Raw genomic sequence first — 55,139 nt, forward strand, 5'->3', positions numbered from 1 at the left:
AACCCTCGCCCGCGCCTTGCTGATTGGTGAAATCGAGCACGCTTGCATTCATACCCTCGCCGCGCACTGTCACGTCGTCGACGTCGAGGCTCAGCCCATCGGTTAACTCAAATCGCCCCGCTTTCAGGACAACTTCGTCACCCGGCTCCGCAAGAATCAGCGCCTCTTGCAAGCGTTCCTGCACGCCTTCACCCGGCTCGATGGTATGAACCTCTGCCCACACAGGTGATGCGCCAGCCAATAGCAGTGCAGATAGTGCCAGATTTTTCATAAGCCTCTCCCTCCACCGCATTGTGCCGCAAGAGGTGGCAATTGCAAGTGTGGTTATAGACCCTGCAGCATCAGATCGATGCCGCATCGGCCGGCGACAACGACCAGTGTTTCAACCGCGTCGCGATCATCGACCCGGCGCAGCCGCGCCATCGCCTCTCCGGTAGACAGCGGGATCGCGCTCTCACCGTCCTCTGGCGCAATACGTTTCAGCTTGCGCAGTTGATTGAGCGACAGGCGATCAACAAGGCGCGGTGCCATGCAATTCGCCATTGGCTCAGGAATGCGATTTTCGAGCAGCGTCGTGCGAATGGTGTCTTCGGTGACCGCTTCGATCAAGCCGTCATCGCGCAGCAAATACCAAGTGGCGCCTGCAAGGGCGACGAGCAAGAGCAGCAGGACGATTAGCTTGCGCATCGACGTTTCAGTTTAATCCAGCGCCTTCACGATTTCCTCGACCATCTTTTTGGCGTCAGAAAGCAGCATCATTGTCTGGTCCATGTAGAACACGTCATTGTCGACCCCGGCATAGCCGACCCCGCCCATGGAACGTTTGATGAAGAATACCTGCTTGGCCTTGTCCACATCGAACACCGGCATGCCGTAAATGGGCGACGACTTGTCGGTCTTCGCCGCCGGGTTCACAACGTCATTCGCGCCGATAATGAAGGCCACATCTGCCTGCGCAAATTCGCTATTGATGTCTTCCAGCTCGAAGACTTTATCATAGTCGACACTCGCCTCTGCGAGCAGCACATTCATGTGGCCGGGCATCCGACCTGCGACCGGGTGGATCGCGAACTTCACCTCAATGCCCTTTTCCTCGAGCAGGTCGCACATCTCGCGCAAGGCATGCTGAGCCTGTGCCACGGCCATGCCGTAGCCGGGGATGATGATGACCTTCTCTGCCTGTTGGAGCATGAATGCTGCATCATCCGCGCTACCTTGTTTGTAGGGACGTTGTTCGCGCGCTTCGCCATCGCCGCCGCCTGAGCTGTCCGCGCCAAAGCCGCCCGCGATCACGCTGATGAAGCTGCGGTTCATCGCCTTGCACATGATGTAGCTGAGGATCGCGCCGGATGAGCCGACCAAAGCACCGGTGATGATCATCGCAGTGTTACCGAGGGTAAAGCCCATGGCGGCTGCGGCCCAGCCGGAATAGCTGTTCAACATCGACACGACGACGGGCATATCCGCGCCGCCGATCGGGATGATCAACAGGAAGCCGATAATGAAGGCGAGCACTGTCACAGCGACGATCAGCGGCAGTGTTGCCTCTGGCCCGACCGCGACCGCAAACATGCCGGTCAGCACGATGATCGCCGCGAGTGTTCCAAGGTTGATGACGTGACGGAGCGGCAGAAGGATCGGTGATCCACCCATACGACCCGACAGTTTTAGGAATGCGATGACCGATCCGGAGAATGTGATCGCACCAATCGCGATCCCAAGTCCCATCTCGATCTTGCTGACGGGGCTGATCGCCTCGGGCAGGCTGCTCCCGGGTTCAGGTGTGACCAGCAGCCCAAATGCCCCTGGATCCAGATAGGCAGCCCAGCCGACCACAACCGCCGCAAGACCAACAAGCGAGTGAAAACCCGCCACCAATTCCGGCATCGCCGTCATCGCGATCTTGCGTGCGACGGTGATGCCGATAATCCCGCCAATGAACATCGCAATGCCGATTTCGGTAATGGTCGCAATCTTGTGCGTGACCAGCGTCGTGACCACCGCCAGCACCATGCCGATCATGCCATAACGGTTGCCCGCACGGCTCGTTGCTGGGCTGGAAAGGCCGCGCAATGCGAGGATGAAGAACACACCAGATGCAAGATAGGCGAGCATAGCCCATGCGGGTGTTCCCGTCTCGCCAGTTGCTGCGTGCGCTGGAGACGCGAAGAGCACCGTCATCGCGAGGAGCGAAGCGACGCGGCGATCCAGAAAACGCAGGACTGGATTGCTTCGTCCAAGATGCTCTTGGTCTCGCAATGACAGAGAAGAAACGGAGTTACCCATCGCTTACTTCTCCTTCTTCTTGTACATCGCCAGCATCCGTTCGGTCACGGCGAAGCCGCCAAAGATGTTGATGCTCGCCAGCACCACGCCAAACAGGCCGAGATACTTCGCGATCGGGCTGCCCGCCTCCGCCGCGGCGATCAATGCGCCGACAATGATCACTGACGAGATCGCATTGGTCACCGCCATCAACGGCGTGTGCAACGCAGGCGTAACGGACCAGACCACATAATAGCCGACGAAACACGCCAGCACGAAGATGGAAAGGATTGAGATAAAGTCCATTATTCGCCTCTTTCGGCCAGTGTGCTGAGGATCTCCTCGATCCGGTCCATAGTGCTGTTAGCGACCCGCGTCTCGATTTCACCCATCCGGCGCTGCTCTTCCTCCGTCAGATCATGACAGGAGATGTCGACCAAGCTCATCTGATAGGCAAAGTCAGCATGCGGGAGAGCAAAATCGACCCTGCGAGCATGCGATGTCTGGGCGTCGCGCAGCGCCTGAAAGCGTTGGGCCACAGGTTTGATCACGTCTGATTTTGGGCAGGGGTCGTACAGCATGCTCACCACGATGTAGATGTTGGACCGCAGCTCTGCCCCTTCGCGAGCATCTTCGAGTGTGTAAGAATGGCTCATTCCCTGAAGGGAGGCAGCAAACGCCAAGGTAGAAATGAGGCTAGTCAAAATACTCATTTGAGTTACGACTCAGCAGGTTCGAGAAACAAAACGCTTAAGCCGTTGAACACGACTGAAAGTTGTTCAGTCGGAGGTTTCAGATCTATCCGCCTATTCTTACTACCTTCTGATGTTCTCTGAACGTCGATGATTAAGCCAGGTACGCCACACTCGAAACTCGCCGAGTCGTTGGCAGCAATAATTTGGTCTCTCAAGTAACAATTTAAACTAAGTGGCTTACCCTCAATAAACAATTCCATCGATAACCTGCGATTTGGCCGCGAGGTCGCCCATATTCTCCCGCGTAGCTCACGGCCAGTAACGCCACTGGTGACATGCTCGACCTCTGACCGAACGAGTTCTCCAAACTCTTTAGCTTCGACGGACTGCACCAAACCCTTGCGGTACTTACCAGCTGCAAAACGGTCGAAATGACCATCCTTACCAACATCTATAAGGCAAATCCGCCTCTTTGCAGAGAGGTAGTTCTTGCCTGCTGATTTATCTAGCGAGCAATAAGTTCCACCTCTTCCTCGCGCTGCATAGAACAACGTGCCAACAGGCGCGACCTTGACCCCAGAGTTGCCAATAATGTCTGATCGAGCCCGCAAAAAACCGCTTGCTTGTATAAAGAAGTCCCATCTTACCTGATGTTCAAAAGCTCGCGTAACCTTTGACTGTTCAATCTTTTGCGTCGACACGATCCAATCTATCGGAAATATTTGACTTGCCTCGGCTCGTGCAGAAACAGCATAAATCGAGAGAACAGCCATCAAACAGATTTTCGGGTAACTAACTCTCACCCCAACAGCCTCTCATGCACGATCTTTCCGCCCTGTGTCAGGCGCACGGCGTCGCCGATTTCTTCATCAAGGACCGGCCTACCGGCCTCTTTGTCCCAGAAAGCCGAGAGGAAATTGAAGAGATTGCGAGAAAAGAGTGCGCTCGCATCAGCCGCGAGATGTCCGGCGGTGTTGGAGTAGCCGATCAAGGTAACGCCGTGCTTCACTACAGGCTGATCAGGTTTGGAACCCTCGACATTGCCGCCTTGCGACACGGCAAGGTCAAAGATCACGCTGCCCGGCCTCATGCTGCCAATTTGCGCATCAGAGATCAGACGCGGCGCATCGCGGCCCGGAATCAGCGCCGTCGTAATTACAATATCCTGCTTGGCAATGTGTTCGGAAACCAGCTCAGCCTGAGCCTTCTGGTATTCCTCGCTCATTTCGGTGGCATAGCCGCCAGAGCCTTCGCCCTCGATACCCTCGACGCTTTCAACAAAGATCGGTTTTGCGCCGAGCGACTGGATTTGTTCTTTGGTGGCTGACCGCACATCGGTAGCGGAAACTTGCGCACCCAAACGCCGGGCGGTGGCAATTGCCTGAAGGCCTGCAACGCCTACCCCCATTACGAAGACTTTTGCCGCCTGAACGGTGCCCGCAGCCGTCATCATCATGGGAAAGGCACGGCCATAAGTGTTGGCAGCGGTAATGACGGCCTTGTATCCGGCAAGATTGGATTGGCTGGAGAGCACATCCATGCTCTGCGCACGCGTAATGCGCGGCATGAATTCCATCGACAGCGCCTCCAGCCCCGCATCGGCGTAACCTTTCACCAGATCGCCATTGCGGAACGGGTCGAAAGTCGCGGCAACCCATGCGCCTGGCTTCGCACCAGAGAGCGCCTTCGCCTCCGGCGCCTGAATGCCCAAGACGATGTCTGCATCCTTCAGAGCGCTGGTCGCTGTGCCCACCTCAGCCCCGGCATCGGCAAAGGCACCATCGGATATCGCAGCGCCTTCGCCAGCGCCTGCCTCTACCGCCACATCGGCGCCCAATGCGATAAACTTTTTGACAGTTTCAGGTGTTGCCGCAACGCGGCACTCACCCTCGGCACGTTCCTTAAGGACGCAAATCCGCATCAGCGCGCGATCAAGCGATCAATATGACGACAATTGCTGTGATAAGGGCGATCAGCGGCACAGCCCATTTGAGATTGGCGATAAAGCCATCATAAGTCTTGGTGGCTGATTTCATGTCATTTTGCGAAGCCATAATTATCCTGCTCAGCTTAAAGTGAATTTACATCGCTCTATCGCGCCACGCGCTCTGGCTCAAGCCCATGTTCAGAATCGATTTGTTAATGTTTCAGTTACTTTAGCTTAATCAGCTCTTTACCCTTGTCCTGTAATGGCACGGTTTAGACGCCGAATGGATCGTGCGTTGGAGGAGATCGGGGCAAACTGCATGTCTGATTGCGATACACGCCTATTGCTATTGATTGATGATGAGCCGGCGCAAAGCCGTCTGATCACGGCGCTCGCCGCGCGCGAAGGCTTCCGCACCATCGTTGCGGGCGAAAGCGACGAAGCGATTGATATGCTGGAATCTGACGAAGGCACGCATGTTAGCGCCATCCTGATCGACCAGTGGGTTCCCGGCGAAAGCGCTTGTGACCTGATCCGCGAATTGAAGCAGCGACGCCCAGCCGCACCCGTTCTGATGCTGACCTCTAGCACATCGCCGCTATTGGCGGTCGAAGCGATGCGCGCTGGCGCGACCGATTATCTGATCAAGCCTGTCGCACCGGAGCGTTTGCTTCAGGCATTGCGCAGCGCGACCGCACGCGAAGCGCCAAAGAACGAGCTTCAGCCACTTGCAGAAAAAATGCACAAATCGCTCGATTTCGATGCGATGGTTGGCACCGCACCGCCATTCCGCACGGCGCTTGCGAAAGCGGCAACGGCAGCGCGCGGCCACTGCCACGCATTGGTCGAGGGTGAGACCGGCACCGGCAAAGAAATGCTGATGCGCGCAATGCATGCATCATCGCCTAGGGTGAAGGCACCTATGCGCTCGATCAGTATTGCCGGTGTACCTGCAACCTCAATCGAGACACTGTTGTTCGGCCACGAAAAGGGGGCCTTTCCCGGAGCTTTCGACAAGCAAATCGGCTCGCTACAGATCTGCGACGGTGGCACCTTGCTGCTTGACGAGATCGACCGGCTCGACCGAACATTGCAGGATCGACTGGCAGAAACATTAGATACTGGCATCGTTCGCCCAACCGGTGCGAGCCACGGTTTCAAGGTCGATGTACGCGTCATGGCGGCAAGCGACCAGGCGCTGGCCGAACTCGCAGAGAACGATCAATTCTCCAAGAAGCTCTATGATATTCTCTCCGCAACACTGATTGAGGTTCCGCCTCTGCGTGAGCGTAGCGGTGATATTCCTGCGTTGACGCGTCATTTCCTGACACGGATCGGTGAGCAGCCGGGCCTGCGTCACCACTCGATTGCCGATAGCGGCCTGACTTTGCTGGAGGCTTATGACTGGCCGGGCAATGTCCGCCAATTGCAGGCAGTTCTGTTCCGCGCAGCGGTTTACAGCGAGGAAAGCGAAGCGCTGACCGCAGAAAGCTTCCCGCAATTGTCAGAGCTTCTGGGTGACCGTGAAGATCGCGCAGAAAGCCGCGCACGCGGGCTTGGCGTCTTGCTTTACACTGATGATGGCAACCTGCGTCCGCTGGAAGAGATTGAGGCCGATGTGATCCGTTTGGCAATTGGTCACTATCGCGGTCGCATGACCGAGGTTGCGCGCCGCCTGGGTATTGGTCGCTCGACCCTTTACCGCAAATTGTCAGATCTGGGCATCGACAACGCCGCCTGATCCGCATAGTCGGCAGGCATGACATTTAATCAGGATTTTGAGGGGCGCACTGCGCTCGTTACCGGCGCTGCTTCCGGCATTGGAGCGGCATGCGCGAGGGCGCTTGCGGCGCGCGGCGCGACAAAGCTGTTTCTGGTCGACATTGATGGGGCTGGCATGGACGCGCTTGATCTCCCATGCGAGGTTGAGACAGTCGTTGGCAGTGTCGCTGACGAGGCGCTGTGGGCCGATCTTGAGCGGCGCTTGGCTGGACTCGATCACGCGGTCGTAAATGCTGGTATTGGCGGGCATGGCCAGATTGCTGCGCTTGAGTTTGCCGAATGGCGCCGCGTGCTCGACATCAATCTGGATGGCGTTTTCCTGACGCTGCGCTGCGTAATGCGCGCAATGAAAGACAATGGAGGTAGCGCGGTCATCACATCGTCATCGACCGGTGTGAAACCGATCGCTGGCATCGGGCCTTACGGCGTCGCAAAAGCCGCGGTATCGCATATGGCCCGCATCGCCGCCTTGGAGGGCGCACCCAACAACATCCGCGTCAACGCGATTGCGCCGGGCGGAGTGGACACGAATATCTGGGAAAGCTCGGATGACTTCAAACGCTCAGTCGAGGCGCAGGGGCGTGAGGCGACGATCAAAACGATGGCTGGCACAACACCCAGTGGACGTTTTGCGACCAGCGAAGAGATCGCGGATAACATCCTTTACATGCTGTCCGATGCAGGCAGGAACCTGACCGGGCATGTGCTGGTCTCAGATGGTGGCTTTACGCTCTAACCGACAGATCAGTCATCCCAGCTGATCGTTCGCGTCACCCGCGTTTCACCTTCGCTGCCGCGCAGGCTGAGCGTGACCGCCTCGCGCCGCCAGTCAATTTCGACCAGACCGAAATTCTCCTCTGAGATGAAATCAGTCACACGCTTTGGATCGGGCTCCCGCTCGGTGTTGCGCTCAGTTGTGCTGAAAGAATAGTTGAGCGAGGAACTGGTCAGTTCCCAAACACGCTCGCCCTTCATTTCAGGGCGTACATCGGTGTAAATGCCGCCTGCATGACGATCACCTGACAGCATGACCATGCCACTGTCTTCGCGGTTCGCCAGCATGGAATAGAGCTTCTCACGCTCAAGCGGCAACGCCTCCCAGCTCTCATAATTGTGAGCGTCCGTGATCACCTGAATTGATGAGACAACCACGCGCAGATCGGCTGGCTTGGCCAGTTCCTGCTGCAACCATTGCCATTGCGCATCGCCCAGCATGGTTTTGCTGGCATCACTGCTCGGCACATAGGGGCCAAGTGGCGGACGCTCAGGTGAATAAGGGATCGCTTCGAGCTCTGACCGGAAAAAACGGGTGTCCAGCATGATGATCTGAACCTGCTTACCCTCGGCCCCGAACATCCGGCTTTCATAAATGCCGGGGCGCGCCTTTACCTCTTCAGAAGAACCCCAGAACGTTTCGAAAATCGTCTCTGACCAGTCACGGAACGCAAAGTTTGCACCGCCATCGTTAATGCCAAAATCGTGATCATCCCAAGTGATCATCATCGGCACCTTACTGCGAAACTCGGTCAGTTCGGGCGTCTCCGCCTGCAACTGGTACGCCGCGCGCAAAGTGCTCAGCGAGGCATCACCTTTCCAAAATTGATCGCCATAATTGTTGTCGCCAATGAACAGGAACACGTCCGGATTGGTAGCGGCAATCTGAGCCCACATGTGTTGGCTGCGCGATTGGTGATTGCAGCTGCCAAATGCGATCCGAGTGAGCGTGGTCTCCGACGCTAGCGATTTGTTGGCAGGCGCGACTGGCAACTCAATTTGCTGCTGCAGAGCCGCATAATAGCCTTGCAGAAAGGCGTCAGGCCCTGCCGAAACTGATCCGGTCTCTGCGATTGCCGGGGCAGCGAAAATTAGCGGAACAGCAAATAGGGCACGGCGCATCGGGTGTCTCCAAAGGATGTGATCGGGCTGCCATGCCTTTGAGCGCGAATGATGACAAGCGTTTGACTGTATCACAGCACGTAAAAGGGCCGCTCAGCATTATCGCCAAGCGGCCCTGCGCGACGATCTCTCTCAAGGTCGCTGGGTTAGTCAGGTTTGGGGTTCAGAAGCGGTACCGCAAGCCAGCAAAGCCAGAGACTGTCTCAAGAGAGCCAGACACGTCCGCATTGAAATCGTCATTGCCCGCAGCGATGAACCGGCGGTCAAAATCGAGGCCGCTGACCCGCTGATATCGCACGCTTGCTTCCAGGTCGATATTGTCAGTCAGTCGGAAGCTGAGGCCTGCGTTCGATTGCGTCACAAAGCCCGTGTCGCTGCCGATCACACCGAAAGTGGGCGCTGTCGCAACCCCGTTATTCGGGAAATAGAGGATGTTGCTATCCACGTCGGCAATTCCGATTGCGCCGCCGGTAAATGGCACAACACGCTGTGTATCTGACCAGCGAATGTCCGAGCGATAGCCAATGGTGAAGGTATTTATATCTACGTCGCCGCTGAAAGTCTGATTGCCGCCATTGAATGTGCCGCCAGACACATCCGCGCTGGCATAGCTGTATTCCACCTCGATACTTGGCTCAAAGATACCCAGGAAACGAGTCCCAAGCTTATAACCTGCTGTTGCAGCGAAGGTCTCGCCTTCGTCAAATTCAGCGGAGACCGCAGCAGGTGCTCCCGCCATCCCTGGCGATGCGCCCTCGGGTGCCTGAACACCGTCAAATGTCTCATCGCTGGGTGAGGTGATGCCGCCCTTCAGGCCGATGTAGAAACCGCTTTCGGCGTCGGCCCGCGTATCCTGCGCTTGACCAGCGGTGGGGATACCGATTGCAACAGCAGCGGCGAAGAAAACAAATACAGCAGATGAAGTGGTGCGAGCCATTTGGCGTTCCTTTTGAAAAACTGTGGAACCGCACGTGCCTTGGGGGGGAGGGTCGTTAGGGGATCGGCACGTGCGGTCACATACCACTTCGCGCCGAACCAAGGATTGGTTACGCGGGATGCAAATTTATCAGGTCGGCCAAATTACTCAGTGTAATTGGAAAAGTCGGTGAGCGCCTGATCACGCAGGCCGCGCCAGACATTGCGAGCCTGTACCGTCTCTGGCACGTCGTGCACACGGATCAGTTGTGCCCCCGCACTCATCCCCAGCGTGGCAAGTGCAATGCTACCGCCCAAGCGGTCCTCAGCCGTCTCCTCACGAGACAGCGCGCCAATCATCCGCTTGCGGCTGACACCCAGCAGGATGGGGCACCCAAGCGCGTGAAACATTGGGAGCGCGTTCAGGAGCGCCAGATTGTCTGCGAGACCTTTGCCAAATCCGATGCCCGGATCGATCATGATGCGGTCGGCAGAGATACCCGCAGCGATCGCCGCATCACGCCGCTCTTTCAGAAAATCGAAAACGTCGAACACGATGTTTCGATAGCTGGCATCATCATGTGGATCGTCACCAGCCGACGGGGCGTGCATCAAAATCACCGGACAGCCTCGTTCCGCCACGACCTCCAAACTGCGCGGATCATGTCGCAGAGCCGACACGTCATTGACGATATGCGCACCTGCACCGAGCGCGGCCTCCATCGTGGCGACGTTGCGCGTATCAATGCTGACTGCTGCGCCCATGCTGACGCACGACTCGACCGCAGGCTGGATGCGCTTAATTTCATCCCCTTCCCAGACCTTGTCTGCGCCGGGCCGCGTACTCTCCCCGCCAATATCGACCAGAGCCGCACCAGCCTCCAGCATGGCAGAGGCGTGCGCCCTGCCCGCATCAATATCATCCAAAAACTTGCCGCCGTCAGAGAAGCTGTCTGGCGTGACATTGAGAATGCCCATGATCTGTGGTTGGTCGAAACGCAGCGTTCGCGTCCCAAGCTCTAGCGGCGCATGAACCTTTTGCAGGTTCGCCCACTGCACCCCCGCCTCTTCAACCAGGTCAGCTGGCAGCCCGCCAATCACATCCTCAATCGTATCGCTTGATGCGAGCCAACGTTCATCCACCGCACCCTCACTGGTGCGGATTACCGCAAACCGGCTGGCATAGACCATGCCACCAGCCAGGCGGGTTGCATTGCCAAGCTCGCTTTGCGGGCTCAGCGCGGTATTGATTGGGCGGATATAGATGCGCTCTGTCATGCCGCGATGGTAGGCGAAGTTGCAGACCGAGGACAGCGTGCGAATGACACCGGCCACAGAAAAAGGGGCCACGACACCGCGCGGCCCCTCCTTACTGATACTCTGTCGGACTATCCGCCGAGTTTGACACGAACACCAGCCGACAAAATCGACTGCTGCGATTCGACACCCAATGTGGCGGGCACGAGATTGAGCGGAATATCCGCGTCCTCAAAGCTATCGCGGTATGTGTATTGCGCGAAGACATCAAAGCTTTCCGACACAGCGACGCTGGCGCCAGCCATCAATTGATATGCGAATACGCCATCATCATCATCCGCGACATCGACGGCAGATGGCGAATATTCGACATCGACCCACTGATAGCCAACACCCGCACCGACATAGGGCTTGAACGCGCCACCGGTGTTGATGTCGTAAAACGCATTCCCGAACAGGCCGAAATTTTTCACCTTGCCTTGACCATCGGCAATTACGTCACCGACGGTCGGGTTAGCCGCATCTGCCGGTCCACGGGTGAGTACCGCCACGTCGAGCGCGTCAATGACGTCACCGCCAACCGTCAGGCCGGTATGCGTGCCAACGTCATATTGGTTATAGGCGCCTTCCAATTCCACGCGCAGGCCATTGCCCAGCTTGTAACCAGCCTGACCAGAGATCGCGAAGCCATTATCGAACTCGGTTTCCCAACCGACGGGTGTGTCGGCAGGGATCTCACCAAAGTCCGTCGTGGCAGGCACGGTTGCGTCGAAAGCGCCTGAGTTGCTGGAATCGCCCGGGAGGACCAGGCCACCGCTCAGGCCGATGTAAGGGCCGCTATCCTCATCCTGCGCAATTGCAGGGGTCGCGAACACGAGCAGCGCCATTGGCGCTATGAAATAATGGGGGGTTTTCATTGTTACCTCTACGTTAGTTTGCGCCCCCGCGATCGGAAATCACAGGGGTCACATTAACGTACGGTTGGCGTCTTGTTGTGGATCAACGGGCCGTCGCAAACACCCTTCAAAGCTGGGTAAACCGTGCCTCAGGCGGGCTAATCAGTCTTCATTCGCGAGCAAATAAAGTTGCCGCGCGGCGTCCAAAGGTTTCACATCACCATCAGATTCATAATGCCAGAACGTCCAGCCATTGCAGCTTGGCGCGCCTTGCAAATCCTTGCCCAGCCCGTGAATACTGCCGGTCTGCTTCTCATACGCCAGCGAGCCGTCAGCACGCACTTTCGCTTTCCAGCGGCGCTTTTTGTCAAAGACTTCTGTGCCGGGCGGGACCAGCCCCGCCTCAACCAAAGCGCCAAAGGCGACGCGCGGTGCAGACTTGGCGCTTTGCATTATGGTCAGCGCGCTTTCATCAAGCGGCAGCTCTTTCTCGATCCGTTTGAGCGCAGCCTTGCGGTACGTACCCTCACGCTCACAGCCGATCCATTCGCGGCCAAGGCGTTTCGCCACGGCTCCGGTCGTGCCGGTACCGAAGAACGGGTCGAGCACAACGTCACCCTTTTCGGTGGTCGCGAGCAAGACGCGATAGAGCAGGCTTTCCGGCTTTTGCGTGGGGTGAACTTTCTGACCACCTTCTTTCAGACGCTCGCCACCGCTACAAATCGGCAGTACCCAGTCGCTGCGCATTTGCAGCTCATCATTGAGCGTTTTCATCGCGCGATAATTGAACTGATATTTGGCCTTTTCGCCCTGAGAACACCACAGCAGCGTTTCGTGCGCATTGGTAAAGCGTGTGCCGCGGAAATTCGGCATCGGGTTCGATTTGCGCCAGACAATATCGTTGAGGATCCAGAAGCCGAGATCCTGCAGGATCGCGCCGACGCGGTAGATATTGTGGTAGCTGCCGATCACCCACAGCCCGCCATCAGGCTTCAGAATGCGCTTCGCTTCGATGAGCCAGGCACGCGTAAATTCGTCATAGCTGCGGAAACTGTCGAACCGGTCCCACTCATCAGTCACGGCATCCACATGGCTGCCATCGGGGCGATTGAGGTCTCCACCCAGTTGGAGATTGTAAGGAGGGTCTGCAAAAATCAGGTCAATGCTGGCATCGGGCAGGCGCTTCATCGCGGCAACGCAATCACCATCGAGGATTTGGCCGATGGGCAACGCGCCATCCTGCTCCAGCGGCAATTCTGGTGCCACTTCGACCGCCGTTTTCTGCGCAGCGGCGCGCGCCTTTGCGGTCTCGATGACCCCCATAATCACTTCCCCAAATCGTGTGCTTGGCCGCAAATCTGATGGAATGCGCCGCAGTTATCCACAGGGTGAGTCCAAGCGGACTGTCAGTCAAGAACAAAGCGATAGGTGGTTATGGTTAATGAGGAGTTAGGATTCCCGCACACCAGCGGAACCTAAAGAGAACGAAAAGAGTCCCACGCTAGATATTGAGTCCCCTAGCCTTTTCCAGACTCAACATGCTGGGGTGTGGCGTAAAGGACCTCGCAAGTCGCTGATTGTCCCGTAACACTTACTGCGTCAGCAGAAGGTACGCCGTGTTCGCCGCGAATGCAGCGAGCAGCAATCCGCCCATCGCTCGCCCGATAGTACCGCCACGAGCCAGCAAAACCCAAATGAGCAACGCGCTGGCAGTGACCACCGCAAATTCCACATCAATCAATTCAAACGGGATCGGGCGAGGAACGAGAGCCATCGTAACCCCGCCGATCAGCAGGATGTTATAGATGTTGGAGCCAACGACATTGCCGATGGCGAGGCCCGGTTTGCCGCGAAAGGCCGCAACCGCAGATGCCGCAAGCTCTGGCAACGATGTGCCGATGGCGACAATGGTCAGGCCAATAACGGTCTCGCTCATGCCAGCCAATTGCGCGATGGTGATCGCGCCATCCACCAGCGTACTGCCGCCGAAAACCAGTACCGCAACCCCACCAATCAGCAAGAGTGCAGCCAGCCAAAGAGCGTCCCGCGCTTCCTCATCCTCTTCATCCAACGGACGCGGATGATTGTACCGCCACACGATGTAGAGCAGCAGCAGGATCAGCAGCCCCGCACCTAGCCAATGCGAGCCGATGGCAAGGGCAGTCAGCGCCCAAAGCAATCCAGAGACACCCAGACCGACCGCCGCGTCGCGCTTCCCCATGCCTGACAAAGCGATCGGTGCAATCAAGGCCGTCGCGCCAAGGATCAGCAACGAGTTTGAAATGTTGGAGCCAACGATGTTGCCCCAGGCGATTTCGGGCGAGTCAATCAACGCCGCCTGAACGCTTGCCACCATTTCCGGCATGCTGGTCGCGAAGCCGACTATGACAAGACCGGTAAAAAGCGTTGAAACGCCGAGGCGATTGGCAACACCGACTGCCCCGCGCACGAGCAGTTCCCCGCCCAGAGCCAGCGCGACAAGACCAATAATGATGGAAACAATTGCAGCGGTCATGAGAAGCGCGCTTGGCAGAGCGCAGGCACAATGTCACTCGGGTTTTTAGGCCTAGAGCAAAGAGAGTTGCGCAACGGGCGCGAAGCTTTGCCGGTGGATGGGTGTTGGTCCATGTTCAGCTAAAGCCGCCAGATGCTCCTTGGTTCCGTAGCCCATATTGCGCTCCCACCCGTAATGCGGATGATCTTTCGCTGCCTCGCGCATCAGCCGGTCGCGATATTCCTTAGCGAGAATGGAAGCTGCCGAGATCGCAGGTTCAATCCCGTCACCACCCACAATCGCACGCGCTGGCCAACGCCAGTCATCACAGCGCCCAGCTGGCGTCATGTTACCGTCGATCAGCGCCTGCTCTATCCTGCCGCCGCAACAATCCGCCAATGATCGCTCAAGCAATGCGACCGCTCGCGTCATTGCCAGCATTGTCGCTGCAAAAATGTTGATCCTGTCAATCTCTTCGGGTTCGACCACTGCGATGCCAAAGGCGCAGTGATCGCGAATGACAGGCTCCAGAGCGGCGCGGCGTTTTGCAGAGAGTTTCTTCGAATCGTCGAGACCAGCCAGCCGTTCGTCGGCGAGAGGCTTGCGAAGAGCGGCAGCTGCCGCCACTACGGGACCAGCCAGAGGCCCGCGACCGGCCTCATCCACGCCAACGATAATCGGTGCATCCGACCCTTGGGCACCAAATCCGCTTTCGGGAGTTGAAAACTGTATGACCAAATCATCCATGATCGCTGTGATCCTATCGCCGCTCCTGCTCGCGGCAAGCTGTGACTCCGCTTCAAGTGGGGATACCGCCGCCAGCGCCTCCTCCACGTCAACCGGCGGCAGCGCCACAGTTCCTTTCGATGGCAATTTCGCAATTGCTGAGCAGGGCACGTTCAATGAACCATGGGCGAGCGCCTTTGTCCCCGGCACTCAGGTGCTGATGATTACCGAAAAAGGCGGTCAGATCCGCGGTCTGAATGCTGCCAATGGTGAGGCGATCACGGTAACCGGTGCACCTGCGGTCGATTATGGCGGTCAAGGCGGTTTGGGCGATATCGCATTTCTGGAAAGTGAGGCGTCTGACACAGTTGACGGCCGGACGATCTATCTGAGTTGGGCCGAGGCTGGATCAGGCGACACGCGCGGCGCAGTTGTTGGCAAAGGCACTTTGGCATGTAGTGCTGCAACGACCTGCGCCATCGAAGGTCTCGATATCGTCTGGCGTCAGGGTCCAAAGACAAGCAAGCGCGGCCACTATTCCCACCGCATCATCTTCAGCCCAGATGAACAATACATGTTCGTCGCAAGCGGTGATCGGCAAGAGATCGAGCCGGCCCAGGACACCAGCAATACGCTGGGCACGATGGTGCGCCTCAATCTCGACGGTTCTCCGGCAGATGGCAATCCGCTCGCTGGAACTGCTGGCGCATCTGACGAAATTTACAGCTGGGGCCACCGTAACATTTTGGGCGTCGCTTATGACGCGCAAGGGCGACTGTGGGATATTGAGCATGGCCCCGCTGGCGGCGATGAACTCAACCTTGTGACGATGGGAGCCAATTATGGTTGGCCAACCCGTTCAAACGGCGACCATTATAATGGCGATGACATTCCCGATCACACAGAGGATGATGGCTTCACCAAACCTGCCATTCACTGGACGCCAGTGATCGCACCGGGCGATATGATCGCGTATGAAGGTGATATGTTTGGCGGAATGCAAGGCGATTTCCTGGTCGCTGGCCTGCAATCGGGTGGGCTGGTGCGGATCGCGATCGATGGCGATAGTGCGGCTGAGGTGGCGCGATATGACATGGGCAATCGCATCCGTTCGCTGGTTGAGGCGCCTGACGGAGCTTTGTGGGTGCTGGAAGATGGCGACAATGCAAGGCTGCTGAAGCTGACGCCGGGTTGAACGGCATAGCTTCGGCGACCGAAAGCCAAACTGGTATCGACAGCAATCGCCGCGCGCCGTAACGGGCGCACCCTATGTCTGCGCTAGTCCCTCTATCTGCGGTTGAACCCGCCATGGTCGAAGACCTGCTCGATGCGGTTTTCGGCGATGGTCGCCATGCACGCACCGCGTATCGCATTCGCGACGGAATGGACTGGCTGCAACCCCTCAGCTTTGCCGCGCTGGATGATCACGAATATCTGGTTGGATCGATCCAGCTATGGCCGATTGCACTCACCAGTCCCGATGGTCGCCCGCACCCAATGCTGATGGTCGGGCCGGTCGCAGTCATGCCTGATCGCCAGGGCGAGGGGTTTGGCAAAGCATTGATGCATGCCAGCCTTAGCGCAATCGACCCACAGGCGGCACTGCCGCAAGTCCTGATTGGCGATGAACCCTATTACAAACAGTGGGGCTTTTCCGCCCAGGCTACGCAAGGTTGGCATTGTCCCGGTCCGTTCGAGAAAGAACGGCTGCTCGTCCGCTGTGAGAACCCGGCGATCCTCCCCATGAAAGGTATGTTGGGGCCTTGGATGGCAAGCGAACAAACTAGGTGAATACACCTTGATTCTGGCTCTTGGCGGGAACGTTGAACTCTGCCATCGATTTTGTGAATATGCCTTACACACCTCCCCCCGAATTGGCTGGCCTGTCGCTGTCGCAAGTCGCAGAGCAAGTCGAAGCGCGAAAGCTGCCCCCTATCGAAAACTGGTCTCCTGAGCAGGTGGGAGACAGCCATATGCGGATTTGCGCCAATGGCACATGGTATCATCAGGGCAGCGAGATAACGCGGCCAGCCATGGTGCGAGCCTTTGCCAGCCTGTTGACGCGTGATGAGAGCGGACAGCATTGGCTTTTCACCCCTTTCGAGAAGCTCGCGATCCTTGTCGATGATGCAGCATTCATAGCCGTTGATGTGCAGGAAACTGACGGTGGGTTGGCCTTTCGACTGAATACGGATGAACTGGTGATTGCGGGAGAGGACAACCCGCTGGTTGCGCGGGGAAACGCGAATGAACCCGCGTGGTATGTCGCAGTAAGGCGAGGCTGCGAGGCGCGCCTCAACCGCTCGACATATGAACAACTTGCGCAGATCGCCCTTGCGCGCGGCGATGATTGGTCCGTAGCAAGTCAGGGTATGGACTTCTCGCTACTTCCCGCATGAGCACGCTGTTCGCGCGCCTGTCACGTCTGCATCGGCAAGGTCATCAGCGCGCCATTGACGGCCTGCTATCCGACGCGCGATTCGCCGATGCGGCGCTTACAGCAGAGGCAGCCGTGCTGATCGCGGTGACCGATAAAGAAAAGCCTGGCGTCATCTTGACACGACGCCCCAATACCATGCGCGACCACCCCGGTCAGGTCGCATTTCCCGGTGGGAAGCTCGACACTGGCGAAGATGCGATTGCCGCTGCTTTACGAGAGGCCGAAGAAGAGTTGGCCCTTGATTCCGCGCAGGTCGAGATTATCGGCACCACTGACCAATATCAGACGGGCACAGGCTTTAACATCACGCCGGTTCTTGCCGTGATCCCGCCTGATTTGCCGCTCATCGCAGAGCCGCGCGAAGTTGAAAGCTGGTTTGAGGCACCACTTGACCTGTTGATGGATCCGGACAGTTGGACTGAACGCAGCGCATTTTGGAAAGGTCAAACACGCGGCTATCTCGACCTTGATTATGAGGGGTATCGCATTTGGGGCGTCACCGCTGCTATCCTTGCGAACTTGTCGCGACGACTGGGGTGGATGGAACACATGCATGACTAAGCAGCTACCCAAGGCAGAATGGACACAGCGTGATGGCCTGCGCCAGTTGATGCAGGCGCTTGGGGCTGACGCCATTCGTTGGGTGGGCGGATGCGTGCGCGACACGCTTCTGGGCATTCGCGCGCATGATATTGACTGCGCCACCACGCATCACCCCGGTGCAGTTATCGACCTGTGCCGTGACGCGGGAATTCGCACCGTTCCGACCGGCATCGACCATGGGACGGTCACCGCCGTGCTTCAGGATGGCCCGGTCGAGGTCACAACCTTGCGGCGAGACGTCGCCACGGATGGTCGGCGCGCAACCATCGCTTTCGCCGACAAATGGGAAGAGGATGCGGCGCGGCGCGATTTCACGATCAATGCCCTCTACGCGCACCCCGAAACGCTGGTAATCAGCGACTATTTCGGCGGGCTGGAAGACCTCGATAACCGCACGGTCCGCTTTATCGGCGATGCACGAGAACGGATTAAGGAAGACCATCTGCGGATCTTGCGCTTCTTCCGATTTCAAGCGCGCTTTGGCGACGAACTGGACCAAGAAGCGATTTCGGCATGCGAGGAATTGGCCGACACACTGAAGGGGCTTAGCCGGGAGCGGATTTCGAGCGAGTTGCTCGGCATTCTTGACCTGCCTGACCCGGTGGAAACCGTGCAATTGATGGACCGCCTGGGCGTATTGGCCGTGGTTCTACCCGAAGCGAGGCGCAGCGAAATCGCTTCTCTGACCGCGCTGGTCGCAACCGAGCAAACACAAGGTGTGGCGCCCGCCAGCATTCGCAGGCTTGCCGCTTTGATACCTGCGGTGAGCACGCTCGCCGAAACAATCGCAGCACGTTTGCGACTATCGAAAGCACAGCGGGCGCGGTTAATCAGCGCGGCAGAACGCAAGCCTACTGACGCGGACAATCCGCGCGCCCTCGCCTATTGGCATGGCATTCAGAACGCGCAGGATCGGTTGCTCCTGGTGGCTCAAGACCTTGGCTCACTCAGGGATTGGGAACCGCCAGAGTTTCCCCTCAAGGGCGGCGAGATCGTCAAACGCGGTGTCGCCGCTGGCCCACAAGTCGCGCGCATCCTGCAGAGCGTTGAGCGGCGTTGGGTCGAGGAAGGATTTCCCGATACCGCCCGCATCGACGCACTACTAACTGAGCAACTGCGAGAAGCGGACTAGCCTTCGGGCTTTTCAGCTTCTTTATGGACCGGGTTGCCAAATGTGTTGTCGCGCGGGAAGCCCTGCGGCGGCAAACGCCCTGCCCCGCCACGCGCGACCTTCCATTGCCACATATCCTGTTCGGTACGGGTGCGATCACCCTTGCCGCCCATCGCCCATGACAGGCCTTGCTCCAGCGTAAAGGTGGTCGCATCGGAGAGCCCACCATCGCGATAGCGTTGCAACGTGACACCCTGCCCGCGTGAGAGCGTTTTCAGCTCTTCCAGATTGAACACCACCAGCTTGCGATTGTCGCCGACCACCGCGACATGATCGTGCGCCTCAGCAATCGGGCGAACAACCACCAGTTTCCCACCCTTGCCTGTATTAACAACCTGCTTGCCCTTGCGGGTCTCCGACAAAAGCTCTTTCATCTCCGCCCGAAAGCCTTTGCCAGTATCCGACGCGAGCAGCAGCGTGCATTTGGGATCATTCACCAGCATGCTGACGATCTTGGCCTCGGCATCGATGTCGAGCGTGCTTTGCACCGGCTCGCCAAATCCGCGTGCACCGGGCAGTTTGTCTGCACCCAGCGTGAAGAACCGGCCATTGTCGGTCGCGAGCAACAGCTTGTCGGTGGTCTGCGCGTGGAGGACAAAGGCCTGACCATCGCCCTCTTTATACTTCCATTCCTGATCGAGCGGCATGTGACCCTTAGCGGCGCGGATCCAGCCACGCTTCGACAGGATCACCGTCACCGGCTCTTTCTCAATCATCGCATCCATGCTGAATTCGACTGCAGGCGCGGCCTCTTCAATCGTGGTGCGACGACGGCCAAGATCAGTGTCCTCGGCATAATCCTTGCGCAGCGCCTTCAGGTCTTTCTTCAAGCGCGTGCGCTGTCGCGCAGGCGATCCCAGCAGTTTTTCGAGCTCTTCCTGCTCTTGCAGCAACGCGGTCTTTTCATCGCGCAGCTGCATTTCTTCCAGCTTGCGCAGTGACCGCAGCCGCATGTTGAGGATCGCCTCTGCCTGACGATCAGACAGCTTGAACTCCTCCATCATCACGGCCTTGGGCTCATCCTCGGTGCGGATAATCTCGATCACGCGGTCGAGATTGAGGAAAGCGATGATGTAGCCTTCGACCAGCTCAAGCCGCCGCGCGATCTGGTCAAGCCGGTGCTGGCTGCGCCGTTGGAGAATGTCGATCTGGCTGCGAACCCAATTTTCCAGCAGCTCTTTGATGCCCATCACCATCGGCGTGCGAGTGGCATCCAGCACGTTGAGGTTCAGGCCAAACCGGGTTTCCAGATCAGTCAGCTTGTAGAGCGATTCTTTGAGCAGCTCCGGGTCGACATTGCGGCTGCGCGGGACAAACACGATACGGATGTCTTCATCGCTTTCATCGCGTACATCCTCGAGGATAGGCAGCTTTTTGTCTGCGATCAGCTGCGCAACCTGCTCGATCAGCTTGCCCTTCTGCACCTGATAGGGGATTTCGCTGACAACCAGCTGCCACTGTCCCCCGCCAAGCCGCTCAATCCCAGCATCACGATCCTCTAACGCCTCTGCCTCGTCCGACGAAAAACGCCCACGCACGCGAAAGCTACCGCGCCCCGTTTCGTAGGCGTGCGAAATCGTGTCGGCACTATCGACCACCATGCCGCCAGTCGCAAAATCCGGCCCTTTGAAGATTTCCATCAACCGCGCATGCTCGACATGCGGATTGTCGATCAGCTCCAGCGTTGCATCGATAACCTCGGCGACATTGTGCGACGGGATGTTCGTGGCCATGCCCACCGCAATCCCGCTCGCCCCATTGGCCAGCAGATTGGGGAACAGACCGGGCATCAGCTCCGGCTCTTCCTCCTCGCCATTATAGGTCGGGATGAAGTCGACTGTGCCTTCATCAAGGCCCGCCATCAGCTGCATCGCGGTCTTGGTCAGGCGCGCTTCGGTATAACGATAGGCGGCGGCGTTATCGCCGTCGATATTACCGAAATTCCCCTGCCCCTCGACCAGCGGATACCGCAGCGAGAAATCCTGAGCGAGGCGCACCATTGCATCGTAAGCGGCGGTGTCGCCATGCGGGTGATATTTACCGATAACCTCACCCACCACGCGGGCGGATTTTTTGAAGGTGTTTTCAGGCGCGAGCTTTAGCTGCCGCATCGTCCACAGCAGGCGGCGATGAACAGGCTTCAGGCCATCGCGCAGATCGGGCAGCGAACGCGCGGTAATCGTCGAAAGCGCATAGACGAGATAACGCTCCTCCAACGCGGAATCGAACGGTGCATCGACAATTGCATCGAAGGGATCGGGGCCAGAATCATCAAGCTCTTTGGTCGTCATGCAATCTGACCTATCACTGCCACGGCTTGTCTAACAGGATGGAACATATCGCTATCCCCACGCATTGAAAGGACATAAACAAATCAAGGAGTTAAACATGACCCAACGTATTATGATCCTCGCCACCGATGGTTTTGAACAGTCCGAGTTGATGGAGCCAAAAGCCAAACTGGAAGAGGCAGGTTTCGAAACAACCGTAGTCTCTCTGGAGCAAGGCGAAATCAAGGGCTGGGACGACGGCAACTGGGGCGAAAGCGTCAAGGTGGACACCACCGTCGACCAAATCAGCGATAGTGCAGATTATGACGCATTGTTGCTGCCCGGTGGACAAATTAACCCGGACATCCTGCGTATGAATGACCGCGCGGTCGCTATCGTCCGCGATTTCGACATTGCGGGGAAGCCGATCGCCGCCATTTGTCACGCACCGTGGTTACTCGCAGAGGCGGACATTGTACGCGGTAAGACACTGACGAGCTGGCCATCAATCCGCACCGACCTGAAGAATGCCGGCGCGAGCGTGGTCGATCAGCAAGTCGCCAAGGACGGCAACCTGATCACCAGCCGTAAGCCAGATGATATTCCGGCCTTTACGCAGGCACTCATGGATATGGTTCGCGAGCGCGTGACTGAAAACGCATAAGCGAAATCATATCAAGAAAAGGGCTCATCACGGGATCGTGGTGGGCCCTTTTTCGTGCGCCTCCTCCACTTTGAACGCGCGAAAAGACTTGCAAAAAGGCCCGATTTGCCGCAATTATGGCGAAAATAAGGCAAGTCTGCCAAATTTGGAGAGAGCAATGCGAAACTGGGCTATCGGAACCTGCGCTTTGGCACTGGCAGTTGCGGGATGCAGCGAGAGCCAAGATGCAGCGATGATGGAGAGCGTCGAAAGTGTGCAAAAGCTCGATATTGCTGAAGCGCCCAACGATACGGCCAGTGAAGCCGACCTAGGCGCGGAGAATGCCGCACCCGTAACTGAAGGCGCACCCCGCGCACCCCAAATCGCCTACATCTATGGCTATGGCTTTCGCATCACGCCGGACGAAATCGCACCACTGGCACAACGCCATGTCGAACTGTGCGAGAAGCTCCCGGCCAATGGCTGCCGCGTATTGTCACTTCAACAATCGGGTTCCGAAGGCAGCTATGCCTATGGAACGCTCGAATTGGCCGTGGCCGCCAACCAAGCGCGCAATTTTGGCAAGGATCTCGCCGCGTCCGCCGAAAGCCTTGGCGGAGAACAGGTAGACACGTCCATTTCAGGCGAAGATTTGTCCAAGCAGATTGTCGATACAGAGGCACGTTTGCGAGCCCGCACACTGCTGCGTGACCGCCTGATGGAGGTGCTCCGTTCGCGTCAGGGCACCGTCGCAGAGCTGGTCGAGGCAGAACGCGGCGTTGCGCAGGTCAATGAGGAAATCGACCAGGCGCGCAGCTGGCTGGCCGAAATGCGCGGACGCGTCAACTACAGCCGCGTCACCGTTTCTTATAATTCCAGCGCACGCAGCGGCGGCAGTTTCTACCGCCCGATTGTGGAAGCATTCCAATCAATCGGCTCAATCCTCGGCACGACAATCGCGTTTATGATTTACGCGCTGACCGTGCTGATCCCGGTGGGTCTCGCCCTATTTGGGATCGGATGGTTGTGGCGGAAGAGCGGGTTCAGCCTTTTCCGTCGCAAGGCAGCAGGCACGGATGGTGACGCGCCCGGCGAAAGCTGACACGGCTACGACTTCTCTGCCTGCCCTCGCAACGCGCTCACATCCGCCCTTAGCGCACGTAGTTCAGCAAGGATCTCCTCACGCTCGCCATGGGCCTCTTCATCGGTAGCCTCTGACATTGCGTTCACGATCACACCGATAAACAGGTTGAGCACGATAAAGCTGGTCATCAGGATAAACGGCACGAAGAACGCCCAGGCATAGGGGTATTCCTCCATCACCGGGCGCACGATCCCCATGCTCCAGCTTTCCAGCGTCATGATCTGGAACAGCGAATAGAGCGAGGCGCCAAGGTGACCGAACCATTGCGGAAAGCTCTCCCCGAATAGCTTGGTTGCCATCACTGCGCTGATGTAAAACAGCAGCAACAGCATCACGATCACCGTGCCGATGCTGGGGATTGCCTTGAACAGACCAACGATCACGCGCCGCATGCTGGGCACGACCGAGATCAGACGCAGCGCCCGCAAAATCCGCAACGCACGCAGAACCGAGAATTGCTGGCTCGCCGGGACCAACGCCACGCCGACAATCACCAGATCGAAGACGTTCCAGCCATTCTTGAAGAAAGACAGGCGATAGGCGAAGAATTTGATCGCCAATTCAACCACGAAAATCGACAATGCAATCGTGTCCAGCCATTCGACGACTGCCCCGATTTTTCCCATCATCCACGGGGACGTTTCGATCCCCAGACCAATCGCATTGATGACGATGACGGTAATGATGAAGCGTTCAAACGGCTTCGATTCCACCAGACGTATGGCGCGCTCGCGCAGGCTCATTCAAGGAAACTCCAAAACTGTGATTCAGCGGCGATCAATAGCGCCGCATATCGTGGCTTTCAGCGGGGATCGAAACGGTAAGTCCATCCATTTCATCAGTCAGCATGATCTGACAAGAAAGCCTGCTAGTGCGCTGCACTCCGGCGGCAAGGTCGAGCATGTCCTCCTCATCATCCTCCGCATCCGGCAGTTTGTCGAACCACTCCGCATCAACCACCACATGGCAGGTGGAACAGGCCATCTGCCCCTCGCATGTACCCTCTAGTGGCATGCCCGCACCCTGCGCGACGGCGAGCAACATGTCACCGGAATTGGCTTCAGCCTCGACTTCCTGATCCTGAGAAGTGATGAAGCGAACTTTCATATATCTTGTCCCTTCGCGGCCTCACCGATGGCCTGAGCGGCGTGTTCAATGTCTTCCATAGTGGTGTAGCGGCCAAAGCCCAGCCGGATTGATGATTTGGCTTGCGCGCCTGACAATCCGAGCGCGCGCAATACGTGGCTGGATCGTCCAGAGCCACTGGCGCAGGCAGAGCCGGCGCTGAACATAATATCGCGGCAATCCGACATTAGGCGAGCGACGTCCAAGCCGTCTTTGCGGATGTTGAGGTTTCCGTGCCAACGGGCGTCCTCGCTGCCGTTCAATGTCCAGCCGTCGAACAGCGCGCGCGCGCGATTCCAAAGCTGCTCGATATGCCCGGCATCCTCGGCCATGCGCTCTTGCGCGAGCTTCGCCGCTGCCCCCATGCCCGCAATCAAGGCTGGAGAGAGTGTGCCGGAGCGCAGGCCATGTTCCTGCCCTCCACCGGTTTGAACTTCGGCCATGTCAACGCCATCGCGCACCCACAGCGCGCCGATGCCCTTGGGCCCGTGAAATTTATGCGCGCTGATCGCGATCATGTCAGCGCCGGTGACCTGAATTTTTCCATAAGCCTGCACCGCATCGCATAAGAACAGAGCATTGTTTTCTCTGGCCTTACGATGCCAGTCAAGCGTTGGCTGCACCGTCCCGATCTCATTATTGACCTGCATCACGGCAATCATGCGGGTGCTCTTGGGCAGGTCCTGATCCGGGTCGCATAGACCGTTTTCATCGACCGCGAGAACATGACTGTCGCCTGCGCTCTGCGCGGTGTCGCCCACAGCGGAGTGCTCAATTGCAGAATAAGCCACTGCGCCCTCGCCCGATGTGCCACGGATGGCGAGGTTCAGCGCCTCGGTTGCGCCGCTGGTGAAGATCACGCGCCCCCCAGCCGGGAACAGCGCCGCAACCCGGTCGCGCGCAAGCTCAATCGCTGCGGCGGCCTGTCGCCCCATGCGATGCGGCGAATGCGGATTGCCAAAACCGACCCCATCAGTTCCGTCGAGCCACCGCAACATCGCCTCACGCGCTTCTGGCGCGAGCGGGGTTGTGGCTTGGTAATCGAGGTAGATCATTGTGTTCTCTTATACGTCATTGCGAGCCCACAAAAAAGCTGGGCGAAGCAATCCAGAGCGTGTTGCGCAACAATACTGGATTGCCGCGCGGCTGCGCCGCTCGCAATGACGAATTAACACAGGGATCGCCAAGTCTCGACGAGCTGCGCGAGATCGTCCGGGTTCGTATTCCACCCCAGACTGACCCTGATCGTCCGGCTAGCAGTCTCATCATCAACCCCAAACGCATCCAGCACGCGGCTTTTCTTGAGTGTACCAGATGAACAGGCGCTGCCCGCGGACACCGCAAAGCCCATCGCGTCGAGACGGATCAGCAATGCCTGAGCCGACATGGTTGGGTGCGCAAGTGCAAAAATGTAGTCGGTCTGGTCCCCGAAAGTCAGCACGTCGTCGGAGAGCGCAGATGCAAATTCAGAACGCTGATCGCTAGTCGTGGCCCACTCACCCGCCTCCAACGCAGCGGCAAATCCCAATGCGGTCGGCATGTTTTCAGTACCCTGGCGATAGCCGCGCTCGTGCCCTCCGGTCGGTTCCAACAGGTTGTAATCACGCACCAACAGCGCGCCGATACCAATCGGACCGCCAAGCTTATGCGCCGAAATCACCAGCATGTCGGCATTGGGCAAAGTCAGCTTGCCAGCCGACTGCGCGCAATCGGACAAGAGAACAGCACCAGTTGGCGCAATCGTCTCAGCCATCGCTGACACGGGATTTATCACGCCGGTTTCCGAATTGACGTGCTGCACAGCCAGTATGGTCGATGGATCGAAAACGCTTTCGTCCGAAGAAATCTCCGCATCAGGAGAAGCGCGAAACACCGCGTCGTGTTCAACCGCGCTGACAATCCGGCGCTTCGCCTTCGCACGGTTCAGCGCGATCCAAAGCGCCTCGCTCGCACCGCTGGTAAAAATTAGCTCGCCATCCCATTCGAGGCTCCGCTTGATCCGCTCCCGCGCATCCTCAAGCGCCGCCTTAGCCTTGCGTCCTTCAGCATGCGGGCTCGATGGATTGGCCCATAGCGCAACCCCCTCTTCCATGGCAGCGCGCGCCTCTGGCCGCAGCGGTGATGTGGCGGCATGATCCAGATAAATGCGGGATTTAGTCATAGAAGCCCTGCGCTTATTGCGAATGATTCTCAAAAAGTTGCGCAATCACGCAGAGCTCTCTATACGGTTGGGCGAGAGGTGTGTCACCCGGCGCACCGCAATCATCCAACATACAAGGTTGCTTAATGCCCTCAGTCATTTTTCCCGGCCCAGAAGGTCGTCTTGAAGGTCGCTTTTCTCCCCCACCACGCCCACGGGCACCGGTCGCAATGATTCTCCACCCGCACCCGCAGGGCGGCGGCACCATGAATGAGCAGATCACGCAGAGGCTCTACAAAACTTTCGTTGATCGCGGTTTCGCAACCCTTCGCTTTAACTTTCGCGGTGTGGGCCGCAGCCAGGGCAGCTTTGACAATGGCATCGGCGAGTTGTCCGATGCGGCATCCGCGCTTGATTGGGTGCAGTCGATCCATGAGGAAGCGCAGGTGACCTGGGTTGCAGGTGTCAGCTTTGGCGCGCTGATCGGTATGCAATTGCTGATGCGCCGTCCGGAAATTCGCGGGTTCATTTCCGTTGGTGCTCCGGCGAATATGTATGATTTTTCCTTCCTTGCCCCCTGCCCCGCCTCAGGCATTTTTGTGCAGGGCGCAGCGGATACTGTTGTGCAACCAAGCGCGGTGCAAAAGCTGGTCGACAAATTGCGCACGCAAAAACACATCACGATCCACCATGATGAAATCCCGCGCGCCAATCATTTCTTCGAAAATGAGCAGGACGAAATGATGCGGTCGATCGACAATTATCTCGACTTCCGCCTCGACCCAGCCTGCCCAATCACCTGATTTATCAGGCAAAATCAGTCCCGGTTTGCAACTGACGCCTTCATCGAGCGTTCATCGCGTGATGTAACACTGTATCCCCATCGGGCCATAAGCCCTCTCATATTAGCGCGGCATGGCCCGACTGGAGAGGAGAAAAGCTATGGCATATTTAGAACAGGGTCGCAGAGCCTCACCGGGTAGTATGGCGGCAGTCGTCGCCATCCACGCTGGACTGGGGTTGGCGCTGGTTTGGGGTCTAGCGGTTACGGGGGTCATTGAGAAAGATGACCGGATTATCGCGATCAACATCGACAAGAAAGATCCCCCGCCGCCGACGCCCGTCGAACCGCAAACTCGGCCAAAGGCGGGTGATCCGACTATCACTCGGATCGAGCCAAATCGGGTTGTCGCGCCAGACACGTCGATCGATCTGTCCCTCAGTTCCAATACCACCGAAACGACAACAATCCTGTCAGGAGGTCTGGACCCAATCGATTTGGGAGGGCTCGACCCGGTGGTCCCCTCACCCATCCCGACATTTGATCCGGTCCGCGCAGCGCCACGTAACAACCCGGGAATGTGGGTGACAACTGCCGATTATCGCAGCAATTGGATCCGCCGCGAGATCGTGGGCACAGCCAGTTTCCGGCTCGACATTGCCGCAAATGGTCGTGTGGAAAGCTGCACAATCACCCGCTCAACGGGGCATTCGGCGCTTGATACCGCGACCTGCAAGCTGGTGACACAACGTGCGCGGTTTGAACCGGCACGCGGCGAACAGGGTGAAGCTGTTGCTGGCACCTATGCCAATTCGGTCAAGTGGCAATTGCCCGAATAAGGTGGACGCTTAGCTGGACGGCTCCGCGTCGGTCTGTTCGATGCTATCGACCTGATCGACCTGATCGACCGGAGCCTCCCCATCTGCATCCGGAATAGTCCAGATCGCCACATTGACTGCGGCAACGACCGCCAGAACAACCATCAAAATTGCCTGTCGCTTGTCGCCGGTCCTGCGCATCACGAATGCGGCACCGAATAGCAATGCAATGGCGGCAAGCACGAGGACGGAAAGAACAGTAGCAGTCATGTTCGCCCCATAGCGGGTATTGGTCGCATTCGTAAATTGACTTGGGGCATGCAGCGGCGCAAATGTCCTGCATGAATTCCAAAACGATGACCGCCACCCGCCGACAGATCATGGCGGGTCTCGCAACCACAACTGCACTTTCGCTCAGCGGCTGTGCCACCGTCTCACGATCTGGCCCGCGACCGGAAGGGGTCGCGCAGGCGATGAAGATCGGGGCAGATCGCTTGTTGGAAGGTGTGGGCTACAGCCTGCTGAAGCATGAGCCAGAGCGGGCAACCGGCCTGGGTGTGGATACCGGTCGTTATGCCGAATTGCGAGGCAGGCTGGAAGATCAATCGCAGGCCGGGCAGGATGCCTATGCCGCGCAACTGAAAGAAGACCTAGACCTGATCCGGGATTATCCGCGCGATATGCTCGATGCGGAAACGGTGACCAATCTGGACGTCGTGCAGAGCGGGTATGAAATTGCACTCGATGGCTTCGCTTTGCCCTATGGCGACACACCCGTCGGCGATTGGCGAACCGCGCCTTATGTCGTCATCCAGAATGTCGGTAGCTATCTCGACCTCCCCCGTTTCATGGATGCAACCCATCCAATCGATGATGGCGACGATGCTGACGCCTATATAGAGCGCATGGAGGCAATGCCCGCAGTCTTTGCCGGGGAACTCGACCGGATGCGTACAGCACGAGCGATGGGGGTCACGCCGCCTGACTTCCTGATCGACAAAGCCATTGCGCAGATGGAACGCACCATCACTAGCGCGGGCAAAGGCGAATTATATGCAGAGCCGCTGCGCAAGCGCCTGATCGAAAAAGGCATGCCAGAAAGCCACGCAGCGCGCGCCTTGGATATGGAAAGCGGTGTGATTGCCAAGGCTATGCAGGCTCAGCTTGAGGAGCTGCGTATCGAACGCGGTGTAGCCAGCAGCGATCCGGGCATGCGAGAGCAGTACGAATGGCGAAGAATGGTATGCCTGGGCTCTACGATCGAGCACGACGACGCGCCTGTCCGCTGATGATATTCATCAGCAAGGTCTCGCCGAGCTTGGAGCGCTGCATGCCCGGATGGATCCTATCCTGCGCGAGATTGGATACACCAAAGGCAGCGTTGGCGAGCGTATGCAGGGTCTGTCGCAAGACCCGCGCTATCAATTTGCCGAGGGTGATCCTGGCCGCAAGGAAATCTTCGAATTCATCGATGAGCGTATCGCGTGGATCAAGGCGCAAATGCCGCGCGCATTCAATACACTGGTTGATCCCAACATGGAGGTCCGCCGTCTGCCATTGGCAGAGGAGCCGGGCGCGCCGGGCGCTTATGGGGGTGCAGGCAGCAAAGATGGCTCTATCCCCGGACGCTTTTGGATCAATCTGCGCACGACCGATCTGCACCGCAAATATGATTTGGCAGACCTGACCTTCCACGAGGCCATTCCCGGCCATGTATGGGAAGGTGAATATTCCAATCGCCTGCCGCTGATCCGCTCAATCTTGGCGTTCAATCCGTTCAGCGAAGGCTGGGCCTTATACGCGGAGCAACTCGCGGATGAGCTTGGCGCCTATGATGATTTCAAGGTCGGGCGGCTTGGCTATTTGCAAAGCCTCGCCTTCCGCGCATGCCGAATGGTTGTCGATACCGGTCTGCATTCCAAAGGCTGGAGCCGCGAGCGCGCACGCAATTTCTTCGTGGAGCGCAATGGCAGCAAGTATGAAGAGGTCGCAAGCGAGGTCGATCGCTATTGCAGCTGGCCGGGTCAGGCCACGGGCTACAAGCTGGGGCACAGCGAAATCGTGAGGCAGCGCGAACGCGCAGCTAGCGAATTGGGCGATGCCTATGACTTCAAGGCGTTCAACGATGCGGTAATTCTGGGCGGCAATGCGCCGCTCGACGTGATGACACGCAATGTGTCGCGATATATTGAAGACGTGCGAAACCCTTAGCGCCCACAGGATACTTTCCGACGCTGCGCAGTTGATAGCATAGGTCACCAATCGGAGCGCGATCATGGAAAAACTCGGCGAAGACCTCGAAACCATGCGGCGCGTTCCGCTGGCCGATAACCACGTCGCGGCGATCCGGGAAATCGCTGAAGAATGCACTTACGAAACTGGCGATATGGTCGCCGAAGTGGGCGACCCCATGGACCGTTTCGTCTATGTCCTCGATGGCGAGATTGAGGTTATTGATCCCTATTCGCGCGAGCGGATGTTCGAACATGCTCTCGGCCCCACACAGTTCATGGGCGAGATCGGCTTTCTCAATGCCGGGACTTATTTCATCCCGATGCGCGCCGCCAAACCCACGCGCACGTTAGAGGCTCCGCGCGAAGAGATGCTGGCGCTCATGTCGCGCATTCCCGAGCTATCTGACCATGTTATCACCGTCTTTGCCGCGCGCAGACGGCGCCAGTTTGAACTCAATAACAGCTCCGTCAAAGTGATTGGTGCTGATCGCGATCCAGCCGTTCAGGCGGTCGAACGGTTCCTGAGCCGAAACCGCATACCATTCCAGAGTTTCGATATGGACAGTCAGGACAGCGAGACGCTTGAGGTTTGCGATCTGACCAATCACGAACCATCCGTGATCCTGGACAAGGATCAGGTTCTGGATAACCCCTCCCCGCGCAAGGTTGCCCAATACCTCAATCTCGATCTTGATGTAGGCGACACCGCCACGGTTGACGTCCTGATCGTCGGCGGCGGTCCGGCGGGTGTTGCCGCGGCGGTGTATTGCGGTGCCGAGGGGCTATCGGCACTCGTGGTCGAGGACACTGCGATAGGCGGTCAGGCCGGCACGAGCAGCCGGATCGAAAACTATATGGGTTTCCCAACCGGCATCAGCGGAGCGGATCTGGTCTATCGCGGCCAAATTCAGGCGCTGAAATTCGGTACGCGTTTCGCTATGCCGCGCCGCGCACAGAACGTTGAGCGGCGCGAAGACGGCACTTTCTGTATCACGTTGGATGACGGCGATGAGGTTTGCGCGCGGGCCATTCTGGTCGCAACCGGCGTGCAGTACCGTCGCCTGCCACTAGATCGCCTTGAAGAATTTGAGGGCGCTGGGGTATTCTATGCCGCCACTGACATGGAGGCGCGCTTTTGTCGCAACACCGAGGCGGTCGTGATCGGCGGGGGCAATTCGGCGGGGCAAGCGGCCATGTATCTCAGCCGTACTGCCAAGCATGTTCACATTGTTGTGCGCGGCGATAGTCTGGCGGCGTCCATGTCGAGCTACCTCACACAGCGGCTCGAGGCCGATCCGGCGGTGACTATTCATTACAATACCACGGTGACCGCCCTGCATGGCGAGGGTCATCTCGACGCCGTCACTATGACCACACCAGATGGCGAAGAGCAGGTGGGTACATCCGCTCTGTTCATCATGATTGGCGCCGCTCCCAATACCAGCTGGTTATCTGGCCTTGTCGAAACCGATGAGCGCGGTTTTGTCATTACCGGCCAGCCGATTGATCGTCCCACGCCCTTTGAAACCAGTGCTGATGGCATTTATGCGGTTGGTGATGTGCGCTCCGGCTCAGTCAAGCGCGTGGCCAGCGCGGTAGGTGAAGGTTCCGTGGTGGTCAGCCGAATCTGGCAACATGTCGAACAGTTTAAGAGTTCCTGAAAATACGCCCGAATTGTTGCTGATACGCCTTGCAATCGCGCATAAACTATTGATGATCGCGAGTGATCATCGGGGCGCATATGAAATTTCTGATAGCATTACTTTCGCTTATGCTGACGGCAACTTCGGCCAAAGCTGCATGGCATGAGGCGTCGAGCGACAACTTTGTAATCTATGCTGATAGCGACGAAGACGAGCTGCGGCTTTATGCTGAAAACCTGGAACGGTATCACAGCGCCTTGGAACAGTTCACCGGGCGAACACTCGCAAAGCCCGGCCCATCAAGCCGCATCACCATTTATGCGGCGGGTTCAGCCAGCAAGATAAGGCGGCTCGCCGGGGCCGGCGGGGTCGTTGGCTTCTACCTCCCTCGTTATGATGGCAGTGTCGCCTTTGTTCAGGATGTGAAGAACAAGGAAGGTGTGCCGGACATCTCAACCAAAGTGTTGCTGCATGAATATGCGCACCATTTCCTGAGCTCCACCAGCAGGTTCGCCATGCCGCTATGGATGAACGAAGGAGCGGCGGAGTACTTCTCAGCCAGCTATTTCCCCGGTGATGGCTCGATCCATTTAGGGATAGCCTCATCAGGCCGCGACTTCACGATCTTCTGGATCGAGAGCAAGATGACGTCTGTTCATGAGTTGCTCAATCTTGATTGGGAGCAACTTAGCCGCCGTGCCAATGACAAGAAAGAGTCGTTCTATGGTTGGAGCTGGCTCCTCTACCATTATCTTTCTGTGAACGAAGATCGCCGCGGCCAGCTGCGCGAGTATTGGCTTGAAGTGCTGCGCGGAACGCCATCAATCGACGCGGGCAAAAAGGCATTTGGCGACCTCGGCAATCTCGAACGCGAGCTAAAACGCCATGCTCGCAACCGTGAACGCACCAGTTTTCATGTTTTACCCGAAGACTTGAATATCAGCCCCGTTTCCATTCGGCCACTGGATGAGAGCGAAGTGGCGATGATGGATATTCGCATACAATTGGAAAGAGGCACGACCGCATTGGAAGCCGCAAAGCTCGTCAAAGTGACTCGCCCACTCGCAGAAGCCCATTCTGACAGCTCCGACGCGCAGACCACACTCGCGATGGCGGAGTATGCTGCCACTAATTATGAAGCAGCAATCGCTGCTGCCGATCGCGCTCTGGCCATTGATGCCAGCCAGACTGACGCATACGTGCATAAAGGCATGGCGGAATTTCGCTTGGCTCGGACGATCACCAAAGGCCCAGATAGGGATGCGGCCTACGAGCGCGCCATGGAACCCTTTAGCTTGCTCGCCGCGATTGAGAGCAGCCATCCGACGCCCATGGTGTACGCATATAGAAGTTATGCAGAGCGCGGCGCGGTGCCATCAAACGATGCGAAACGCGCCTTTATCACAGCAGCCGAACTGGCCCCGTTTGAACGGGAGCTTTGGCTGCTTGTTGGCATGATACATATGAATGAAGGGCGAATAGCCGATGCGCGAACCGCCCTCGCGCCACTGGCCAGTGCGCCTCATGGTTATGAAAAGGCAGGTCAAGTAAGGCAGCTGCTGGCGTATCTTGCAGATAAGGAAGAGGGAGAGGTAGTTCCTGTGCAACCGGCAATTTCCGCCTACTTCCTGGCTGACTAGACTTGCAAATCCATCCATTTTGATGATGATAATCCAGTAATAGTTGAGGGTTTATTGGGGCGCACATGAAGTTCTTAATTGCAGTATTGGCGTTCGTATTCGCGACGATGCCAGCGCAAGCGGCATGGTATGAGGCATCGAGCGATCACTTTGTTATTTATGCCGACGATAGCGAGAAGGACGTTCGCAGATTCGCTGAAAACCTTGAGCGTTTCCACGCTGCGATGGAGTATGTGACAGGGCGCGACCTTGAAAAGCCGAGCCCGTCAAATCGCGTCACGATTTTTGCAGTCGGCAATCAACGTCAGGTGCGTCGCCTCGCTGGAGGAGACAGTAAGTATGTCGCGGGATTCTATGTCCCAAGAGCCGGGGGCTCGCGTGCATTTGTTCAGGATATCCGGTTCAAACGTGGGTACCCGGATTTCTCAACCATCATTTTGCTGCATGAATACGCGCACCATTTTCTGATCTCGTCACAACGTTTCGCGATGCCGCGTTGGGTCAGCGAGGGGTCGGCGGAGTTCTTCGCCGCAGCGACTTTCGCCAACGATGGCAGCGTCATGATCGGTCGCCCAGCTCAGCATAGAGCCGGTGATTTCGCTCACGCTGATTCGGTGTCGGTGCGCGAGCTGCTCGATCACGAGTTATATCAGAAAAACAAGGGGAAGGGTTTCGACGCGTTCTATGCGCAAAGCTGGCTCTTATATCATCACTTGGTTTTCACGCCTGAGCGCTCCGGCCAGTTAAGCAAATACCTGGCAAAAGTTGCAGGCGGCACGTCGTCTATCAAGGCTGGAGAGGAAGCTTTTGGCGATATCTCCACACTGCAAAAGGATTTGCGATCTTATCTGCGTCAGCGCCGCATGCTTACCTTCAACCTTACCCCCGACAAAATCTCGATTGGCGCGGTCACCTTGCGCAAACTGCCCGAAGGCGAAGCCGAAATGATGGATGTGCGCATTGTGTCTCAGCGTGGCGTGACGAGAGAACAGGCGCTCGAACTGTTGCCGGAAGCGCGCGAGATTGCGCGGAAATATCCAAACGATGCCGGAGTTCTTACCGCTCTGGCAGAGGCAGAACACGATGCAGGCAATGATGCGGAGTCGATCGCGGCTGCGGATCGCGCGCTCGCTATCGACCCATCACGCAAAAACGCTTGGGTACAGAAAGGCTATTCGCTCTTCCGACTTGCTAGCGAGGCAGAACCGGAAGAGAGCGCAGCAGCATATAAGAAAGCCATGACACCTTTTTCGCGGCTTAATGCGCTCGAAAATGACCATCCGATGCCCTTGATCTATTATTATCGCAGCTACGCCGAACGCGGGCGGGAACCACCGGAGAGCGCGAGGCATGCACTTGAACGCGCATCTCAACTTGCACCGTTCGACAGAGGGTTGGCTTTCAACGTAGCTGTTATGCAGGCGATGGAGGGCAAGACATTCCTTGCTGCACAAACGCTTGCACCGCTAGCGGCGAACCCCCACGGCGGCAAACAGGCGGAGTATGCGCAGAACCTGATTGCAGCGCTCAAAAAAGCTCCCGAAGGTGAACCCTTCCGCATGTCTGCTGCAGTTGTGCCTATCGCACGTGTCGAGGTGCCAGATCCGGATTCCGAAGAATAGCGGGACGCTTAGCGCCCGCCCCTCTCCGCATCGCAGGCTTAGCGTGAGGCCAAGCCGCCGATAATCGAGCCAAGAATGCCACCCAGCGGGCTTCCGCCTGAGCCGCCCGCAGACGATCCGCTGCCTTTCGCGAGATAGCCAGCAACCGCCATGGCAAGCAGAGGCAGCATCTTCTTGAGCATGCCCTCATCAAGGCCAGTAATGCCGGCAGCTTCGCCCGCAACCGAACGGCTCACATCCTTGCTGCCAAAGATAGTACCGAGAATATCATTGCCTTGCTGGGTCGGGGTGGGCTTTGGCGCGAGTACGGATTCAAGCAGGCCGCCACCACCGCCGCCCAAAATTGCCCCGGCGAGACCGCCAAGGCCGCCAAGCGGATCACCGCCGCTGCCACCTGTTGCGCTGCGCCCCATGCCCGCCACGATTGCGGGCAAGAGAGCGCCAGCCGCCGTGCGCGCCATGCCCTTATCAACGCCCAGTTCCTGTGCGATGCTGCCAATTGCGCCGCTGTCATTCAACATCTGACCCAGATTCATAACGCTCTCCTCACCCTGCCCACGCAGATAAAATCTATATTTGAATTGATGTTACATACCTGTCACGCTGACCATGGTATACGCAAGTAAACTTATCCCAACGCGCGATTCTTTCGATCGTGTGATCTTTGTAGAGGAGCAGGACCATGGGTATTTTTTCAAGCATCAAGAACGCAATTTTCGGCAGCGACGAAGAGGACAAGAAGCCGGAAGCAGCAACACCTGCAACGCCCACGGCACCTGCAGCACCAACGCTCGTTTCCGAAGTTGACGTTGAGGCACGTCTTTCAGCGAAGCCCGGCGCGGACAATCTGAACTGGCGCACATCAATCGTCGATCTGTTCAAGCTGCTGGGCCTCGACCCGAGCTACGCCAACCGCAAGGAACTGGCGCAGGAATTGGGCCGCACCGATTACGAAGGCAGCGCCGACGATAATATCTGGCTGCACAAGGCGACAATGCAGGAAATCGCCAAAAACGGTGGCAAAGTCCCTGCCGATATGACCGATTGATCGGCCACCATCCAAACGCGAAAAGGGCGCAGCGTGATGAACGCCGCGCCCTTTTTCTTTGCCTGATTGACCGACTTACTTTTTACCGAACAAGCCCTTGGCAAAACCCGCAATCTCATCAAGCGGATTGCCGTCGCCATCCTGATCGATCATCGCAGCAAACTTGCTGAGCGATCCCTCGCCGCCAATGGCGTCCTTCACCTGATTGAGAATGTCAGCGTCAAGGCCGGTCTTTTCCTGAGCCACTTCAATCGTGTCGCGCTCGTCCTGATGCGCCTCGCCCAGTGCCGCGACTGCCTGAGCCGCCTGTTCAGGGTCAATACCGAGTTTTTCAGCCATATTGGTGACGGTTGGATTGCCGGACACCTGGCCCAAAATACTGTCAAAAATACTCATGCGACTTTCTCCCTTTCACGAAGAGCGCGCATAATGCCCCAACTCAAACAAAAAAGAACCCCGAAACCTTGCCAAAAAAATTGGCGGCTCCGGGGCTCTCATCCGTATCAGAGTAAAGCTTTGTAACGGCCTGGGTCGAACCTATGCGTTCTCACGGGTGCGCGGGGCAGCATCGCGAACGCCCTGTTCGACATGCGCCGCAAACGGCTCGAAATTATCGACGAAGAGCTGGACGAGCTTGCTCGCTGTTCGGTCATATTCCTCCCCATCGGCCCATGTTGTCCGTGGGTCGAGAATGGCGTCATCGACGCCCGGCACGCTGACAGGTACATCGAAGCCGAAATTCTCATCCTTGCGGAATTCGACATCGTTCAATGACCCATCAAGCGCTGCGTTCAGCAGAGCGCGCGTCGCCTTGATCGGCATACGATGGCCGACGCCATATTTGCCGCCAGTCCAACCGGTGTTCACCAGCCAGCATTGCGCGCCGCCCTCTGCAATACGCTTCTTCAGCAGATTGCCATATTCGCTCGGGTGACGCGGCATGAAGGGCGCACCAAAGCAGGTTGAGAACGTCGCCTGCGGTTCGGTCACGCCGATTTCCGTTCCTGCGACTTTGGCCGTGTAGCCCGACAGGAAGTGATACATCGCCTCGTCCGGTGTCAGCCGCGCGATAGGGGGCAGAACGCCAAAGGCATCCGCCGTCAGCATAATCACCGTGCTGGGCGGCGGCCCCATATTCTCAGCGCTGGTATTTGGAATCGAGCTGAGCGGATATGCACCGCGCGTATTTTCAGCCAGCGAGTTATCATCGAGGTCGATATTGCCGTCATCGTCCATGACAACATTTTCAAGCACCGTACCGGCCATGCGTGTGGTCGCATAAATTTCTGGCTCAGCCTCTTCAGACAGGCGGATCATCTTGGCATAGCAACCACCCTCAAAATTGAAGACAGCGGTATCTGACCAGCCATGTTCGTCATCGCCGATCAGCGTACGGCTGGCATCGGCAGAAAGCGTCGTCTTGCCAGTACCTGACAGACCAAAGAATACAGCACTTTTACCATCAGGGCCGATATTCGCCGAACAATGCATCGGCATCACGCCCTTGGTTGGCAGCAGGTAATTGAGCACGCCAAAAACGCTCTTTTTCATCTCTCCTGCATATTTGGTGCCGCCGATCAGGATCAGCTTTTCTGACAGGTTGACCGCGATCACAGTCTCGCTGCGCGTACCATGCCGCGCTGGATCAGCGCGGAAGGTGGGCAGATCGATGATCGTGTATTCGGGTACGAAATCGGCCAATTCTTCGGCTGTTGGCCGGACCAGCATCGTCCGGATAAACTGATTGTGCCAGGCAAGCTCGTTAATCACCCGCACATTCACGCGGTGTTCCGGCTGAGACCCGCCAAACAGATCAGCGACATACAGCGTCTCACGCTCAGTCACAGCGGCCATGAAGTCTTCACGAAGCGCCGCGAAATGCTCTGATGTCATCGAGGCATTGTTGTCCCACCAGACAGTGCTTTCTGTCTCGGCGTTCCGGACGATAAACTTGTCCTGCGCGCTGCGACCGGTGTGCTTGCCGGTCTCCACAACCAGCGGGCCGTGCCTGGCCAGACGCCCCTCGCCATTCGCGATGGCATGCTCGGTCAATTGTTCGGATTGTAGATTTGCGTGAATGGTGGCTTTTGTCGCAATTCCTTGGGCGTCCAAGGAATGGAAAAGGGGATTGGTCACAGTGCTCTCCAGACGAAATGCGTCACATAATAGGGTATGAGAAGCACGAGGGCTCTGTGCTCTCTACACATAACCCATCGCCGTCTTGACGGTCCGTCTAAACGGGTTCTCCCACCCCGTTACGGTCGCCCATAGGCAAGAATCGCGTTGCTTGCGAGTCGTGCAACTTGCATTGTTTTGTTTCGGGATTGCAGATAAGTGAACAGGGTATGGAACACCGCTCCGAAAATGATCGCTTAGAGCACGGAAACTCTTTGGAAAGTTCGCAGGAGTCGCCGCAGCCGGTGATCGCGCTGGTCGATGATGATCGTAACATTTTGACCACAGTTTCAATCGCTCTGCAGGCAGAGGGGTTTGCAACGCGTGTCTATTCCAATGGCGAAGCAGCGCTGAAGACACTGCTTGAAAACCCGCCTGATCTGGCGGTGTTCGACATCAAGATGCCCGGCATGGATGGCATGGAATTGTTGCGCAGAGTGCGATTGCAATCCGCTCTTCCGGTGATTTTTCTGACCAGCAAGGATGACGAGCAGGACGAAGAAGCCGGTCTGGAAATGGGTGCCGATGATTATATTGCAAAGCCATTTTCGCTTCGCCTGCTATTGGCCCGCATCCGCGCCATTTTGCGTCGCGGCGAGGCCCCACCTGCAGGTGGCAGCCTATCGCCGATGGCCACGCAAGCCAGCGACACAATCGAGAAGGGGCGCCTGAAAATGGATCCCGCCCGCCATATGGTAACCTGGGATGATAAGCCGGTCGTTCTTACCGTGACGGAATTCCTGATTCTGGAAGCTCTCGCCGTGCGCCCCGGCGTCATTAAGAGCCGCAACCAATTGATGGATGCCGCCTATCCCGACGATGTGTTCGTCGACGATCGCACAGTCGACAGCCATATCAAGCGCATGCGACGCAAATTCCGGGCGGTCGATTCAGAATTTGCTGCGATTGATACGCTGTACGGTGCTGGCTACAGCTTCACCGATGGCTAAAACGGATGAGGGCAAGACCAAGGATGTGATGCGCGGCGATAGCCCGCACGATCAGGTGAAGTGGTCGCGGCGACTATCGCTTACCAACCGCATTCTGTTTGTGAACATCCTGCCCCTCGTCCTGCTGGGTGGCGGGATTATCTATCTCGACAGCTATCGCAAGCAGTTGCTGGATGAGCGGTTCAAACTCGCCCTTGTAGAGGCTCAGATTACGGCAGAGGCACTGGCTGGCGCGACCAGTCAACGGCAAGAGGCGCTGCTGATCCAAATCGGCAAGGAACAGCGTTTGCGCATTCGTGTGTATGACGAGGTTGGGTCGTTGGAAGGGGACAGCTGGGCGCTCGCGCCACCAACGTTTTCGATTGCCGATGCACCTCCTGAGGAAGATAGCTTTGCGCTAACGCTCGATCGTTTGTTTGATCGGGTTGTCGGGGCACCACCCCTGCCTGACTATGTCGAACCATCGACGGATGAAGCCGATGCCTGGCCAGAACTGGAGCGCGCCAGTGAAGAAAGCCTGACGCAAATCGTTCTGCGTGATGCAAGCGATGGAACGCACGTAATCACCGCAGCAGCGCCGGTTGGCCTTGATGGCGAGACGTTGCTCATCACTCGCAACCCGGTCGACATCACCGAACGGGTTCGGGCCGCAAGAACGACGGTGGCATTAGTGGTGTTACTTGCCCTACTCGTTTCGACTTTGTTGTCGTTCTTTCTTGCCCAGACAATCGTCCGGCCGCTGCGCCAATTGGTGCAGGCGGCGGTGCGCGTGCGTCAGGGTCGCGACCGCCAAGTCGAAGTACCTCGTCTGCCCGAACGCAGCGATGAAATCGGCATGCTGGCACGCGCCACTTCGGACATGACACAAGCCTTGCGCACGCGGATTGATGCGGTGGAAAGCTTTGCCGCTGATGTTGCGCATGAGATCAAAAATCCGCTCGCATCGCTCAGAAGTGCAACAGAATCGCTGGGCAAGGTCGAAGACCCCGAACTGCGGTCACAATTGCTGGACATTGCCAGTCATGACGTCCGGCGAATTGATCGCCTGGTGACTGAAATTTCGGAAGCAAGCCGGATTGATGCCGAATTGTCACGGGCGACGTTCAGCGAAGTGAATCTCAATGATCTCATCACCAATATCATCGGATCGCGTGAGGATCGCTCGCAAAATGCCGGTCACGAAATCCGCTTCGCAAGCGCAGTCAAATATGCACAGGTTATGGGGGAGCCGTCGCGGCTAGAACGCGTCATCACAAACCTGCTCGACAATGCGGTCTCCTTCTCCCCGAAAAATGCGCCAGTAGAAATCGCGATTTCTGCCCGGGAAGACTGGCTGGACGTCACTGTCTGTGATTTTGGACCGGGTATTCCGCAGGATCGGCAGGAAGAGGTGTTCAAACGCTTCCACTCGCTCAGGCCTGACAGCGAGGATTTTGGTCAACACTCCGGACTTGGCCTTGCCATTGGTCGTTCAATAGCAGAGGCGCATGACGGGACACTCTTTGCCTCGGGGCGTCCCGATGGAAAGGACGGAGCGTGTCTGACCTTGTCTCTGCCAAAAATGAAGATCAGCAGATGACTGACGCGCTTCTGGCCAATGTGACGGCGGTTGCGGTTGGAGCGCGTGGCATATTGATCGAAGGTACGCCAGGGGCGGGCAAATCAAGTCTTGCGCTTGCTCTTATTGATCGCGGGGCAACGCTGATCGGTGATGATGGCTTGGTGCTGCAGAACAAAGGCGGCCAGCTATTGGCTGCCCCGCCCCCACGGATCACTGGCAAGCTGGAGATCCGCGGCGTCGGTGTGTTTGAGATGGAAACCCGAACCGCGCCGCTGTGTCTGGTTCTATCGCTGACAGCGCATGCCCCCCGATTGCCGGAGGCGCGAGAGCACGATTTCCATGGCATCGCTTTGCCCACCATCCCCTTCCAGCCGGGCGACGCCAATCAGGCGATCCGTGCTGAATGGGCGCTTTCCCGTTTCGGTCTAACCTGACACAGTCAGGACGAGATGCCCGAAAGTGATTCGAATACATCCTTGAACCCGCCGGCTGGTAACACCGTATTGCTGGTTACCGGCATGTCCGGCGCGGGCAAGAGCACGGCGCTGCAAGTGCTGGAAGATATGGGCTGGGAGACTATCGACAACTTCCCGGTGCGCCTGCTGAAACGCCTGTTCACTGGTGAAGAGGGGGCGATTGGCCCGTTGGCAATCGGTATCGATTCGCGAACACGCGGTTTCATACCGGCGAAGCTGATTAGCGCGTTGGAAAAACTCGCAGAGCAACAGAAACTGGGGTTTGATGTCCTGTTTCTCGATTGTGCGAGCAGCGAAATTGAACGCCGTTATAACGAGACACGGCGCCGACACCCTATGGCGATGAGCCGTCCAGTGCTGGAGGGGATCAAGGCTGAGCGAGAACTGCTGGAGCCTCTGCGCAGCTGGGCTGGCGTGGTGATCGACACCACTGACTATTCAACCAACCAGTTGCAGCAAACGGTGCGAGATCGGTTCGCGAGCGACACGCCGCAGGGCATGACAATCACCGTAACCAGTTTCGGGTTCGCACGCGGCACCCCGCCCATCGCCGATTTGGTTTTTGACATGCGTTTCCTCGATAACCCTCACTGGGTAGAGGGTCTGCGGGAAAAGACCGGTCTTGATCAGGCTGTGGGCGATCATATCGAGAAAGATCCCGCTTTTCGTATAGAATTCACAAGAATTCACGACCTCATCGTATCGCTTTTGCCGCGCTATATCGCGCAAGGTCGCGCCTATTTGACGATTGCATTTGGTTGCACCGGCGACCGACACCGCTCTGTTTATTCAGCAGAAACTATGGGTGGAGCGCTGACAGAGGCGGGCTATGACAACACCGTTTTGCACCGCAATCTGACCGCCAGAGCCACAGATGCCATAGAGGGACAGGCCCCCTCTGGTGGTTGACTCATGCTAGGGTCAGGAACCATTAGGCACAAAGTTCATGACTTGGGCAGCAAGCCACAGGACAAGAAGCGAGCGCGGAGAATAGTGGTGCTATTTAACAATCGAGCGACGAAGGCCTGTGGCTTTCCGACCAAGCCTTTCAGGTGGCTTCTTGCGGGCGAACTGCTGCGTCGGCGACCTAGCGAAGAGCGCTGCTATTCTCTTCGGTCGCCTCCTTGCATTTCATCCCGCAAACAAGCCATCATGAATTATGTGCCTAATGGCTCCTGACCCTTGGGTCAGGGTCAATGGCGCACACCCCATAAGACGGAAAATCGTCAAGTTGAAACGCGCTTAATGGATCGCATCGCATGATCGGAATCATCCTCGTCACTCATGGTGATCTTGCACGGCATTTTATCGATGCCATGGAACATGTCGTGGGGCAGCAGGACAAGATCGCGGCCATTTGCATCGGCCCGAGCGACGATATGGAGTTGCGTCGGAAAGAGATTTCCGAGGCGATAGACGAAGTCGACACAGGTTCAGGCGCGATTATCCTGACAGACTTGTTTGGCGGCACGCCTTCCAACCTTGCAATTTCATTGCTTGATGCAGGCCGGATTGAAGTCATCGCAGGGATCAACCTGCCCATGCTGATCCGGCTGGCCGGTGCTCGCAAGGCGATGAACGTCACGGAGGCGGCGCATGCGGCGCAAGAGGCTGGACGCAATTACATCACCGTCGCTTCCGAGTTCCTGGGCCAGAACGACGAAGCACCACGAAAGAAGGTATCTTGAGCGCGCTGCGCCGGACCATAACTATTGTGAATGAGCGCGGGTTGCACGCTCGCGCGAGCGCCAAATTCGTTGGCGCAGTGTCAGAGCTTTCCCATGACACTCAGGTGAAAGTGGCCAAGGGCGGCAACGAAGCCGCAGGTGGATCAATCCTAGGCCTGATGATGCTGGGCGCCGCACGCGGAGACGCAATAGAGCTGATCGTGAGCGGCAACGATGCCGAGACCGTAATGAACGATCTGGCCGCCATGGTCGAAGATGGATTTGGCGAACCCTGACCAATAATGTAGCGGGCGCTGACTATGACACAGCCCATCGTGCAAAGACGCGAAATTACTGGCTTTTCCAACCCGACCGTCAAGGCGCTGCGGCGTCTGCGGGATAAGAAACATCGCAAGCGTGAGGGCAAATTTCTCGCGGAGGGACTGCGACTGCTCACCGATGCGCGCGAATGCGTACCGGGTTCCTGAAACCCTGGTGTTGGCCAGTGGGCGAGACTCGCATCCATTGGTGGATGCGCTTGAAAAATCAGTTGCCCAGACCGGCGGCGAGATCATCGAGACGACGCCGGACATCCTGTCGAAAATCACGGGCAAGGATAATGCTCAGGCGGTGGCCGGTGTCTTTGCCGAATTTGATACGTCGCTGAATGCGATCAATCGCGATGCTGCACCGATCTGGATGGTTGCACAGGCGCTGCGCGACCCTGGCAATCTCGGCACGATGCTGCGCACCTGTGACGCGGTCGGTGCGGGTGGGCTGATCCTGATTGACGAATGTGCGGATCCATTCAGCGTGGAGGCGGTCCGGGCCAGTATGGGCGCCGTGTTCACGCAGCAAATCGCACAAGCGCGGTGGGAAGAGTTCGTGCCATGGCTGCGGAGCGAGCCAGGCCAATTGGTGGCGGCATCCCTGCGCGATGCGGTACCCCATCGTGATGCGGACTACGCCGCGCCATGTTTTATCTTGGTCGGAAACGAATCGCAGGGATTGCCTGAAGCCTATGAGCTTGAATGCGACCTGCGCGTCACAATGCCGATGAAAGGGCGCGCTGATAGCCTGAACGCTGCCGTTGCTGGCGCAGTTCTGGCTTATGAAGTGTTGGCGAAGCTAGGCTAAAGGGCCGTAAAAAAGCGCTGGCTTTTCTAAACCGCTAAATCGGCCTTTTCCGCCAGCTCAGCCTGCTGTTTCGCCGCGCGTTCTTGCTCAGCTTTCTCGCGGCCTGCCGATACCCGGCGCGCCTGTTCTGCCAAACCGCGCCATGTCTTTTCAGATCTCAATTCGCGATCGCGGACATTTGCCAGAGTCGCTCGATCAGCAGCTTTTGCTGCGGATTCTGCTTGGGTGATGTAAAATTCGTAACTCTTCTGATTGACCGCCATTTCATACCTCACCTTTGAAGATGGAAAATGGGTGCGACCCGAACAGGCCGCACCCCGACATGAAATTAGTCAGCCGCAGAAAGGTTTACGGCGCTCTGCTTGCCGTTGCGACCTTCCTCAAGTTCGTAATTGAGACGCTGGTCTTTATCGAGCGTCTGCATGCCTGCAGCTTGGACTGCAGAAATGTGAACGAAGCTATCGTTTGAACCATCATCAGGCTGGATAAAACCAAAGCCTTTATCGGCATTGAAAAACTTAACGGTGCCAGTTTTGGCCATTCAGAGTTCCTTTCGAGAACATCATAATTTCCGCACGCGCGACATGCGGTGCGGTTGTGCGTCAAATCGTCTGGTGAAAGGAAGTCGTCGTCTGGCATTGCGCCACCGGGTCCCCAAATAAAGAACCCAAGGCGGATTTCAAATTTCGAAGTCAGTCGCAAAGTCGACGTCAGCAATTGGATAATAGCAGGGATCGCCGCAAACTACCAGCAAAGAGTGTGCGACCAGCAAACAGCGGGCATGCTCAAGCTATTCGCTTGATGTATCGTCGCTGCGATTCTCCAGTGTATTACCGTCATTGACGGTGCCAACCTGTTCAATCATCGGGTCAACATCGTCACTATCGGCACTATCGGCACTATCGGCACTATCGGCACTATCGTCGGCAACATCATCAGCATTGTAGCGCGGCGTGCTTTCGACCAAAGGCACGTCATCGATTTCCTTACCGATTTCGAGCCCCTTTTCAGCCATGCGCCGACCAGATGTCAGGACGTTTCGCTCAAACGAACCGACGAACTTGTTGTAATTGTTGACGGCGCTTTCCAACCCGCCGCCGACGCGCTTCATATGCTCGGCTGCGACGCGCAGCCGGTCATACAACTCAGCGCCCATTTTGCCGATTTCCTGCGCTTCTGCCGCCATTTTGTCCTGCCGCCAGACCTGCGCCACGGTGCGCGCAATCGCCACCAGATTGGTCGGCGTGGCCAACAAAACTTTGTTTCCAAACGCAAAATCCCACAACTCGGGATCATGCTCCAATGCCGCGGCGACAAAGTGTTCACCCGGTACGAACATCACTACATAATCCGGCGCTTCGTCGAACTGGTTCTGGTATGCTTTGGTACCCAGCGTCTGCACATGTTGCCGCATCGACTTCGCATGCCCATCGAGATGCAGTTTTCGCTCAGCCTCATCATCGGCCTCAAAGGCGGCCTGATAGGCGTTGAGCGATACCTTGGCATCAATCACCAGTTTCTTCTGCCCCGGCACATTAACGATGGCATCCGGGCGCATGCGGCCTTCATCGGTGTCGAGCGATTGTTCGAGGTGGAAATCAGTGTGTTCCGCTAGCCCGCATTGTTCCAGCACATTTTGCAGTGCCCGCTCTCCCCAGCGCCCCCGCGCCTTGGGGGCATTGGTCAGAGAATTGCCGAGCCTCTGCGCCTCACGACGCACCTCTTCCTGCCCGGCTTTCATCGATTCGATCAGGCCTGTCAGTTGACCGAACGCATCAACCCGCTGCTTTTCCAGTGTTTCGACCTGTGCCTCATACTTCGCCAGCCGCTCCCCCACCGGATTGAGCAACGCCTTGATCTTCTGCTCACCGGCCTCTTCGGATTGCTTAAAGCGCTCATCTGCACGCGACAGAAAACGTTCCTGTGCCGCACCCAAAACCTTCGCACCGGTATTCTCAAATTCTTTGAGCAGCTTTTCCTGCGACGTAGCGAGCAACCGCTTTTGCTCTTCGAAACCTGCTTGAGCCGCTTTAAGCGCCGTCGCTTCCTCACGCGTCCGCTCAAGCTGTTTCTCTATTTCACCGGCACGCGCAGCACGTTCTTTAGCGGCGGCCAGTTCTATCTGAGCGTTGCCTAACTCTTTGATTGCCTTTTTGAATTCGTGCTCGCGATCATTGGCCGCGTTATCACGCTCAATGTAACGTTCTTTCCAATCTTCGACCGGTACCGAGAGCCAAAAAACCATCCAGCCACTGCGCCCAGAGCCAGGCCGATGACTAACGCGACGAGAGGTATGATCGATCCGTCCATTCGGCATATCTACGCAGAACGGACGGGGAACGCTAGAGGCGAATGGTCACTTATCGACCAGCATAAAGCCTACGCTGCCTGGCGCAGTTTCTTAAGTTTTTTCAACGCCATTTGCTTCTTCAACCGCGATAAATGATCGATGAACAGGATACCTTCTAGATGATCCATCTCGTGCTGGAGGCAGGTCGCCATTAGCCCATCGAGATCCTCCTCGTGGGTGTTCCCATTGAGATCCTGATACCGAACCCGGCATGTCGCCGGACGATCCACATCCGCAAAAATTTCCGGGACTGACAAGCAACCCTCTTGATACGTCGCCAGCTCCTCCGCCGGATCAAGGATTTCCGGATTGATGAAGGTGCGCGGCTCTTTCTTGGTCGCGGGATGCGTGTGCGCATGCCCGTCGTGATCGCATTCTACCGGCTCGGCATCGGGATCATCCGGTTGCAGGTCGATCACGAGAACACGCTTGGGAACACCCACCTGTATCGCGGCGAGACCGATGCCCGGCGCGTCATACATCGTCTCAAACATATCCTCGACGAGCGTACGCAGCTCGTCATTGAACTCTTCCGGTTTAACCGGTTCAGACACCACTTTGAGCCGGGGGTCCGGCACTTCCAGAATTTCGCGTATAGCCATTTGAGTGATTTAGGCGTCATCGCGCGAACCTTCAAGAACTCGTCATTGCGAGCGCCAGCGAAGCAATCCAGAATCTTTTCTTACTAACATCCGAAACGGAATAGTGGATTGCCACGTCGCCTCTGGTGAGGCTCCTCGCAATGACGGTGAATCTCTAATCCACAGGCCTTCTGGCTCTAAGGGCCTGCGCTAGTGTGCCCTCGTCGAGATAATCAAGCTCTCCGCCCACCGGCAATCCGTGGGCTAATTGAGTGATCCGCAAAGGATAATCCTCCAACCGCTCAGCCAGATAATGCGCGGTCGTCTGACCCTCCAGCGTCGCATTCATCGCCAGCACGACTTCATCTACATTTCCGCCAGCATTCGGATCGACCCGGTCCATCAGGCTCGCAATATTGAGATCCTCTGGCCGTATGCCATCAAGCGCAGACAGCTTGCCGCCCAGAACATGGTATGTACCGGTAAACAGCTTTGCCCGGTCGAGCGCCCAGAGGTCAGACACATCCTCCACCACACAAATCGACTTCGGATCACGGCGTGGGTCGGCACAAATACCGCACGGGTTACGCGTGTCGATATTGCCGCAGATACCGCATTCGACCAGCGTGTCGCGCACACCTTCCAGCGCATCCAGCAATTGCGGCAATGCCTGCTCGCGGCGCTTGACCAGCCACAGCACCGCCCGCCGCGCGCTACGGGGCCCGAGCCCGGGAAGCCGCGACAAAGCGCTCGCCAATGCTTCGATCTCTTGCGATGCCATGCCCACACAGATAGGGCGCTGTTTCGGTTCGAGAAAGGCCCGCAGACCAGTCATGCGCATAATCTTTATGGGAACGCCGGATTTCGCCGTGCCGACTTTGCGGGCGCTGCATGATGCAGGACATGAGATTTGCGCCGTCTACACCCAGCCACCCCGCCCTGCTGGTCGGGGGAAGAAATTGCGGCCATCGCCTGTGCAGGTAACGGCGGAAGAATTGGGTTTGGAAGTACGCAATCCCAATTCCCTCAAATCCGATGAGGAGAAGGTGCGGTTCGCCGCGCTGGAGGCAGATATTGCGGTCGTGGCGGCATATGGCTTGATCCTTTCGCAAACCATTCTGGATGCGCCTAAACATGGCTGCCTGAATGTCCACGCCTCGATCCTGCCGCGTTGGCGTGGCGCCGCACCGATCCACCGCGCCATCATGGCTGGCGATCCTGTCACCGGCATCACAATCATGCAGATGGAAGCGGGGCTCGATACCGGGCCGATGCTCGCGACGGTTCGCACACAGATTGAGCGCAAGACGACCGGCCAATTGACTGACGAATTGGCGCAGCTTGGTGCGAAGCTGATGGTCAGCACTTTGCGTGAACTTGATAAACACGTACCGGTTGCGCAAGACGACGCAGACGCCACTTACGCGCCCAAGATCGATAAAGCAGAGGCACGTATCGATTGGACAAGGTCAGCCGATGAGATCGAGCGTCTGGTGCGCGGCTTGGCCCCGTTTCCCGGTGCATGGTTTGCGTTGAGTGATGATCGGGTGAAACTGCTTGGCGCTGACGTGGTGGATGGTACCGGCGCGCCAGGGACCGTACTTGACGACACGCTAACCATCGCTTGCAGCGAAGGCGCATTGCGGCCAACACGCCTGCAACGCGCGGGCAAACCAGCGATGGATCTGGCAGACTTCCTGCGCGGCATGCCCGTTGAGAAAGGCACCAAACTCTTATGACCCGCTTTGCCCTCACGCTCGAATTTGACGGTACGCCTTTTCAAGGGCTTCAGCGGCAAAAGCATGGACCGAGCGTGCAAAAATCGGTCGAGGATGCAGCCAAAGAGGTCACCGGCGAAGAGATCACAATGCATAGTGCAGGGCGGACTGACACCGGCGTCCATGCCTTCGCCATGCGCAGCCATATCGACGTCGAAAAAGACATGACGCCGTTTCGGCTGATGGAGGCGCTGAATGCAAAGCTGCGCCCTGATCCGGTGGCTATCACCCATTGCGAAACGGTCGATGATGAATGGCATGCGCGCTTTTCCTGCATAGGGCGACGCTATCTTTATCGCATCTGTAACCGCCGAGCGCCGCTCACCATAGAGAAGAATCGCGCCTGGCAAGTCCCGCAAGAGCTGGATCACGAGGCGATGGGCCGCGCCGCACAGGCATTGGTCGGACGGCACGATTTCACCACCTTCCGCTCGGCACACTGTCAGGCAAAGGACCCGGTACGCACGCTCGATCATCTGGAGGTGGAGCGGCGCGGCGAATACATCATGATCCACGCCGCCGCGCGCAGCTTTCTCCACCATCAGGTTCGTTCCATGGTTGGCTGCCTGGCGCTGGTTGGCCAGGGTAGCTGGCCAGAGCAGCGCATGGCACAGGCACTCGCAGCGAAAGAGCGGCAAGAGCTGGGCCTCAATGCGCCCGCGCATGGCCTCTATTTCGTCGAAGCGATTTATCCGCCACCCGGCAGCACGCAAGATTCCCAAGAGACACCTCAGGAGAGACCCCAATGACAACTGGCAAACAGCTTTTCACAACACTTGACGCCAATGGCTCGCTGACGCTTGAAGTAAGGGAAGCAAGCTTTCCCGAACCGACCGGCAATCAGGTGTTGGTGCAGATGGAAGCAGCGCCGATAAATCCGTCAGACCTCGCGATCCTGACCAGTGCAGCCGACTTTGAAAATGCCGAATATTCTGCGGGTAAGGTGGTGGCGCAAATGCCTGAACCATTCCTTTCCGGGCAGAAGAATCGCCATGGCCAACGACTTCCCGCTGGTAATGAAGGCGCTGGCACGGTCATTGCGACAGGTGATGGCGATATGGCCAAGGCGCTGATGGGGCAGCGCGTAGCCTGCGTACCCGGCAACGCTTTCAGCCAATATGCAATCGCCGATGCGATGATGTGCCTGCCGCTGGGCGATAACTCATGCGAAGCGGGGGCGAGTTCTTTCGTCAATCCGATGACTGCTCTGGCCTTTGTCGAAACGGCCAAGATGGAGGGGCATGATGCAATCATCCACCTCGCCGCGGCATCCAATCTGGGGCAAATGCTCAATAAGATTTGCCAGGAAGATGGCATGAAGCTGGTCAACATCGTGCGCAAGCAGGAGCATGTCGACCTTTTGAAAGCAGCCGGCGCGGAACATGTAGTCAATTCATCTGATGATGATTTCATGAAGCAGTTGCGCAGCGCGATTGACGCGACTGACGCATATCTCGGCTTTGATCCTATCGGTGGTGGGCAGAATACCGACGCCGTTCTGAAAGCGATGGAACAGGTCGCAGCATCCAAGATGAGCGAATATTCCCGCTATGGATCTGATCAAGACAAGAAGATGTATATGTATGGGCGGCTTGATCTTGGGCCGACAATCCTGACCCCATCATACGGCCTGCAATGGACCGTCTCTGGCTTTCTGCTGACGCCGTTTCTTGCCAAGGCAGGTATGGAAACGGTCGTCCGGATGCGCACCCGCGTGCTGCAAAACCTGACCACCACGTTTGCCAGCAATTACAAGGCAAAGGTCAATCTGGAAGAGATGCTGACCAAGGATGCAATTCTTGACTATCGCCAAATGAAAACCGGCGAGAAGTATCTGGTTACGCCGCACGCTTAGTTTGTGGGTTCTAGCCACCCGCGCCCTCCGCCCTTCCACCCGGAGCCTACCGGGACACCATCCGGGTGGAAGGGCGGAGGGCGCGGGTGGCTAGGTCATCACAACGAACACTATCTACCATCAAACGCACGCTGGATCGCGGATGGATCAGTCACCCCGTCCGCGATCAGCATGGCGAGCAAAATCCTCGCCTTTTGCGGATTAAGCGCACGCGCCGCGACAAAGCCATTCGGATCATCTTCTGGCTCGCGGTCGACCAACCCCTCATCCAATCGACTGGAACGGACAATTGGCATTCCATCCTTCGCGAGCGCAACCAGCCCCTGACGAACCGGATTCGGCATATTACCTTCGCCAACGCCCGCAACGACCAGTCCACAGGCATTATCGCTCACAACTCTGCCGACGTGATCCGGCGTCATACCTGCATGGATGTAAAGAATGGGCACCTCGGGCAAATCGTACCGTAAACCCAAACTGGGCCGCCTCGCCTGGCCGCCACGGCGCACCGAACCAATCGAGGGCGCTTGGTGTGACGAGCCCTATCGAGCCACGCGGAAACCCACGAAACGCATCGGTGCCACGCGTGCGGACTTTGCGCACGTCGCGCGCGGCGAACACGCGATCACCCATCACCACGAGCACGCCGCGACCGCTCGCCTCTGCATCGCATGCGACACGCACGGCATTGGCGAAGTTGCGCAGACCGTCATAACCAACCGCATCTGCCGACCGCATCGCGCCGACCAGCACGATAGGCTTTGACGTGGGAAGAGTGAGATCCAGCAGAAATGCGGTTTCCTCGACCGTATCTGTGCCATGCGTAATAATGACGCCCGCAATACCCGGATCACCAATCGCGGCCAAAATTTCGTGATGGAGACGCGCCCAGATGTCCGGTCCGATATCTTCTGATCCGATATTGGCGATCTGCTTGCCGATGAGGTTGGCATCCAGCCCAAGGTCAGCAACCTGCTCTAAATACTCAGCAATCCCGATCTGACCGGGGCGATAGTCATGACGTGTGGCAGAGCCTGCCTTACCAGCAATGGTGCCGCCAGTGGCCAGCACAAGAATGGTCTGTTTGCTCATGACCGAGCGCCCTATCGTCAATTTCACAAGAACAGCAATTGATTTTCAGAAATTAGGCGCTAGATAGCGCGCTTCCAACACACGGAATGGGCGATTAGCTCAGTTGGTAGAGCATCTCGTTTACACCGAGAGGGTCGGCAGTTCGAGCCTGTCATCGCCCACCATTCCTCGCTTCGCTCGTATGGCAGGCATAACTGTTTGGAGGCGAGCTTACGCTCGCGGGGCCCACCATTCCTCGCTTCGCTCGTATGGCAGGCATAACTGTTTGGGGGCGAGCTTACGCTCGCGGGGCACCATTCCCAGTGTCGATTTTCTTATTCAGATTTGTCCGACGAAATGCGATTGTGGCACGGCCCCGGTTCGCCATCAATTGACCTCCGGGTCAATCGGCGAGCCATATCATCGTCAACCGTTTCAATCGCCTCGCAGCGATCCTCGGCCTCGATTATATCCGCGACATCTTCGATGGCGTCTTCTGCCTTGTCCAAAGCCTTTGCCGCCTCCAAGTCTCCGCGACTGCGCGCCTCGCTTTCCAGCATTTCCAAAATGCGTTGGGCCAAGCGCAGCTCTTCACCCAAGCGTTGATCAAGCACGTCATCGCTTTTCTCTGGACGCTTGAACGGAACAAGAGCCTGTTTAAGCGCGGCGATTTGATCTTCGGCGAGCTTATCGAGTTCGCGCTGGGTTAGCGGAGTTCCGCCATCCAATGCTTTGCCAAATTGATAAGTCATTGGTTTGACTTAGCAGTATAGAGTTAAGGTTCTCTAAGCCGGACCCTCAGACGGTATGCTAAGTGCCTCGTCGATCGCGCCGCGTGCCTCTGCACTTGACCAGTCGTAATCGCCAACGACGCGCCAAACCTCCTGCCCGTTCGCGTCATAAAGCACGGTAGTGGGCATCACGTCGCTCAGCGCCTCGCTCAGCCTGTTATCCGTATCGAGCCATGGTTCGAGATGTTCAAAATCGCGGGCGGAAAAGAACGGGGCAACCCGCTCCGCACCCTGTAAATCCTGACTGACGGTGAGCACTTTCAACTGATCGCTGTAATCCGCCGCAACTTCGTCAAGCAGCGGCATTTCCTTGATACATGGCGCACACCACGTGGCCCACAGGTTTACGAGCACCGTACTGCCCTTGCAAAGCGCCCGTGTTCAGCGCTTGTCCCTCAGTATCAACCAGATTGATCGCCGGCATAAGATCGCCTGCTTTGCTACGATCAATCGTACCAGTTGGCGCAGACGTGGAAGCGGTATCGGCAGCCGAAGCGTCGCTTTCTTGCGCGGGGTCAGCACCTCCCCTATCGCAAGCGGCCAAACCCAAGGTCAGGATACCAATCAACGTGAGCGATACTGAGAATCTCGAGGGTGGCACAGACGGTTCCAATCAGATGTGGGGCGGCAGGTTCGCAGAAGGGCCTAGCGCGATCATGCGCGAAATCAACGCCTCGATCCCGTTCGACAAGCAATTGTGGCGGCAGGATATCGCGGGCAGCCGCGCCCATGCAGCGATGTTGGCGGCGCAGGGCATTATCAGCGAAGATGACGTGGCAAAGATCGATGAAGGCCTGCAAACGATAGCATCGGAGTATGAGCGAGACGGTGTGCCCGAAGATTGGGATCTTGAAGACATTCACATGACCGTTGAGGCGCGGCTTTCCGAGCTCATCGGCCCGGTGGCTGGACGTCTGCATACCGCGCGCAGCCGCAATGACCAGGTCGCGACCGATTTCCGGCTCTGGGTGCGTGCGGCGATCGATCGCGCCGATGCGGGGCTTGCGGCATTGCAGCGCGCCTTGGTCACGCGCGGTGGTGAACACGCCGACAGCATCATGCCGGGTTTCACGCATTTGCAGACGGCTCAGCCCGTGACGCTGGGTCATCATCTGATGGCATATTACGAAATGACCGCGCGAGACCGCAGCCGGTTTGCCGATGCACGCGACCGGCTGAACCAATGCCCTCTAGGTAGCGCAGCCCTAGCAGGCACCGGCTTCCCGATTGATCGGCAGGCGACGTCTGATGCTTTGGGGTTCGACGAGCCGACCCGAAATAGCCTCGATGCTGTGTCAGACCGAGACTTCGCACTCGACTATCTGATGGCTGCGAGCCAGTGCGCACTGCATCTTTCGCGCCTTGCGGAAGAGATGATCCTGTGGGCGAGCCAGCCCTTCGGCTTTATCCGGCTGCCCGACACTCTTTCTACCGGCAGTTCAATCATGCCGCAGAAGAAGAACCCCGATGCCGCTGAGCTGGTACGTGGCCATACAGGGCGGATTATCGGCTGTGCGACATCGCTGATGATTACGATGAAGGGTCTGCCGCTCGCCTATTCCAAAGATATGCAGGATGATAAGCCGCCCGTATTCGAAGCCGCTGGACTGCTTGACCTGTGCCTGGCTGCGATGACCGGGATGGTGGCGGACAGTACCTTTGATACAGACCGCATGCGCGCCGCCGCCGAGGCAGGCTATGCCACGGCGACCGATCTGGCTGACTGGCTGGTGAGCAAAGCGGGCATACCATTCCGCGAAGCCCATCACATAACCGGTGCGGTGGTGAAACTCGCCGAAAAGCGCGACGTGGCGCTCAATGTGTTGCCATTGTCTGATCTCAAAGCGATCGATGGGCGAATTGATGACCGCGTTTTCGCAGCTCTATCGGTCGAAAGCTCGGTGGCTGCGCGCAGTTCCTATGGCGGCACGGCCCCTGATCAGGTAAGAGCGCGGGTCGAAGAAGCTCGCAAAGATTTGGGTCTCGCATGAACATCGCCTCCGCCGCTACGCTCACAACACTTGCCGCCATCGCAGTTTCGGGGTGCGGCCAACGTGCTGATCTCAAGCCCGTGGCGGAGACCGGTCTTCCACCCGCACCCTATGCCAGCGATACAAAACCCGATGCGCAGGAACTGCTTGAGCTCGATACACTTGCCGCGCCCGAGCGCAGTGTTGAGCTACGCCGCCGGTCTGAGGAACGCCAAGACGACCCCTTCGATCTGCCTCCTGAATAGAGATTTTCTGCCGGGTTAGTAACGATTGCTCGACACCTGGCGATGCCTGAGGCAGAGGCGCGAAACTTATGGACCATTTCACGATCAAAGATGGCGTGATGCACGCCGAGAACGTGCCTCTGCCGCAAATTGCAGACGAGGTTGGCACGCCTGTCTATGTCTATTCGCGTGCCACGCTGGAACGGCATGCGCGCGTTTTCACCGAAGGCTTGGCAGAGGTTCCGAAGAAACTGATCGCGTTCGCCGTTAAGGCCAATCCCAACCTGGCGGTTCTGAAAGTGTTGCAAGGTGCGGGCTTTGGCGCAGACGTTGTCTCTGGCGGCGAGTTGATGCGCG

General features: G+C 57.4%; 58 protein-coding genes, 1 tRNA gene and 4 pseudogenes (2 of these 63 only partly in view). 30 read left to right on the top strand and 33 right to left on the bottom strand.

Annotated elements, in window-relative coordinates; all coding sequences use genetic code 11:
- The 8 genes from ACZ1GM_RS12230 to ACZ1GM_RS12265 form a co-directional block, all read right to left on the bottom strand.
- A protein-coding gene (locus tag ACZ1GM_RS12230; RefSeq protein ID WP_472676702.1) for a parallel beta-helix domain-containing protein crosses the window boundary here: on the bottom strand, nt 1-271 show its beginning. The gene continues 920 nt to the left of window position 1, outside the view; only the first 271 of its 1,191 coding nucleotides appear in the window; the start codon lies at nt 269-271; the stop codon falls past the left edge of the window.
- A 53-nt stretch (nt 272-324) separates the two neighbouring features.
- Nucleotides 325-687 carry a hypothetical protein gene (locus tag ACZ1GM_RS12235; RefSeq protein ID WP_472676703.1) on the bottom strand — a complete coding sequence of 121 codons (363 nt, stop codon included), beginning with the start codon at nt 685-687 and terminating at the stop codon, nt 325-327.
- 12 nt (nt 688-699) lie between these two features.
- Nucleotides 700-2,181, bottom strand: coding sequence for an NAD(P)(+) transhydrogenase (Re/Si-specific) subunit beta (locus tag ACZ1GM_RS12240; protein ID WP_472678566.1), 1,482 nt, complete (start codon nt 2,179-2,181; stop codon nt 700-702).
- Nucleotides 2,182-2,289: 108 nt separating this feature from the next.
- Complete coding sequence (locus tag ACZ1GM_RS12245) at nt 2,290-2,571, bottom strand: NAD(P) transhydrogenase subunit alpha part 2 (protein ID WP_472676704.1); 282 nt, start codon at nt 2,569-2,571, stop codon at nt 2,290-2,292.
- The gene (locus ACZ1GM_RS12250; protein ID WP_472676705.1) at nt 2,571-2,978 is read right to left on the bottom strand and encodes a hypothetical protein; all 408 of its coding nucleotides are present in this window, start codon (nt 2,976-2,978) and stop codon (nt 2,571-2,573) included. The genes ACZ1GM_RS12245 and ACZ1GM_RS12250 overlap by 1 nt, the downstream gene beginning before the upstream one ends.
- Before the next feature lie 5 nt (nt 2,979-2,983).
- Nucleotides 2,984-3,733: a hypothetical protein gene (locus ACZ1GM_RS12255; protein ID WP_472676706.1), complete on the bottom strand. Its 750-nt coding sequence runs from the start codon at nt 3,731-3,733 to the stop codon at nt 2,984-2,986.
- Between the two features lie 26 nt (nt 3,734-3,759).
- A complete protein-coding gene (locus tag ACZ1GM_RS12260; protein WP_472676707.1) occupies nt 3,760-4,881 on the bottom strand; it encodes a Re/Si-specific NAD(P)(+) transhydrogenase subunit alpha in 1,122 nt (373 codons plus the stop codon).
- 10 nt (nt 4,882-4,891) lie between these two features.
- A complete protein-coding gene (locus ACZ1GM_RS12265) occupies nt 4,892-5,014 on the bottom strand; it encodes a hypothetical protein (RefSeq protein ID WP_472676708.1) in 123 nt (40 codons plus the stop codon).
- Nucleotides 5,015-5,206: 192 nt separating this feature from the next.
- On the opposite strand from ACZ1GM_RS12265, the gene ACZ1GM_RS12270 reads away from it, so the two are divergent.
- Nucleotides 5,207-6,628 carry a sigma-54-dependent transcriptional regulator gene (locus ACZ1GM_RS12270; protein WP_472676709.1) on the top strand — a complete coding sequence of 474 codons (1,422 nt, stop codon included), beginning with the start codon at nt 5,207-5,209 and terminating at the stop codon, nt 6,626-6,628.
- Between the two features lie 18 nt (nt 6,629-6,646).
- Nucleotides 6,647-7,405, top strand: coding sequence for an SDR family NAD(P)-dependent oxidoreductase (locus ACZ1GM_RS12275; RefSeq protein ID WP_472676710.1), 759 nt, complete (start codon nt 6,647-6,649; stop codon nt 7,403-7,405).
- 8 nt (nt 7,406-7,413) lie between these two features.
- Here ACZ1GM_RS12275 and ACZ1GM_RS12280 read toward each other — a convergent pair whose 3' ends face one another.
- The 7 genes from ACZ1GM_RS12280 to ACZ1GM_RS12310 all read right to left on the bottom strand — a co-directional run bounded on the left by ACZ1GM_RS12280 (nt 7,414) and on the right by ACZ1GM_RS12310 (nt 14,874).
- Nucleotides 7,414-8,565 carry an alkaline phosphatase D family protein gene (locus ACZ1GM_RS12280; protein WP_472676711.1) on the bottom strand — a complete coding sequence of 384 codons (1,152 nt, stop codon included), beginning with the start codon at nt 8,563-8,565 and terminating at the stop codon, nt 7,414-7,416.
- 163 nt (nt 8,566-8,728) lie between these two features.
- Nucleotides 8,729-9,502: an outer membrane protein gene (locus tag ACZ1GM_RS12285; protein ID WP_472676712.1), complete on the bottom strand. Its 774-nt coding sequence runs from the start codon at nt 9,500-9,502 to the stop codon at nt 8,729-8,731.
- Nucleotides 9,503-9,645: 143 nt separating this feature from the next.
- A complete protein-coding gene (folP, locus tag ACZ1GM_RS12290) occupies nt 9,646-10,758 on the bottom strand; it encodes a dihydropteroate synthase (RefSeq protein ID WP_472678567.1) in 1,113 nt (370 codons plus the stop codon).
- 110 nt (nt 10,759-10,868) lie between these two features.
- The gene (locus ACZ1GM_RS12295) at nt 10,869-11,654 is read right to left on the bottom strand and encodes an outer membrane protein (RefSeq protein WP_472676713.1); all 786 of its coding nucleotides are present in this window, start codon (nt 11,652-11,654) and stop codon (nt 10,869-10,871) included.
- Nucleotides 11,655-11,795: 141 nt separating this feature from the next.
- Nucleotides 11,796-12,956, bottom strand: coding sequence for a DNA methyltransferase (locus ACZ1GM_RS12300; protein WP_472676714.1), 1,161 nt, complete (start codon nt 12,954-12,956; stop codon nt 11,796-11,798).
- Nucleotides 12,957-13,224: 268 nt separating this feature from the next.
- Nucleotides 13,225-14,148 (bottom strand): calcium/sodium antiporter, encoded by a 924-nt coding sequence (locus tag ACZ1GM_RS12305; protein WP_472676715.1) that lies wholly within the window; start codon nt 14,146-14,148, stop codon nt 13,225-13,227.
- A gap of 51 nt (nt 14,149-14,199) precedes the next feature.
- Entirely contained in the window at nt 14,200-14,874 is a 675-nt protein-coding gene (locus tag ACZ1GM_RS12310; protein WP_472676716.1) for a ribonuclease HII, read from the bottom strand.
- On the opposite strand from ACZ1GM_RS12310, the gene ACZ1GM_RS12315 reads away from it, so the two are divergent.
- The 5 genes from ACZ1GM_RS12315 (at nt 14,858) to ACZ1GM_RS12335 (ending at nt 19,028) form a co-directional block, all read left to right on the top strand.
- The gene (locus ACZ1GM_RS12315; RefSeq protein ID WP_472676717.1) at nt 14,858-16,048 is read left to right on the top strand and encodes a PQQ-dependent sugar dehydrogenase; all 1,191 of its coding nucleotides are present in this window, start codon (nt 14,858-14,860) and stop codon (nt 16,046-16,048) included. The two genes, ACZ1GM_RS12310 and ACZ1GM_RS12315, sit on opposite strands and share 17 nt — an antisense overlap.
- A gap of 74 nt (nt 16,049-16,122) precedes the next feature.
- On the top strand, nt 16,123-16,644 hold the full coding sequence (locus tag ACZ1GM_RS12320; RefSeq protein ID WP_472676718.1) for a GNAT family N-acetyltransferase: 522 nt from the start codon (nt 16,123-16,125) through the stop codon (nt 16,642-16,644).
- A gap of 59 nt (nt 16,645-16,703) precedes the next feature.
- A complete protein-coding gene (locus ACZ1GM_RS12325; protein WP_472678568.1) occupies nt 16,704-17,252 on the top strand; it encodes a DUF1285 domain-containing protein in 549 nt (182 codons plus the stop codon).
- Complete coding sequence (locus tag ACZ1GM_RS12330; protein ID WP_472676719.1) at nt 17,249-17,854, top strand: CoA pyrophosphatase; 606 nt, start codon at nt 17,249-17,251, stop codon at nt 17,852-17,854. Before ACZ1GM_RS12325 ends, ACZ1GM_RS12330 begins: the two co-directional genes overlap by 4 nt.
- Nucleotides 17,847-19,028, top strand: coding sequence for a CCA tRNA nucleotidyltransferase (locus ACZ1GM_RS12335; protein ID WP_472676720.1), 1,182 nt, complete (start codon nt 17,847-17,849; stop codon nt 19,026-19,028). Before ACZ1GM_RS12330 ends, ACZ1GM_RS12335 begins: the two co-directional genes overlap by 8 nt.
- On the opposite strand, the gene parC is transcribed toward ACZ1GM_RS12335, so the two are convergent.
- Nucleotides 19,025-21,358 (bottom strand): DNA topoisomerase IV subunit A, encoded by a 2,334-nt coding sequence (gene parC, locus ACZ1GM_RS12340; protein ID WP_472676721.1) that lies wholly within the window; start codon nt 21,356-21,358, stop codon nt 19,025-19,027. The genes ACZ1GM_RS12335 and parC overlap by 4 nt on opposite strands.
- Nucleotides 21,359-21,455: 97 nt before the next feature.
- On the opposite strand from parC, the gene ACZ1GM_RS12345 reads away from it, so the two are divergent.
- Nucleotides 21,456-22,001: a type 1 glutamine amidotransferase domain-containing protein gene (locus tag ACZ1GM_RS12345; RefSeq protein WP_472676722.1), complete on the top strand. Its 546-nt coding sequence runs from the start codon at nt 21,456-21,458 to the stop codon at nt 21,999-22,001.
- A 157-nt stretch (nt 22,002-22,158) separates the two neighbouring features.
- Nucleotides 22,159-23,082 (top strand): DUF4349 domain-containing protein, encoded by a 924-nt coding sequence (locus ACZ1GM_RS12350; RefSeq protein ID WP_472676723.1) that lies wholly within the window; start codon nt 22,159-22,161, stop codon nt 23,080-23,082.
- A gap of 5 nt (nt 23,083-23,087) precedes the next feature.
- On the opposite strand, the gene ACZ1GM_RS12355 is transcribed toward ACZ1GM_RS12350, so the two are convergent.
- The 4 genes from ACZ1GM_RS12355 to ACZ1GM_RS12370 form a co-directional block, all read right to left on the bottom strand.
- Entirely contained in the window at nt 23,088-23,867 is a 780-nt protein-coding gene (locus tag ACZ1GM_RS12355) for an ion transporter (RefSeq protein ID WP_472676724.1), read from the bottom strand.
- 34 nt (nt 23,868-23,901) lie between these two features.
- Complete coding sequence (locus ACZ1GM_RS12360) at nt 23,902-24,231, bottom strand: 2Fe-2S iron-sulfur cluster-binding protein (RefSeq protein ID WP_472676725.1); 330 nt, start codon at nt 24,229-24,231, stop codon at nt 23,902-23,904.
- Nucleotides 24,228-25,304 (bottom strand): cysteine desulfurase family protein, encoded by a 1,077-nt coding sequence (locus tag ACZ1GM_RS12365; RefSeq protein WP_472676726.1) that lies wholly within the window; start codon nt 25,302-25,304, stop codon nt 24,228-24,230. The genes ACZ1GM_RS12360 and ACZ1GM_RS12365 overlap by 4 nt, the downstream gene beginning before the upstream one ends.
- Before the next feature lie 113 nt (nt 25,305-25,417).
- The gene (locus ACZ1GM_RS12370; RefSeq protein WP_472676727.1) at nt 25,418-26,410 is read right to left on the bottom strand and encodes a cysteine desulfurase family protein; all 993 of its coding nucleotides are present in this window, start codon (nt 26,408-26,410) and stop codon (nt 25,418-25,420) included.
- Nucleotides 26,411-26,535: 125 nt separating this feature from the next.
- Between ACZ1GM_RS12370 and ACZ1GM_RS12375 the strand changes: the two genes are divergently transcribed.
- Nucleotides 26,536-27,192 (top strand): alpha/beta hydrolase, encoded by a 657-nt coding sequence (locus ACZ1GM_RS12375; protein WP_472676728.1) that lies wholly within the window; start codon nt 26,536-26,538, stop codon nt 27,190-27,192.
- 139 nt (nt 27,193-27,331) lie between these two features.
- On the top strand, nt 27,332-28,009 hold the full coding sequence (locus tag ACZ1GM_RS12380) for an energy transducer TonB (protein ID WP_472676729.1): 678 nt from the start codon (nt 27,332-27,334) through the stop codon (nt 28,007-28,009).
- Nucleotides 28,010-28,018: 9 nt separating this feature from the next.
- On the opposite strand, the gene ACZ1GM_RS12385 is transcribed toward ACZ1GM_RS12380, so the two are convergent.
- Nucleotides 28,019-28,258, bottom strand: coding sequence for a hypothetical protein (locus tag ACZ1GM_RS12385; protein WP_472676730.1), 240 nt, complete (start codon nt 28,256-28,258; stop codon nt 28,019-28,021).
- Nucleotides 28,259-28,329: 71 nt separating this feature from the next.
- Here ACZ1GM_RS12385 and ACZ1GM_RS12390 point away from each other — a divergent pair.
- The 4 genes and pseudogenes from ACZ1GM_RS12390 (at nt 28,330) to ACZ1GM_RS12405 (ending at nt 35,127) form a co-directional block, all read left to right on the top strand.
- Nucleotides 28,330-30,199, top strand: a pseudogene (locus tag ACZ1GM_RS12390) (DUF885 domain-containing protein).
- A gap of 64 nt (nt 30,200-30,263) precedes the next feature.
- Nucleotides 30,264-31,883 (top strand): FAD-dependent oxidoreductase, encoded by a 1,620-nt coding sequence (locus tag ACZ1GM_RS12395; RefSeq protein ID WP_472676731.1) that lies wholly within the window; start codon nt 30,264-30,266, stop codon nt 31,881-31,883.
- Between the two features lie 80 nt (nt 31,884-31,963).
- Nucleotides 31,964-33,505, top strand: a complete 1,542-nt coding sequence (locus ACZ1GM_RS12400; RefSeq protein ID WP_472676732.1) for a hypothetical protein — start codon at nt 31,964-31,966, stop codon at nt 33,503-33,505.
- A gap of 65 nt (nt 33,506-33,570) precedes the next feature.
- The gene (locus ACZ1GM_RS12405) at nt 33,571-35,127 is read left to right on the top strand and encodes a tetratricopeptide repeat protein (RefSeq protein WP_472676733.1); all 1,557 of its coding nucleotides are present in this window, start codon (nt 33,571-33,573) and stop codon (nt 35,125-35,127) included.
- A 38-nt stretch (nt 35,128-35,165) separates the two neighbouring features.
- On the opposite strand, the gene ACZ1GM_RS12410 is transcribed toward ACZ1GM_RS12405, so the two are convergent.
- Nucleotides 35,166-35,663: a DUF937 domain-containing protein gene (locus ACZ1GM_RS12410; RefSeq protein ID WP_472676734.1), complete on the bottom strand. Its 498-nt coding sequence runs from the start codon at nt 35,661-35,663 to the stop codon at nt 35,166-35,168.
- Nucleotides 35,664-35,809: 146 nt separating this feature from the next.
- On the opposite strand from ACZ1GM_RS12410, the gene ACZ1GM_RS12415 reads away from it, so the two are divergent.
- Entirely contained in the window at nt 35,810-36,175 is a 366-nt protein-coding gene (locus tag ACZ1GM_RS12415; protein ID WP_472676735.1) for a DUF3597 domain-containing protein, read from the top strand.
- A gap of 75 nt (nt 36,176-36,250) precedes the next feature.
- On the opposite strand, the gene ACZ1GM_RS12420 is transcribed toward ACZ1GM_RS12415, so the two are convergent.
- Both ACZ1GM_RS12420 and ACZ1GM_RS12425 read right to left on the bottom strand, forming a co-directional pair.
- The gene (locus ACZ1GM_RS12420; RefSeq protein WP_472676736.1) at nt 36,251-36,571 is read right to left on the bottom strand and encodes a hypothetical protein; all 321 of its coding nucleotides are present in this window, start codon (nt 36,569-36,571) and stop codon (nt 36,251-36,253) included.
- 141 nt (nt 36,572-36,712) lie between these two features.
- Nucleotides 36,713-38,311 carry a phosphoenolpyruvate carboxykinase gene (locus ACZ1GM_RS12425; RefSeq protein ID WP_472676737.1) on the bottom strand — a complete coding sequence of 533 codons (1,599 nt, stop codon included), beginning with the start codon at nt 38,309-38,311 and terminating at the stop codon, nt 36,713-36,715.
- 209 nt (nt 38,312-38,520) lie between these two features.
- Between ACZ1GM_RS12425 and ACZ1GM_RS12430 the strand changes: the two genes are divergently transcribed.
- The 7 genes and pseudogenes from ACZ1GM_RS12430 to ACZ1GM_RS12460 all read left to right on the top strand — a co-directional run bounded on the left by ACZ1GM_RS12430 (nt 38,521) and on the right by ACZ1GM_RS12460 (nt 44,141).
- Entirely contained in the window at nt 38,521-39,300 is a 780-nt protein-coding gene (locus ACZ1GM_RS12430) for a response regulator transcription factor (RefSeq protein WP_472676738.1), read from the top strand.
- On the top strand, nt 39,293-40,879 hold the full coding sequence (locus ACZ1GM_RS12435; RefSeq protein WP_472676739.1) for a stimulus-sensing domain-containing protein: 1,587 nt from the start codon (nt 39,293-39,295) through the stop codon (nt 40,877-40,879). The genes ACZ1GM_RS12430 and ACZ1GM_RS12435 overlap by 8 nt, the downstream gene beginning before the upstream one ends.
- On the top strand, nt 40,876-41,295 hold the full coding sequence (locus tag ACZ1GM_RS12440) for an HPr kinase/phosphorylase (RefSeq protein ID WP_472676740.1): 420 nt from the start codon (nt 40,876-40,878) through the stop codon (nt 41,293-41,295). Before ACZ1GM_RS12435 ends, ACZ1GM_RS12440 begins: the two co-directional genes overlap by 4 nt.
- Nucleotides 41,296-41,310: 15 nt before the next feature.
- The gene (gene rapZ, locus ACZ1GM_RS12445; RefSeq protein ID WP_472676741.1) at nt 41,311-42,246 is read left to right on the top strand and encodes an RNase adapter RapZ; all 936 of its coding nucleotides are present in this window, start codon (nt 41,311-41,313) and stop codon (nt 42,244-42,246) included.
- Between the two features lie 350 nt (nt 42,247-42,596).
- The gene (locus ACZ1GM_RS12450) at nt 42,597-43,025 is read left to right on the top strand and encodes a PTS sugar transporter subunit IIA (RefSeq protein WP_472676742.1); all 429 of its coding nucleotides are present in this window, start codon (nt 42,597-42,599) and stop codon (nt 43,023-43,025) included.
- Nucleotides 43,022-43,300 carry an HPr family phosphocarrier protein gene (locus tag ACZ1GM_RS12455; protein WP_472676743.1) on the top strand — a complete coding sequence of 93 codons (279 nt, stop codon included), beginning with the start codon at nt 43,022-43,024 and terminating at the stop codon, nt 43,298-43,300. The genes ACZ1GM_RS12450 and ACZ1GM_RS12455 overlap by 4 nt, the downstream gene beginning before the upstream one ends.
- 24 nt (nt 43,301-43,324) lie before the next feature.
- Nucleotides 43,325-44,141: pseudogene (locus tag ACZ1GM_RS12460) on the top strand (TrmH family RNA methyltransferase).
- 26 nt (nt 44,142-44,167) lie between these two features.
- Here ACZ1GM_RS12460 and ACZ1GM_RS12465 read toward each other — a convergent pair.
- The 5 genes and pseudogenes from ACZ1GM_RS12465 to recR form a co-directional block, all read right to left on the bottom strand.
- Entirely contained in the window at nt 44,168-44,404 is a 237-nt protein-coding gene (locus ACZ1GM_RS12465; protein ID WP_472676744.1) for a hypothetical protein, read from the bottom strand.
- A gap of 65 nt (nt 44,405-44,469) precedes the next feature.
- Nucleotides 44,470-44,682 (bottom strand): cold-shock protein, encoded by a 213-nt coding sequence (locus ACZ1GM_RS12470; RefSeq protein WP_472676745.1) that lies wholly within the window; start codon nt 44,680-44,682, stop codon nt 44,470-44,472.
- A gap of 342 nt (nt 44,683-45,024) precedes the next feature.
- Nucleotides 45,025-46,451, bottom strand: a pseudogene (locus tag ACZ1GM_RS12475) (DNA recombination protein RmuC); the annotation flags it as partial.
- Between the two features lie 69 nt (nt 46,452-46,520).
- Complete coding sequence (locus tag ACZ1GM_RS12480; protein ID WP_472676746.1) at nt 46,521-47,093, bottom strand: peptide deformylase; 573 nt, start codon at nt 47,091-47,093, stop codon at nt 46,521-46,523.
- A gap of 154 nt (nt 47,094-47,247) precedes the next feature.
- Nucleotides 47,248-47,853, bottom strand: coding sequence for a recombination mediator RecR (gene recR / locus ACZ1GM_RS12485; protein WP_472678569.1), 606 nt, complete (start codon nt 47,851-47,853; stop codon nt 47,248-47,250).
- Between the two features lie 52 nt (nt 47,854-47,905).
- Here recR and fmt point away from each other — a divergent pair, with 52 nt between their 5' ends.
- The 3 genes from fmt to ACZ1GM_RS12500 are packed head-to-tail and all read left to right on the top strand — an operon-like array spanning nt 47,906 to nt 50,705.
- The gene (gene fmt / locus ACZ1GM_RS12490) at nt 47,906-48,811 is read left to right on the top strand and encodes a methionyl-tRNA formyltransferase (RefSeq protein ID WP_472676747.1); all 906 of its coding nucleotides are present in this window, start codon (nt 47,906-47,908) and stop codon (nt 48,809-48,811) included.
- The gene (truA, locus tag ACZ1GM_RS12495; protein WP_472676748.1) at nt 48,808-49,599 is read left to right on the top strand and encodes a tRNA pseudouridine(38-40) synthase TruA; all 792 of its coding nucleotides are present in this window, start codon (nt 48,808-48,810) and stop codon (nt 49,597-49,599) included. The genes fmt and truA overlap by 4 nt, the downstream gene beginning before the upstream one ends.
- Nucleotides 49,596-50,705 carry a zinc-binding dehydrogenase gene (locus ACZ1GM_RS12500; RefSeq protein WP_472676749.1) on the top strand — a complete coding sequence of 370 codons (1,110 nt, stop codon included), beginning with the start codon at nt 49,596-49,598 and terminating at the stop codon, nt 50,703-50,705. Before truA ends, ACZ1GM_RS12500 begins: the two co-directional genes overlap by 4 nt.
- 110 nt (nt 50,706-50,815) lie before the next feature.
- On the opposite strand, the gene ACZ1GM_RS12505 is transcribed toward ACZ1GM_RS12500, so the two are convergent.
- Nucleotides 50,816-51,100, bottom strand: coding sequence for a hypothetical protein (locus ACZ1GM_RS12505; RefSeq protein WP_472676750.1), 285 nt, complete (start codon nt 51,098-51,100; stop codon nt 50,816-50,818).
- The gene (locus ACZ1GM_RS12510; protein ID WP_472676751.1) at nt 51,090-51,797 is read right to left on the bottom strand and encodes an asparaginase; all 708 of its coding nucleotides are present in this window, start codon (nt 51,795-51,797) and stop codon (nt 51,090-51,092) included. The genes ACZ1GM_RS12505 and ACZ1GM_RS12510 overlap by 11 nt, the downstream gene beginning before the upstream one ends.
- Before the next feature lie 88 nt (nt 51,798-51,885).
- Here ACZ1GM_RS12510 and ACZ1GM_RS12515 point away from each other — a divergent pair.
- Nucleotides 51,886-51,961, top strand: a tRNA-Val gene (locus ACZ1GM_RS12515).
- Nucleotides 51,962-52,111: 150 nt separating this feature from the next.
- Here the strand turns inward: ACZ1GM_RS12515 and ACZ1GM_RS12520 are convergent.
- Together ACZ1GM_RS12520 and ACZ1GM_RS12525 are read right to left on the bottom strand one after the other, a co-directional pair.
- The gene (locus ACZ1GM_RS12520; RefSeq protein ID WP_472676752.1) at nt 52,112-52,528 is read right to left on the bottom strand and encodes a hypothetical protein; all 417 of its coding nucleotides are present in this window, start codon (nt 52,526-52,528) and stop codon (nt 52,112-52,114) included.
- A 33-nt stretch (nt 52,529-52,561) separates the two neighbouring features.
- Nucleotides 52,562-52,921, bottom strand: coding sequence for a TlpA family protein disulfide reductase (locus tag ACZ1GM_RS12525; protein ID WP_472676753.1), 360 nt, complete (start codon nt 52,919-52,921; stop codon nt 52,562-52,564).
- Nucleotides 52,922-53,184: 263 nt separating this feature from the next.
- On the opposite strand from ACZ1GM_RS12525, the gene argH reads away from it, so the two are divergent.
- The 3 genes and pseudogenes from argH to lysA form a co-directional block, all read left to right on the top strand.
- Entirely contained in the window at nt 53,185-54,558 is a 1,374-nt protein-coding gene (gene argH / locus ACZ1GM_RS12530) for an argininosuccinate lyase (RefSeq protein ID WP_472678570.1), read from the top strand.
- Nucleotides 54,555-54,803, top strand: coding sequence for a hypothetical protein (locus ACZ1GM_RS12535; RefSeq protein WP_472676754.1), 249 nt, complete (start codon nt 54,555-54,557; stop codon nt 54,801-54,803). The genes argH and ACZ1GM_RS12535 overlap by 4 nt, the downstream gene beginning before the upstream one ends.
- A gap of 68 nt (nt 54,804-54,871) precedes the next feature.
- A pseudogene (gene lysA / locus ACZ1GM_RS12540) lies at nt 54,872-55,139 on the top strand (diaminopimelate decarboxylase) (it continues 995 nt past the right edge of the window).

This window comes from Qipengyuania sp. JB2-7 (assembly GCF_055693485.1).

Bases quoted from the DNA above. Each gene is read 5' to 3' on its own strand.
- recR (WP_472678569.1), bottom strand. From the start codon at position 47,853: ATGGCATCGCAAGAGATCGAAGCATTGGCGAGCGCTTTGTCGCGGCTT.
- ACZ1GM_RS12365 (WP_472676726.1), bottom strand. From the start codon at position 25,304: ATGATCTACCTCGATTACCAAGCCACAACCCCGCTCGCGCCAGAAGCG.
- ACZ1GM_RS12480 (WP_472676746.1), bottom strand. From the start codon at position 47,093: ATGGCTATACGCGAAATTCTGGAAGTGCCGGACCCCCGGCTCAAAGTG.
- ACZ1GM_RS12285 (WP_472676712.1), bottom strand. From the start codon at position 9,502: ATGGCTCGCACCACTTCATCTGCTGTATTTGTTTTCTTCGCCGCTGCT.
- truA (WP_472676748.1), top strand. From the start codon at position 48,808: ATGACCCGCTTTGCCCTCACGCTCGAATTTGACGGTACGCCTTTTCAA.
- parC (WP_472676721.1), bottom strand. From the start codon at position 21,358: ATGACGACCAAAGAGCTTGATGATTCTGGCCCCGATCCCTTCGATGCA.
- ACZ1GM_RS12355 (WP_472676724.1), bottom strand. From the start codon at position 23,867: ATGAGCCTGCGCGAGCGCGCCATACGTCTGGTGGAATCGAAGCCGTTT.
- ACZ1GM_RS12295 (WP_472676713.1), bottom strand. From the start codon at position 11,654: ATGAAAACCCCCCATTATTTCATAGCGCCAATGGCGCTGCTCGTGTTC.
- ACZ1GM_RS12235 (WP_472676703.1), bottom strand. From the start codon at position 687: ATGCGCAAGCTAATCGTCCTGCTGCTCTTGCTCGTCGCCCTTGCAGGC.
- ACZ1GM_RS12310 (WP_472676716.1), bottom strand. From the start codon at position 14,874: ATGGATGATTTGGTCATACAGTTTTCAACTCCCGAAAGCGGATTTGGT.
- ACZ1GM_RS12335 (WP_472676720.1), top strand. From the start codon at position 17,847: ATGACTAAGCAGCTACCCAAGGCAGAATGGACACAGCGTGATGGCCTG.
- ACZ1GM_RS12350 (WP_472676723.1), top strand. From the start codon at position 22,159: ATGCGAAACTGGGCTATCGGAACCTGCGCTTTGGCACTGGCAGTTGCG.
- ACZ1GM_RS12450 (WP_472676742.1), top strand. From the start codon at position 42,597: ATGATCGGAATCATCCTCGTCACTCATGGTGATCTTGCACGGCATTTT.
- ACZ1GM_RS12265 (WP_472676708.1), bottom strand. From the start codon at position 5,014: ATGGCTTCGCAAAATGACATGAAATCAGCCACCAAGACTTATGATGGC.
- ACZ1GM_RS12435 (WP_472676739.1), top strand. From the start codon at position 39,293: ATGGCTAAAACGGATGAGGGCAAGACCAAGGATGTGATGCGCGGCGAT.
- ACZ1GM_RS12405 (WP_472676733.1), top strand. From the start codon at position 33,571: ATGAAGTTCTTAATTGCAGTATTGGCGTTCGTATTCGCGACGATGCCA.
- ACZ1GM_RS12415 (WP_472676735.1), top strand. From the start codon at position 35,810: ATGGGTATTTTTTCAAGCATCAAGAACGCAATTTTCGGCAGCGACGAA.
- ACZ1GM_RS12305 (WP_472676715.1), bottom strand. From the start codon at position 14,148: ATGACCGCTGCAATTGTTTCCATCATTATTGGTCTTGTCGCGCTGGCT.
- ACZ1GM_RS12345 (WP_472676722.1), top strand. From the start codon at position 21,456: ATGACCCAACGTATTATGATCCTCGCCACCGATGGTTTTGAACAGTCC.
- ACZ1GM_RS12325 (WP_472678568.1), top strand. From the start codon at position 16,704: ATGCCTTACACACCTCCCCCCGAATTGGCTGGCCTGTCGCTGTCGCAA.
- ACZ1GM_RS12255 (WP_472676706.1), bottom strand. From the start codon at position 3,733: ATGGCTGTTCTCTCGATTTATGCTGTTTCTGCACGAGCCGAGGCAAGT.
- ACZ1GM_RS12400 (WP_472676732.1), top strand. From the start codon at position 31,964: ATGAAATTTCTGATAGCATTACTTTCGCTTATGCTGACGGCAACTTCG.
- ACZ1GM_RS12470 (WP_472676745.1), bottom strand. From the start codon at position 44,682: ATGGCCAAAACTGGCACCGTTAAGTTTTTCAATGCCGATAAAGGCTTT.
- ACZ1GM_RS12535 (WP_472676754.1), top strand. From the start codon at position 54,555: ATGAACATCGCCTCCGCCGCTACGCTCACAACACTTGCCGCCATCGCA.
- ACZ1GM_RS12270 (WP_472676709.1), top strand. From the start codon at position 5,207: ATGTCTGATTGCGATACACGCCTATTGCTATTGATTGATGATGAGCCG.
- ACZ1GM_RS12375 (WP_472676728.1), top strand. From the start codon at position 26,536: ATGCCCTCAGTCATTTTTCCCGGCCCAGAAGGTCGTCTTGAAGGTCGC.
- ACZ1GM_RS12330 (WP_472676719.1), top strand. From the start codon at position 17,249: ATGAGCACGCTGTTCGCGCGCCTGTCACGTCTGCATCGGCAAGGTCAT.
- ACZ1GM_RS12360 (WP_472676725.1), bottom strand. From the start codon at position 24,231: ATGAAAGTTCGCTTCATCACTTCTCAGGATCAGGAAGTCGAGGCTGAA.
- ACZ1GM_RS12275 (WP_472676710.1), top strand. From the start codon at position 6,647: ATGACATTTAATCAGGATTTTGAGGGGCGCACTGCGCTCGTTACCGGC.
- ACZ1GM_RS12260 (WP_472676707.1), bottom strand. From the start codon at position 4,881: ATGCGGATTTGCGTCCTTAAGGAACGTGCCGAGGGTGAGTGCCGCGTT.
- ACZ1GM_RS12510 (WP_472676751.1), bottom strand. From the start codon at position 51,797: ATGAGCAAACAGACCATTCTTGTGCTGGCCACTGGCGGCACCATTGCT.
- ACZ1GM_RS12280 (WP_472676711.1), bottom strand. From the start codon at position 8,565: ATGCGCCGTGCCCTATTTGCTGTTCCGCTAATTTTCGCTGCCCCGGCA.
- fmt (WP_472676747.1), top strand. From the start codon at position 47,906: ATGCGCATAATCTTTATGGGAACGCCGGATTTCGCCGTGCCGACTTTG.
- rapZ (WP_472676741.1), top strand. From the start codon at position 41,311: ATGCCCGAAAGTGATTCGAATACATCCTTGAACCCGCCGGCTGGTAAC.
- ACZ1GM_RS12250 (WP_472676705.1), bottom strand. From the start codon at position 2,978: ATGAGTATTTTGACTAGCCTCATTTCTACCTTGGCGTTTGCTGCCTCC.
- ACZ1GM_RS12315 (WP_472676717.1), top strand. From the start codon at position 14,858: ATGACCAAATCATCCATGATCGCTGTGATCCTATCGCCGCTCCTGCTC.
- ACZ1GM_RS12320 (WP_472676718.1), top strand. From the start codon at position 16,123: ATGTCTGCGCTAGTCCCTCTATCTGCGGTTGAACCCGCCATGGTCGAA.
- folP (WP_472678567.1), bottom strand. From the start codon at position 10,758: ATGACAGAGCGCATCTATATCCGCCCAATCAATACCGCGCTGAGCCCG.
- ACZ1GM_RS12410 (WP_472676734.1), bottom strand. From the start codon at position 35,663: ATGAATCTGGGTCAGATGTTGAATGACAGCGGCGCAATTGGCAGCATC.
- ACZ1GM_RS12300 (WP_472676714.1), bottom strand. From the start codon at position 12,956: ATGGGGGTCATCGAGACCGCAAAGGCGCGCGCCGCTGCGCAGAAAACG.
- ACZ1GM_RS12465 (WP_472676744.1), bottom strand. From the start codon at position 44,404: ATGGCGGTCAATCAGAAGAGTTACGAATTTTACATCACCCAAGCAGAA.
- ACZ1GM_RS12370 (WP_472676727.1), bottom strand. From the start codon at position 26,410: ATGACTAAATCCCGCATTTATCTGGATCATGCCGCCACATCACCGCTG.
- ACZ1GM_RS12520 (WP_472676752.1), bottom strand. From the start codon at position 52,528: ATGACTTATCAATTTGGCAAAGCATTGGATGGCGGAACTCCGCTAACC.
- ACZ1GM_RS12245 (WP_472676704.1), bottom strand. From the start codon at position 2,571: ATGGACTTTATCTCAATCCTTTCCATCTTCGTGCTGGCGTGTTTCGTC.
- ACZ1GM_RS12385 (WP_472676730.1), bottom strand. From the start codon at position 28,258: ATGACTGCTACTGTTCTTTCCGTCCTCGTGCTTGCCGCCATTGCATTG.
- argH (WP_472678570.1), top strand. From the start codon at position 53,185: ATGTGGGGCGGCAGGTTCGCAGAAGGGCCTAGCGCGATCATGCGCGAA.
- ACZ1GM_RS12430 (WP_472676738.1), top strand. From the start codon at position 38,521: ATGGAACACCGCTCCGAAAATGATCGCTTAGAGCACGGAAACTCTTTG.
- ACZ1GM_RS12440 (WP_472676740.1), top strand. From the start codon at position 40,876: ATGACTGACGCGCTTCTGGCCAATGTGACGGCGGTTGCGGTTGGAGCG.
- ACZ1GM_RS12240 (WP_472678566.1), bottom strand. From the start codon at position 2,181: ATGACGGTGCTCTTCGCGTCTCCAGCGCACGCAGCAACTGGCGAGACG.
- ACZ1GM_RS12395 (WP_472676731.1), top strand. From the start codon at position 30,264: ATGGAAAAACTCGGCGAAGACCTCGAAACCATGCGGCGCGTTCCGCTG.
- ACZ1GM_RS12420 (WP_472676736.1), bottom strand. From the start codon at position 36,571: ATGAGTATTTTTGACAGTATTTTGGGCCAGGTGTCCGGCAATCCAACC.
- ACZ1GM_RS12500 (WP_472676749.1), top strand. From the start codon at position 49,596: ATGACAACTGGCAAACAGCTTTTCACAACACTTGACGCCAATGGCTCG.
- ACZ1GM_RS12380 (WP_472676729.1), top strand. From the start codon at position 27,332: ATGGCATATTTAGAACAGGGTCGCAGAGCCTCACCGGGTAGTATGGCG.